Annotated in this window: 51 protein-coding genes, 4 pseudogenes and 2 riboswitches (2 of these 57 running past the window's edge); of the genes and pseudogenes, 32 read left to right on the plus strand and 23 right to left on the minus strand. The window is 69.1% G+C overall.

What is annotated here, in order from left to right; all coding sequences use genetic code 11:
* Positions 1-1,768: the 5' portion of an ABC transporter ATP-binding protein gene (locus tag MJQ72_RS12600; protein ID WP_240599368.1), read on the minus strand. 134 nt of this gene lie to the left of the window's left edge; the window shows 1,768 of its 1,902 coding nt (coding positions 1-1,768); it begins with the start codon at positions 1,766-1,768; its stop codon lies off the left edge, out of view.
* A 314-nt stretch (positions 1,769-2,082) separates the two neighbouring features.
* On the opposite strand from MJQ72_RS12600, the gene MJQ72_RS12605 reads away from it, so the two are divergent.
* Entirely contained in the window at positions 2,083-2,514 is a 432-nt protein-coding gene (locus tag MJQ72_RS12605; RefSeq protein WP_240599369.1) for a hypothetical protein, read from the plus strand.
* Here the strand turns inward: MJQ72_RS12605 and MJQ72_RS12610 are convergent.
* The gene (locus MJQ72_RS12610) at positions 2,477-2,953 is read right to left on the minus strand and encodes a cupin domain-containing protein (protein ID WP_240599370.1); all 477 of its coding nucleotides are present in this window, start codon (positions 2,951-2,953) and stop codon (positions 2,477-2,479) included. The genes MJQ72_RS12605 and MJQ72_RS12610 overlap by 38 nt on opposite strands.
* Before the next feature lie 60 nt (positions 2,954-3,013).
* Here MJQ72_RS12610 and MJQ72_RS12615 point away from each other — a divergent pair, with 60 nt between their 5' ends.
* From MJQ72_RS12615 to MJQ72_RS12630, 4 genes are read left to right on the plus strand one after another with little or no spacing between them, the layout of a single operon-like run.
* Positions 3,014-3,556 (plus strand): TetR/AcrR family transcriptional regulator, encoded by a 543-nt coding sequence (locus MJQ72_RS12615; RefSeq protein ID WP_240599371.1) that lies wholly within the window; start codon positions 3,014-3,016, stop codon positions 3,554-3,556.
* Positions 3,557-3,594: 38 nt separating this feature from the next.
* Positions 3,595-5,187, plus strand: a complete 1,593-nt coding sequence (boxC, locus tag MJQ72_RS12620) for a 2,3-epoxybenzoyl-CoA dihydrolase (RefSeq protein WP_240599372.1) — start codon at positions 3,595-3,597, stop codon at positions 5,185-5,187.
* A 7-nt stretch (positions 5,188-5,194) separates the two neighbouring features.
* Positions 5,195-6,616, plus strand: coding sequence for a benzoyl-CoA 2,3-epoxidase subunit BoxB (boxB, locus tag MJQ72_RS12625; protein WP_240599373.1), 1,422 nt, complete (start codon positions 5,195-5,197; stop codon positions 6,614-6,616).
* 17 nt (positions 6,617-6,633) lie between these two features.
* Positions 6,634-8,232 carry a benzoate-CoA ligase family protein gene (locus MJQ72_RS12630; RefSeq protein WP_240599374.1) on the plus strand — a complete coding sequence of 533 codons (1,599 nt, stop codon included), beginning with the start codon at positions 6,634-6,636 and terminating at the stop codon, positions 8,230-8,232.
* A 51-nt stretch (positions 8,233-8,283) separates the two neighbouring features.
* On the opposite strand, the gene MJQ72_RS12635 is transcribed toward MJQ72_RS12630, so the two are convergent.
* The gene (locus MJQ72_RS12635) at positions 8,284-8,745 is read right to left on the minus strand and encodes a MarR family winged helix-turn-helix transcriptional regulator (protein ID WP_240599375.1); all 462 of its coding nucleotides are present in this window, start codon (positions 8,743-8,745) and stop codon (positions 8,284-8,286) included.
* A 99-nt stretch (positions 8,746-8,844) separates the two neighbouring features.
* On the opposite strand from MJQ72_RS12635, the gene MJQ72_RS12640 reads away from it, so the two are divergent.
* Genes MJQ72_RS12640 through MJQ72_RS12655 form a run of 4 tightly spaced genes read left to right on the plus strand, consistent with a single transcriptional unit; the run spans position 8,845 to position 11,986 of the window.
* A complete protein-coding gene (locus tag MJQ72_RS12640) occupies positions 8,845-9,804 on the plus strand; it encodes a ring-cleaving dioxygenase (RefSeq protein ID WP_240599376.1) in 960 nt (319 codons plus the stop codon).
* Complete coding sequence (locus tag MJQ72_RS12645) at positions 9,801-10,433, plus strand: alpha/beta hydrolase (RefSeq protein ID WP_240599377.1); 633 nt, start codon at positions 9,801-9,803, stop codon at positions 10,431-10,433. Before MJQ72_RS12640 ends, MJQ72_RS12645 begins: the two co-directional genes overlap by 4 nt.
* Before the next feature lie 9 nt (positions 10,434-10,442).
* Positions 10,443-11,591 (plus strand): dipeptidase, encoded by a 1,149-nt coding sequence (locus tag MJQ72_RS12650; protein WP_240599378.1) that lies wholly within the window; start codon positions 10,443-10,445, stop codon positions 11,589-11,591.
* Between the two features lie 38 nt (positions 11,592-11,629).
* Positions 11,630-11,986: a lipopolysaccharide assembly LapA domain-containing protein gene (locus MJQ72_RS12655; RefSeq protein WP_240599379.1), complete on the plus strand. Its 357-nt coding sequence runs from the start codon at positions 11,630-11,632 to the stop codon at positions 11,984-11,986.
* On the opposite strand, the gene MJQ72_RS12660 is transcribed toward MJQ72_RS12655, so the two are convergent.
* Positions 11,974-12,903 carry an AraC family transcriptional regulator gene (locus MJQ72_RS12660; protein WP_240599380.1) on the minus strand — a complete coding sequence of 310 codons (930 nt, stop codon included), beginning with the start codon at positions 12,901-12,903 and terminating at the stop codon, positions 11,974-11,976. The genes MJQ72_RS12655 and MJQ72_RS12660 overlap by 13 nt on opposite strands.
* Before the next feature lie 173 nt (positions 12,904-13,076).
* Between MJQ72_RS12660 and MJQ72_RS12665 the strand changes: the two genes are divergently transcribed.
* The gene (locus MJQ72_RS12665; protein WP_240599381.1) at positions 13,077-13,475 is read left to right on the plus strand and encodes a pyridoxamine 5'-phosphate oxidase family protein; all 399 of its coding nucleotides are present in this window, start codon (positions 13,077-13,079) and stop codon (positions 13,473-13,475) included.
* On the opposite strand, the gene MJQ72_RS12670 is transcribed toward MJQ72_RS12665, so the two are convergent.
* The gene (locus MJQ72_RS12670) at positions 13,438-14,307 is read right to left on the minus strand and encodes a maleylpyruvate isomerase family mycothiol-dependent enzyme (protein WP_240599382.1); all 870 of its coding nucleotides are present in this window, start codon (positions 14,305-14,307) and stop codon (positions 13,438-13,440) included. The two genes, MJQ72_RS12665 and MJQ72_RS12670, sit on opposite strands and share 38 nt — an antisense overlap.
* Before the next feature lie 80 nt (positions 14,308-14,387).
* Between MJQ72_RS12670 and MJQ72_RS12675 the strand changes: the two genes are divergently transcribed.
* The 9 genes from MJQ72_RS12675 to MJQ72_RS12715 all read left to right on the plus strand — a co-directional run bounded on the left by MJQ72_RS12675 (position 14,388) and on the right by MJQ72_RS12715 (position 26,761).
* Entirely contained in the window at positions 14,388-15,170 is a 783-nt protein-coding gene (locus MJQ72_RS12675) for an Abi-alpha family protein (RefSeq protein ID WP_240599383.1), read from the plus strand.
* Between the two features lie 7 nt (positions 15,171-15,177).
* Positions 15,178-16,422: a DUF445 domain-containing protein gene (locus tag MJQ72_RS12680; RefSeq protein WP_240599384.1), complete on the plus strand. Its 1,245-nt coding sequence runs from the start codon at positions 15,178-15,180 to the stop codon at positions 16,420-16,422.
* Positions 16,423-16,636: 214 nt separating this feature from the next.
* A complete protein-coding gene (locus MJQ72_RS12685; RefSeq protein ID WP_240599385.1) occupies positions 16,637-16,759 on the plus strand; it encodes a zinc-binding dehydrogenase in 123 nt (40 codons plus the stop codon).
* Between the two features lie 263 nt (positions 16,760-17,022).
* Complete coding sequence (locus MJQ72_RS12690; protein WP_240599386.1) at positions 17,023-19,995, plus strand: patatin-like protein; 2,973 nt, start codon at positions 17,023-17,025, stop codon at positions 19,993-19,995.
* 211 nt (positions 19,996-20,206) lie between these two features.
* Positions 20,207-20,698: a diaminobutyrate acetyltransferase gene (gene ectA / locus MJQ72_RS12695; RefSeq protein ID WP_240599387.1), complete on the plus strand. Its 492-nt coding sequence runs from the start codon at positions 20,207-20,209 to the stop codon at positions 20,696-20,698.
* A gap of 38 nt (positions 20,699-20,736) precedes the next feature.
* Positions 20,737-21,987 (plus strand): diaminobutyrate--2-oxoglutarate transaminase, encoded by a 1,251-nt coding sequence (gene ectB / locus MJQ72_RS12700; RefSeq protein WP_240599388.1) that lies wholly within the window; start codon positions 20,737-20,739, stop codon positions 21,985-21,987.
* 44 nt (positions 21,988-22,031) lie between these two features.
* Positions 22,032-22,421 carry an ectoine synthase gene (locus MJQ72_RS12705; protein ID WP_007033454.1) on the plus strand — a complete coding sequence of 130 codons (390 nt, stop codon included), beginning with the start codon at positions 22,032-22,034 and terminating at the stop codon, positions 22,419-22,421.
* Between the two features lie 24 nt (positions 22,422-22,445).
* The gene (thpD, locus tag MJQ72_RS12710) at positions 22,446-23,345 is read left to right on the plus strand and encodes an ectoine hydroxylase (protein ID WP_063273067.1); all 900 of its coding nucleotides are present in this window, start codon (positions 22,446-22,448) and stop codon (positions 23,343-23,345) included.
* A 626-nt stretch (positions 23,346-23,971) separates the two neighbouring features.
* A complete protein-coding gene (locus MJQ72_RS12715; RefSeq protein ID WP_240599389.1) occupies positions 23,972-26,761 on the plus strand; it encodes a BTAD domain-containing putative transcriptional regulator in 2,790 nt (929 codons plus the stop codon).
* A 280-nt stretch (positions 26,762-27,041) separates the two neighbouring features.
* Here the strand turns inward: MJQ72_RS12715 and MJQ72_RS12720 are convergent, their stop codons facing one another.
* The 6 genes from MJQ72_RS12720 to MJQ72_RS12745 all read right to left on the minus strand — a co-directional run bounded on the left by MJQ72_RS12720 (position 27,042) and on the right by MJQ72_RS12745 (position 31,549).
* The gene (locus tag MJQ72_RS12720; RefSeq protein WP_240599390.1) at positions 27,042-27,692 is read right to left on the minus strand and encodes a DUF4190 domain-containing protein; all 651 of its coding nucleotides are present in this window, start codon (positions 27,690-27,692) and stop codon (positions 27,042-27,044) included.
* 161 nt (positions 27,693-27,853) lie between these two features.
* Complete coding sequence (locus MJQ72_RS12725) at positions 27,854-28,738, minus strand: hypothetical protein (RefSeq protein ID WP_037335497.1); 885 nt, start codon at positions 28,736-28,738, stop codon at positions 27,854-27,856.
* Entirely contained in the window at positions 28,735-29,211 is a 477-nt protein-coding gene (locus tag MJQ72_RS12730; protein ID WP_016337641.1) for a DUF6932 family protein, read from the minus strand. The genes MJQ72_RS12725 and MJQ72_RS12730 overlap by 4 nt, the downstream gene beginning before the upstream one ends.
* A 91-nt stretch (positions 29,212-29,302) precedes the next feature.
* Positions 29,303-29,737 carry a hypothetical protein gene (locus tag MJQ72_RS12735; protein WP_240599391.1) on the minus strand — a complete coding sequence of 145 codons (435 nt, stop codon included), beginning with the start codon at positions 29,735-29,737 and terminating at the stop codon, positions 29,303-29,305.
* Between the two features lie 7 nt (positions 29,738-29,744).
* Positions 29,745-30,464, minus strand: coding sequence for a cell envelope biogenesis protein OmpA (locus MJQ72_RS12740; RefSeq protein ID WP_240599392.1), 720 nt, complete (start codon positions 30,462-30,464; stop codon positions 29,745-29,747).
* Between the two features lie 245 nt (positions 30,465-30,709).
* Positions 30,710-31,549 carry an SGNH/GDSL hydrolase family protein gene (locus MJQ72_RS12745; RefSeq protein ID WP_240599393.1) on the minus strand — a complete coding sequence of 280 codons (840 nt, stop codon included), beginning with the start codon at positions 31,547-31,549 and terminating at the stop codon, positions 30,710-30,712.
* A 273-nt stretch (positions 31,550-31,822) separates the two neighbouring features.
* On the opposite strand from MJQ72_RS12745, the gene MJQ72_RS12750 reads away from it, so the two are divergent.
* Positions 31,823-32,506: a DUF3159 domain-containing protein gene (locus MJQ72_RS12750; RefSeq protein WP_240599394.1), complete on the plus strand. Its 684-nt coding sequence runs from the start codon at positions 31,823-31,825 to the stop codon at positions 32,504-32,506.
* 108 nt (positions 32,507-32,614) lie between these two features.
* Here the strand turns inward: MJQ72_RS12750 and MJQ72_RS12755 are convergent, their stop codons facing one another.
* Both MJQ72_RS12755 and MJQ72_RS12760 read right to left on the minus strand, forming a co-directional pair.
* Positions 32,615-33,562, minus strand: coding sequence for an N-acetylglucosamine kinase (locus MJQ72_RS12755; RefSeq protein ID WP_240599395.1), 948 nt, complete (start codon positions 33,560-33,562; stop codon positions 32,615-32,617).
* Positions 33,559-34,602, minus strand: a complete 1,044-nt coding sequence (locus MJQ72_RS12760; protein WP_240599396.1) for an SIS domain-containing protein — start codon at positions 34,600-34,602, stop codon at positions 33,559-33,561. Before MJQ72_RS12760 ends, MJQ72_RS12755 begins: the two co-directional genes overlap by 4 nt.
* Before the next feature lie 140 nt (positions 34,603-34,742).
* On the opposite strand from MJQ72_RS12760, the gene MJQ72_RS12765 reads away from it, so the two are divergent.
* Positions 34,743-35,498: a GntR family transcriptional regulator gene (locus MJQ72_RS12765; RefSeq protein ID WP_005160527.1), complete on the plus strand. Its 756-nt coding sequence runs from the start codon at positions 34,743-34,745 to the stop codon at positions 35,496-35,498.
* 217 nt (positions 35,499-35,715) lie between these two features.
* Positions 35,716-37,221, plus strand: a complete 1,506-nt coding sequence (locus MJQ72_RS12770) for an MFS transporter (RefSeq protein ID WP_396426940.1) — start codon at positions 35,716-35,718, stop codon at positions 37,219-37,221.
* Positions 37,222-37,309: 88 nt separating this feature from the next.
* Here the strand turns inward: MJQ72_RS12770 and MJQ72_RS12775 are convergent, their stop codons facing one another.
* Entirely contained in the window at positions 37,310-38,248 is a 939-nt protein-coding gene (locus tag MJQ72_RS12775) for a threonine/serine dehydratase (RefSeq protein WP_240599397.1), read from the minus strand.
* Positions 38,249-38,397: 149 nt separating this feature from the next.
* On the opposite strand from MJQ72_RS12775, the gene MJQ72_RS12780 reads away from it, so the two are divergent.
* The gene (locus tag MJQ72_RS12780) at positions 38,398-39,111 is read left to right on the plus strand and encodes a hypothetical protein (RefSeq protein ID WP_240599398.1); all 714 of its coding nucleotides are present in this window, start codon (positions 38,398-38,400) and stop codon (positions 39,109-39,111) included.
* Positions 39,112-39,168: 57 nt separating this feature from the next.
* On the opposite strand, the gene thiE is transcribed toward MJQ72_RS12780, so the two are convergent.
* Positions 39,169-39,834: a thiamine phosphate synthase gene (gene thiE, locus MJQ72_RS12785; protein ID WP_240599399.1), complete on the minus strand. Its 666-nt coding sequence runs from the start codon at positions 39,832-39,834 to the stop codon at positions 39,169-39,171.
* 30 nt (positions 39,835-39,864) lie between these two features.
* A riboswitch (TPP riboswitch) is annotated at positions 39,865-39,972 on the plus strand.
* On the opposite strand from thiE, the pseudogene thiO reads away from it, so the two are divergent.
* The 4 genes and pseudogenes from thiO (at position 39,967) to MJQ72_RS12805 (ending at position 42,540) form a co-directional block, all read left to right on the plus strand.
* Positions 39,967-41,036, plus strand: a pseudogene (thiO, locus tag MJQ72_RS12790) (glycine oxidase ThiO). Its footprint overlaps the riboswitch before it by 6 nt.
* Positions 41,036-41,236: a sulfur carrier protein ThiS gene (gene thiS / locus MJQ72_RS12795; protein ID WP_240599400.1), complete on the plus strand. Its 201-nt coding sequence runs from the start codon at positions 41,036-41,038 to the stop codon at positions 41,234-41,236. Before thiO ends, thiS begins: the two are co-directional and overlap by 1 nt.
* Before the next feature lies 1 nt (position 41,237).
* Positions 41,238-41,996 (plus strand): thiazole synthase, encoded by a 759-nt coding sequence (locus MJQ72_RS12800; RefSeq protein WP_240599401.1) that lies wholly within the window; start codon positions 41,238-41,240, stop codon positions 41,994-41,996.
* Between the two features lie 109 nt (positions 41,997-42,105).
* Positions 42,106-42,540, plus strand: coding sequence for a MarR family winged helix-turn-helix transcriptional regulator (locus MJQ72_RS12805; protein ID WP_240599402.1), 435 nt, complete (start codon positions 42,106-42,108; stop codon positions 42,538-42,540).
* Here MJQ72_RS12805 and MJQ72_RS12810 read toward each other — a convergent pair.
* The 3 genes from MJQ72_RS12810 to MJQ72_RS12820 form a co-directional block, all read right to left on the minus strand.
* Positions 42,518-43,315: an ion transporter gene (locus MJQ72_RS12810; RefSeq protein ID WP_240599403.1), complete on the minus strand. Its 798-nt coding sequence runs from the start codon at positions 43,313-43,315 to the stop codon at positions 42,518-42,520. The two genes, MJQ72_RS12805 and MJQ72_RS12810, sit on opposite strands and share 23 nt — an antisense overlap.
* 26 nt (positions 43,316-43,341) lie before the next feature.
* On the minus strand, positions 43,342-44,172 hold the full coding sequence (gene thiD, locus MJQ72_RS12815) for a bifunctional hydroxymethylpyrimidine kinase/phosphomethylpyrimidine kinase (RefSeq protein ID WP_125733297.1): 831 nt from the start codon (positions 44,170-44,172) through the stop codon (positions 43,342-43,344).
* Positions 44,173-44,355: 183 nt separating this feature from the next.
* On the minus strand, positions 44,356-45,279 hold the full coding sequence (locus MJQ72_RS12820; protein ID WP_240599404.1) for an NADP-dependent oxidoreductase: 924 nt from the start codon (positions 45,277-45,279) through the stop codon (positions 44,356-44,358).
* Positions 45,280-45,367: 88 nt separating this feature from the next.
* Between MJQ72_RS12820 and MJQ72_RS12825 the strand changes: the two genes are divergently transcribed.
* The gene (locus MJQ72_RS12825) at positions 45,368-45,766 is read left to right on the plus strand and encodes a helix-turn-helix domain-containing protein (RefSeq protein ID WP_240599405.1); all 399 of its coding nucleotides are present in this window, start codon (positions 45,368-45,370) and stop codon (positions 45,764-45,766) included.
* A gap of 95 nt (positions 45,767-45,861) precedes the next feature.
* Positions 45,862-47,379 (plus strand): alkaline phosphatase family protein, encoded by a 1,518-nt coding sequence (locus tag MJQ72_RS12830; RefSeq protein WP_240599406.1) that lies wholly within the window; start codon positions 45,862-45,864, stop codon positions 47,377-47,379.
* 58 nt (positions 47,380-47,437) lie between these two features.
* Here MJQ72_RS12830 and thiD (MJQ72_RS12835) read toward each other — a convergent pair.
* The 3 genes and pseudogenes from thiD (MJQ72_RS12835) to MJQ72_RS12845 all read right to left on the minus strand — a co-directional run bounded on the left by thiD (MJQ72_RS12835) (position 47,438) and on the right by MJQ72_RS12845 (position 50,644).
* Positions 47,438-48,252 (minus strand): annotated as a pseudogene (gene thiD / locus MJQ72_RS12835) (bifunctional hydroxymethylpyrimidine kinase/phosphomethylpyrimidine kinase).
* Positions 48,249-49,891: pseudogene (gene thiC, locus MJQ72_RS12840) on the minus strand (phosphomethylpyrimidine synthase ThiC). The pseudogenes thiD (MJQ72_RS12835) and thiC overlap by 4 nt, the downstream one beginning before the upstream one ends.
* Positions 49,885-50,014: riboswitch (TPP riboswitch) on the minus strand. Its footprint overlaps the pseudogene before it by 7 nt.
* Positions 50,015-50,050: 36 nt before the next feature.
* Complete coding sequence (locus MJQ72_RS12845) at positions 50,051-50,644, minus strand: LysE family translocator (protein ID WP_240599407.1); 594 nt, start codon at positions 50,642-50,644, stop codon at positions 50,051-50,053.
* 157 nt (positions 50,645-50,801) lie between these two features.
* Here MJQ72_RS12845 and MJQ72_RS45045 point away from each other — a divergent pair.
* Positions 50,802-52,969 (plus strand): annotated as a pseudogene (locus MJQ72_RS45045) (glycoside hydrolase family 15 protein).
* 56 nt (positions 52,970-53,025) lie between these two features.
* Here MJQ72_RS45045 and MJQ72_RS12860 read toward each other — a convergent pair.
* Complete coding sequence (locus tag MJQ72_RS12860; protein WP_240599410.1) at positions 53,026-53,592, minus strand: peptide deformylase; 567 nt, start codon at positions 53,590-53,592, stop codon at positions 53,026-53,028.
* A 158-nt stretch (positions 53,593-53,750) separates the two neighbouring features.
* Here MJQ72_RS12860 and MJQ72_RS12865 point away from each other — a divergent pair, with 158 nt between their 5' ends.
* Complete coding sequence (locus tag MJQ72_RS12865) at positions 53,751-54,062, plus strand: DUF3263 domain-containing protein (RefSeq protein ID WP_005160574.1); 312 nt, start codon at positions 53,751-53,753, stop codon at positions 54,060-54,062.
* The gene (locus tag MJQ72_RS12870) at positions 54,059-54,691 is read left to right on the plus strand and encodes a LytR C-terminal domain-containing protein (RefSeq protein ID WP_240599411.1); all 633 of its coding nucleotides are present in this window, start codon (positions 54,059-54,061) and stop codon (positions 54,689-54,691) included. Before MJQ72_RS12865 ends, MJQ72_RS12870 begins: the two co-directional genes overlap by 4 nt.
* A 53-nt stretch (positions 54,692-54,744) precedes the next feature.
* Here the strand turns inward: MJQ72_RS12870 and MJQ72_RS12875 are convergent, their stop codons facing one another.
* Positions 54,745-56,247, minus strand: partial view of an AAA family ATPase gene (locus MJQ72_RS12875; RefSeq protein ID WP_240599412.1) — the 3' portion only. Its footprint extends 777 nt past the window's final position; 1,503 of the gene's 2,280 nt are visible here — the last part of the coding sequence; the start codon falls outside the window, past its right edge; it ends in the stop codon at positions 54,745-54,747.

Here is a 56,247-nt window from a genome sequence, read left to right on the forward strand (position 1 = left end):
GGATGTTGGCCAGCCGATGGGTCACCAGGATCGTCGTGCGCCTGCCCGCTCCCGAAACGCTCGCGTGCCTCAGCCCGGCGAAGACCCGGGCCTCGGCCTTCGCGTCGAGCGCGGCCGTCGGCTCGTCGGCGACCAGGACGGCGGCGTCACGGTAGATCCCGCGGGCGATCCCCATCCGCTGCCATTGCCCGCCCGAGAGGTCCTGCCCGTCGTCGAACTTCTTGGACAGCACCGTCTTCCCCTTGGCGGGCAAGGACTCGATCACCTCGTCGGCGCCGGAGGAGGTGATCGCGTCCTGCCAGGCGATGCGATCCGGGTCTTCCCGGCCGAGCCTGCCGACGGTCACGTTGTGCTCCGCGGTCATCGGCCATTCGGCGGGATCCTGGGCGATCACCGCGATATTCGCGTGCACCGACTCGTGATCGGCGCCCGCGAGGTCGACTTCGTCCCAGTACACCTTTCCCTCCGAGGGCGGATAGAGCCCGGTGAGCAGTTTGCCCAGTGTGGTCTTGCCCGAACCGTTCTCCCCGACGAGGGCGATCACCTCGCCGCGCCGGATGGTCAGGGAAACCTCGCGCAGGGCCGGGGTTTCCTGGCCGGGATAGGTGAACCCGACGTTCTCCAGCCGGATCTCCGCCGGATCGGGCGGGGCGGCGACCCCGCCCTTCACCGGGCCGCGTTTCTCCGACTCCACGAGCAGGCGCTGGAAGAAGGCGATGTAGAACGACTCCTCGTACAGGGAGTTCACCGCGTGCATCGTGATGGACAGCGAATTCGACGCCGTCCGCATGGCGAGCGCGGCCGTTCCGGCGAGGGCGAGTTCCATCTGGCCGCTGTAGAGCAGAAAACCGAGCACCAGATACGCGATCGCGGTGCCGGCCCCGGCCGCCGCGCGCCCGGCCAGCCGGACCATGTTGCTGCGATGCGCGAGCCGGACCTCTTCGCGCATCAGGCTTTCGGTGATCCGGCGGTACTCCCGGAGCAACGGCTCCTGGAGGGTGAGGGCATGCCGTTCGAGGGCGAACTGGCGCCACGTGGCCACCTCTTCGACGATCCCTTTCCGGATGTTGCGGCCGACGGTGTCGAGATAATGCCGGTAGTTCAGCTTCGCGACCTTCGCCGCCGCCCAGCCGTCGGCCACCGCGGCGAGCAGCAGCACCGGCGCCAGCCACGGGTTGAGCAGGCCCGCCGTCACCAGCGCGGCGACCAGCGAGATCAGCGCCGACGTCAAATCCGCGAGCCAGCGCAGGCTCATCTCGATCGACCGGACCCCGTACCGCGCGCCCTGCCTGGCCAGCTCCCGGAAATCGGCGTCCTCGAAGGCCAGCAGCCGCACCCGGACCATCGCGGCGGTGACCTCGTCGCCCGCCGAAGTCACGACCCGCGGCCGGAGCGCGCCCTCGACCGCGGCCACCGCCGTGTCGAGCAGCGCGCGCAAGGCATACGTGCCGACGACGACCACCAGCGCGGGCAGCGACTGCAGCACCCTTTCCGGCGTCGGCCCGCTCTCCAGCAGCGCGATGAACACGTTCGCCGTCGCCAGCAGGCCGAACGCCGTGACACAACCGGAAAGCAGGTGGACGACGCCGGCGAGCAGGGTCAGCCGCGGCGACGTCCGCCAGGCCAGCCGCAGCACGATGGCCACGGCGGACGGAAGCGTGCGGATGGCCTTGACCATCCCCGCTTCGGCCACGGTCTCGTCGACCGCGGCCCATTCGGGCATCTTGAGGTTCTCGACCCCGATCAGGGGCACGGTCGGTTCGGGCACTCCTCCTTCTCTACGCGCACCCACCGACATTTTTGAGAGCCGAAGGGGCGAGTTTTCTCGGCTGAGCCGAGGGAAGGGGGGCCTTCACTCGCGGCGTCACGGTCGTCTGACGCACCGAAATCCCCACGGTCCGTCAGCATCGCTACACGGAGTACAGGGTGTGTGGAGATAGGGACACTCAACGTCCCTATCTCCACACACCCCGCCCGCAACCCACCGCTCACGCCGGCCCGGTAGCAAAGGTCCCTTCATCTCTCGCCCGCCATGGGCTACGCTCTCGCTAGAGCGATCTATCAAGTCGTAAGGGGGCGAACATGGAAGTTCTTCGAAACCGGGGCCTTACCGCGCTGCGGCTGATCCTGACCTTCACGCTGCTGACCACCACGTTGCACTACGCGCACAACGTGATCAGGGCGGCGGACTACCCGCAGGTCGAGGGGATTTCGGTGGGCATGGCCGCCACCTTGGTCGTCGTCGCGTACGTCCTCTTCACCACGTTCGGCGTGCTCGGCTACCGCGACTACCTGCGCGGACGCTACTGGCGGGCGCTCGCGTTCCTGATGGTCTTCTCGCTGTCCGGCCTCGCGAGCCTCGGCCACTTCCTGATCGCCGTGCCGCGGATCCCGGCCTTCTGGTTCGCCACGATCTACACCGACGTTGCCGCCGCGCTGCTGCTGTGGGCCTTCGTGACCTGGGCGGCGGCGAAGCTCAACCGCGTTCCCGCGGCGGCCGGTTCCCATACGTGATGTGGTGGGGCGCGGCGACCCGATTGATCTTCACCGGGTCGATCGCGCCATCGGTGAACACGGCCGGCCCCGCCTCGAACAGGTCTTCCAGGTAGTGCTCCCAACCGCCGGGGGACGAGATCTGCAGAACCCGGGGCGGCTCGGAGACCCGGCGCAAGGCATGCGGGACGCCGCGCGGCAGCAGGACGAAAGTGCCCTTCGTCGCGATGTGGGTCTCGTCGTCGAAATCGATCCCGAGCTCGCCTTCGAGGACGTAGATGCACTCGTCGGCCTCGTGGTGCACGTGCCGCGGGATGTCCATGGCGACAGTGACCTCGAGCAGCGAGAACCTCGTCTCGGTGTCCTCGGTCATCGCCTTCACGCTGAACGCGGGCGGCAGAGGCACGCGGCCGGGCCGGGTCTCGCCGGGTTCGAGCAGGAGAAAACGGTCCTTCGACATGGTATTCTGCCTCTCAATCGGAAACGGACTCCGTTTCCACTTAATCGCGAGGGAGGCGGGTTGTCAACCAAGCCGCGAGCGGACGCGGAGCGCAACCGGGCGCGGGTGATCGACGCGGCGCGCGCGTTGTTCGCCGAACGCGGGGACGACGTGCAGATGCCGGAGATCGCCCGCGCGGCCGGGGTCGGCGTGGGGACCGTGTACCGGCACTTCCCGGATCGGCAGGCGCTGGTCGAGGCGGCGGCGGAGCACCGGTTCGCGGAGATCGAGCAGTACGCCAGGGCGCACTGTTTCGGCGAGGATTCCGGCCTGGAGCGTTATTTCCGGTACGTCGGCGAGGTGCTGGCGAGCGATCGCGGGCTCACCGCCGCCATCGACTCGGCCCGCGGGCGGCCCGGCAGTGAGCCGCGCGGTTCGGCGCGTGAGCGCCTCGAAGCGGTGGTCGCCGAGATCATCGCCCACGATCAGGCCGCCGGTCGTCTCCGGTCGGACTGCACGGTCGCCGACGTCTATCTCCTGGTCGGCGCGCTGTCGTCGGTGATTCGCAAGGGTGCCGACTGGGTTCGTTTCCTCGATCTGCTCCGTGACCAACTTTCTACATAACATTGACGCTGATCAGTGCTATGTAGACAATCGGAAGGGTGACGCGGACCACATCGGTGACGTTCGAACGTCATCCCAGCGGCTACCGGCACTGGAAACTGACCACCGACGGCGACGTCGCGTGGCTCGAACTCGACGTCGACGCGGACGCCGGCCTCGTGCCGGGTTACGAGCTCAAGCTCAATTCGTACGACCTCGGCGTGGACATCGAGTTGTACGACGCCACGCAGCGGCTGCGGTTCGAACATCCCGAGGTCCGCGTGGTCATCGTGACCAGTGCGAAGGACAACGTCTTCTGCGCCGGCGCGAACATCCGCATGCTCGCGTCGTCGTCGCACGAGTGGAAGGTGAACTTCTGCAAATTCACCAATGAGACCCGCAACGCCATGGAGGACGCCACCGCGCACTCCGGGCAGATCTACGTCGCGGCGGTCAACGGCACCTGCGCCGGCGGCGGCTACGAGATCGCGCTCGCCTGCGAAAAGATCCTGCTGGTCGACGACAACTCCTCGACCGTCGCGCTGCCGGAGGTGCCGCTCCTCGGCGTCCTCCCCGGCACCGGCGGGCTCACCCGGGTGGTCGACAAACGCGGCGTGCGGCGGGACCTCGCCGACGTCTTCGCCACTCGCCCCGACGGGGTGAAGGGACGGACCGCCGTCGACTGGCGCCTCGTCGACGAACTCGTGCCAAGGCAAGGGTTCCGCGAGGCCGTGCTGGCCAGGGCGAAGGAATTTGCGCGGACGAGCGAACGGCTCGACGGCGAGGGTGTCGAGCTGAAGCCGCTCAAGCATCGTTATGTCGACATCGCCCGCAGCGGGAGCGAAGCGACGATCACCGTCAAAGGCCCCGAGGACGACGACGGCTGGCTGCTGGATGTCACGCGCGAACTGGACGACGCGATCCTCCGCCTGCGCACCAACGAACCCGAACTCGGCACGTGGGTGCTCCGCACGGAAGGCGATCCGGCGAAGGTCCTCGAACACGAACGCGCCGTGTTCGACGCGAAAGACTGTCTGAGCAACGAAATCGTCCACTACTTCAAGCGGACGTTGAAGCGGCTGGACGTCACCAGCCGCAGCCTGATCGCCCTCATCGAGCCGGGAAGCTGCTACGCCGGGCTTCTGCTGGAGCTCGCGCTCGCCGCCGACCGGCAGTACATCTTGGACGGTCCCCCGATCGACGACGAAGACAGTGAAGAACGAGCGGCGATCACGTTGTCCGAAGCCAACTTCGGCCGGTTCCCGATGGGCAACGGCCTGACCCGTCTCGAATCCCGCTTCTTCGGGGATCCGGACCACGTCCCGAGGCTCGCGGAGGTGTGCGGCAAAGCGCTGAGCCCGGCGGAGGTGAACGGACTCGGCCTGGTCACCGACGCCCCGGACGACCTCGACTGGGAGGACGAGATCCGGATCGCGCTGGAGGGGCGGGCTTCGCTCAGTCCGGACGCCTTGACCGGAATGGAGGCGAATCACCGGTTCGTCGGCCCCGAGACGCTGGAAAGCAAGATCTTCGGCAGGCTCGCCGCCTGGCAGAACTGGATCTTCACTCGTCCGAACGCATCCGGTCCCGAGGGTGCGCTGCGTCGCTACGGTACCGGTCAGAAGGCCGTCTTCGACAGGAAGCGGGTTTGAACAGCCCATGCCCACCAAGATCGATTACGACGCCCGGATCCCCAACAACGTCGACCTCTCCGGTGATCGCCGCCTGCAGCGGGCGCTGGAGGGCTGGCAGCCGAAGTTCCTGGACTGGTGGGGCGAAATGGGCCCAACCCTGCGGACGCACGGGGTCTACCTGCGCACCGCGGTGAGTGTCGGACGGGACGGCTGGGCGCATTTCGACCACGTCAACGTGCCCGACTACCGGTGGGGGATCTTCCTCGCGGAGCCCGACCCCGACCGCGTCATCGGTTTCGGCGAGCACAAGGGCGAGCCCGCCTGGCAGCAGGTTCCCGGCGAATACCGCGCCGACCTGCAGCGGCTCATCGTGATCCAGGGCGACACCGAACCCGCTTCGGTCGAACAACAGAAACTGCTGGGCCTCACCGCGCCGAGCCTCTACGACCTGCGGAACCTGTTCCAGGTCAACGTCGAAGAAGGGCGCCATCTGTGGGCGATGGTGTACCTGTTGCACGCCTACTTCGGGCGTGAAGGCCGCGACGAGGCGGAAGGATTGCTGCTCCGTAATTCCGGAAGTCCGGACGCCCCGCGGATCCTCGGCGCCTTCAACGAGGAGACCGCGGATTGGCTCGCGTTCTACATGTTCACCTATTTCACCGATCGTGATGGCAAATATCAGCTCGGCACCCTCAAGGAAAGCGGCTTCGACCCGCTTTCCCGCACTTGTGAATTCATGCTCAAGGAAGAGGCGCACCACATGTTCGTCGGCACCACGGGGGTCGACCGGGTGGTCACCCGCAGTGCCGAACTGATCCGCGAGCACGACACCTTCGACATCGGCGGGCACGGCGGCATCCCGCTGGACGTCATCCAGCGTTACCTCAACTTCCACTACACCGTCTCGCTCGACCTGTTCGGCGGGGAGACGTCCACCAACGCGGCGAACTACTACACCGCCGGGCTGAAAGGCCGCTGGCAGGAGCCTCGCCGCAAGGACGACCACAAGCTCACCGACGCCGCCGGATCGCTGTCCCGGCCGAAAGCCGACGGCACTTGGGAGACCGAGGAACACGCGGCCATCCTGCTGCTGAACCTCGACCTGCGGGAGGAGTACCGCGCCGACTGCCAGACCGGGGTCAACCGCTGGAACAAGATCCTGGACGAGGCGGGCGTCGACTTCCGATTCGTCCTCCCGCACCCTGGATTCAATCGCGAAGTCGGCATAAACTCCGGCCACCATGTGACGCCCGACGGCACCGTTGTCGACGAGCGGACCTGGCTGGCCGGCAAACGCAAGTGGCTGCCCACTCCCGAAGACCTGACCTTCGTCCGATCGCTGATGCACCCGGTGTACGAGCGAGGAAAGATCGCGAGCTGGGTGGCGCCGCCACGCCAGGGCATCAATGGGAAACCGTTCGACTACGAATACGTTTACCTGAGCTGAGCGATAGAGGTGCGCCCGTGACCGCTGCTGCTACCGGGTTCAACGCGGCGAGCTACCTGCTCGACCGGCATCTGGCGGAAGGGCGGGGCGCGAAGGACGCGGTCGTTTCCCCGCGGCGAAGTCTCACGTACGCGGGGCTGGCGGCCGAAACCCGCCGGGTCGCGGCGGGGCTGAAGGCGATCGGCGTCCGCCCGGAGGAGCGGGTCCTGTTCTGCATGGCCGACGACGTCGAGCTGCTCACCGGGATCCTCGGCGCGATGCTGGCCGGAGCGGTCGCGGTGCCGGTGTCCACCATGGTCACCGGGCTGGATCTCGGCAAGATGCTCGCCGATTCGCGCGCGCGGGTCCTGTGCGTCTCCGGCGAGTTCGCGTCTCAGGCCACGGTCGCGCTGGGGCTGGCACCGGAGGTCACCGACGTCGTGCTGGACAGGGCGAAGGCCGCCGAGCTGCCGCCCGGGATCCGCGCGCATCAGTGGGGTGACCTGTCCACAGTGGACGACACCGGTTTCGAACCGGCGCCGACCTGGGAGGACTCGCCCGCGCTCTGGCTGTACACCTCGGGGACGACGGGTAAGCCGAAAGGCGCGATGCACCGGCACGCGGGCATCCGCGCGGTGTGCGAGACGTATGCGCGCGGTGTGCTGGACATCGGGCCGAACGACCGGTTCCTCTCCGTGCCGAAGCTGTTCTTCGCCTACGGCTTGGGGAATTCGGCGTTCTTCCCGCTCGCGGCCGGCGGGACGACGCTGCTCGAACCGGCGAGGCCGACCCCGGGACTGATCGCCGCCAGGGCCCGCGCGGAGCGGCCGACGTTGTTCTTCGCCGTCCCGACGTTCTACGCCGCGCTGCTCGCCAGTGACATCCCCGACGACACGTTCGCCTCGGTGCGCCAAGCGGTTTCTGCGGGGGAACCGCTGCCGGCCGTGCTGTACGAACGGTTCCGCGAGCGGTTCGGCGTCGAGATCCTCGACGGGATCGGCTCGACCGAGGCGTTGCACATCTTCCTGTCCAACCGGCCGCGTCAGGTCCGCCCCGGCAGTACCGGGACGCCGGTGCCGGGCTACGAGATCGCGCTGCGCGACGAAAACGGCGATCCGGTGCCGGACGGGCAGCCCGGTGAACTGTTCGTCGGCGGGCCGTCGATCGCGACCGGGTACTGGGCGCGGTACGAGACGACGAAGCAGGTCTTCCAGGGCGAATGGCTGCGGACGGGCGACAGCTTCGTGCGCAACGCCGACGGGAGCTATACCTGCCTCGGACGCTTCAACGACATGCTGAAACCGGGCGGGATCTGGGTTTCCCCCACCGAGGTCGAAGACAGGCTGCGGCAACATCCGGCGGTCGCCGAGGTCGCGGTGGTGGCCACCTTCGACGCCGACGGCATCGAGAAACCGGTCGCGTGCGTGGTCGGCGTGCCGGGGCACCGGCTCGACCCGGACGAGCTGATCGAGTTCTGCCGGGCGGGGCTGGCGTCGTTCAAACGGCCGCGGGGCGTCGTCGAGCTGGGCGAACTGCCGAAGACGGCGACCGGGAAGATCCGGCGCAACGTCATCCGGGAACTGGTGCGGGACATGTACGAGGTCCGGGACCCCGCCCCGCCGCATCTAGTCCTCTGAACGCGGTCCTTGCACACGCAAGTACCGCATCCAGAGGACGAAACGCGGGGGTCACCCGCCGTTGACGGTGCGGAGGGTGCGCATCGCTTCGGCGAGCGCGTGCGCGTCGTCACCGAGCGGGGTCAGAACGATGCGCCGCAGGATCTCCGCGCACGCCTCCCGTGCTTTCTCCGCGACGTCGAGGCCGTGGTCGGTGAGCGCCGCGAAGGTGACCCGGCGGTCGTCCGGGCTGGGCACCCGGCAGATCAGGTCCGCGGCGACCAGCCGGTCGGCGACCTTGGTGAACCCGCCGCTGGACAACGCCGCCTCGACGGCCAGCCGCGTCATCGGCATCCGGTGCTCGGGTGAGCGCACGAGCCGCAACAGGATGTCGAACGACGCCGGCGCGAGGCCGAACCGGTCGGCGATCTCGCCCATCAGCTTGTTCTGCGTGGCCAGATAGCCCTCGATCACCAGGCCCCACCACGTGACCACTTCGTCGTCTTTCGGTTCCTCCGGTTTCGCCACAGTCACGCGGGCGAGCGTACACCAAGAACTCTTCCAGGAATATATCTTGCGCGCGAGAGGTTATCGGGCTAGCTTGAGTTCACCGGCTCCCAGAGGAGGGGCACCATGTCGATCAAGACTTCGGGCCTGCACCACGTCACCGCCATCGGTGGCGACCCCCAGCGCAACGCGGACTTCTACACCCGGTCGCTCGGCCTGCGGCTGGTGAAGACCACCGTGAACTTCGACGACCCCGGCACGTACCACCTCTACTACGGCGACGGGTCCGGCAAACCCGGCTCGCTGATGACGTTCTTCCCGTGGCGGGACGCGCCGAAGGGCCGTCACGGCACCGGACAGGCGACCACGACGTCGTTCTCCGTGCCGGAGGCCTCGCTCGGCTGGTGGAAGCAGCACCTCGCCGCGAGCGGTGTCGAGACGAGCCGGATCCGGAACTCCGACGGCGAGGAGACGCTCACCTTCGCCGACCCGGACGGCCTGCAGCTCGCCCTCGTCGCGCATCCGCAGGGCGACCCGCGTGACCCGTGGGACACGAAGCTCGTCCCCGCCGAACACGCCATCCGCGGCCTGCACTCCGTCACCCTCTCGGTGTCCAAAGAGGACGCGACGGCCGGGATGCTGACCGACGGCCTCGGCCTGTCCTTCGAGCACCAGGACGGCAACCGCCTTCGGTTCTCTGCCGGTGAGGGCGGCCCCGGCGCGCTCGTCGACGTCCTCGTGACACCCGACGCCCCGCGCGGGCTGGTGGCGGCGGGCACCGTGCACCACGTCGCCTGGCGCGCGCCGGACGAGCGGACTCAGGCCGCCTGGCGTGACGAGCTCATCGACGACGGCGTGAACGTGACGTCCATTTTGGACCGTCAGTACTTCCGCTCGATCTACTTCCGCGAGCCCGGCGGCACCCTGCTCGAGGTCGCGACCGACGAACCCGGTTTCGCGATCGACGAGCCGCTGCTCGAACTCGGCCGCGCGCTGAAACTCCCGCCGTGGCTGGAGCCCAAACGCGAGGACATCGAGGCCATGCTGCCGAAGCTGGACCTCCCGAGCGAGAACAACCCGCGATGAGCACCTTGGAGCACAAGTACGTCGAAGGAGCGGCCGACGAGCCGGTGCTGTTGCTCCTGCACGGCACCGGCGGCGGGCTCGACGACCTCGTGCCGCTCGCCCGGCAGCTGAGCCCGGCGTCGGCGCTGCTCGCGCCGGCCGGGCCGGTGTCGGAACACGGTGCGGCCCGGTGGTTCCGCCGGCTGGCCGAGGGCGTCTTCGACCACGAGGACGTCGTCTTTCGCGCGAACCAGCTGGCCGATTTCGTGGTCGCCGCGCGCGAGGAGTACGGCCTCGGCGACCGGCGGCTCGTCGCCATCGGGTTCTCCAACGGCGCCAACATCGCCGCCGCGGTGACCCTGCTCCGCCCGGACGCCGTCCGGGAGTCCGCGCTGTTCGCGGCGATGTCACCACTCCCGGAGCCGCCACGGAACGACCTGTCCGGTACCCGGGTCTTCCTGTCGAACGGCGAGCACGATCCGATGGCGCCGCTGGGCTCGGCCGAGACGCTGGCCCGTGACCTGCGCGAACGCGGCGCGGACGTCGTCGCCCACCGGCATCCCGGCGGGCACCAGGTCACCGGCAACGGTTTGGTAGCGGCCGCGGGGTGGCTCAACGGGGCGCGCGGAGAGCAAAGCACGCGAACGTAAAATCGTCCGATGACTAACGGGGACCTCGTCCGCGCCCAGGCCCTGCTCGACAGGGTCCTCCTCGCGGACGGGCACAACGATCTGCCATGGGAGCTGCGGGTCACGACCGGGCCGGATCCGGTCGAGGCCGTGGCGGGCACGGATCTCACGGTCCGCCAGCCGCATCTCCACACCGACTTCCCGAAGCTCGCCGAGGGCAGACTCGGCATGCAGTTCTGGTCCGTCTACGTGCCTTGCCAGTTCGAGGGGCACAGCGCGGTGACGGCGGTCCTCGAACAGATCGAGATCGTGCACCAGATGGCCGAGCGATACCCCGATCGCCTGGCCCTCGTGGACACCGCCGCCCAGGCCGAAGCCGCGTTCCGTGACGGCAAGATCGCGTCGCTGCTGGGCGCCGAGGGCGGCCACAGCATCGCCGAATCCCTTGGCGTGCTGAGGATCCTGCGCCGTCTCGGCGTCCGCTACATGACGCTGACGCACAACTACAACACCACCTGGGCCGACTCCGGCACCGACGAGCCCGAGCACGGCGGCCTCACCGACTTCGGCCGCGACGTGGTCCGCGAGATGAACGAGATCGGCATGCTCGTCGACCTCTCGCACGTCGCGCCGAGCACCATGCGGGCCGCGCTGGAGGTCAGCTCCGCGCCGGTGATCTTCAGCCACTCCTCCTGCATCGCGGTCAACGACCACCCTCGCAACATCCCCGACGACGTCTTGGAAACCCTGGCCGCCAAGGACGGCGTCGCGATGGTGACGTTCGTGCCGGGCTTCATCTCGCCGAAGGTCGCCGAATGGGACGCCCAGCTGCGCCAGGACATGGAAGCCGCGGGCAAGGACTACCGGAACATCGACCAGCGCACGAAGTTCACCGCGGAGCGCGGCGGGCCTGAGAAGCCGAAGGCGGGCATCGACGACGTCGTCGCGCACATCGAGCACGCGCGTGAGGTGGCCGGTGTCGACCACATCGGACTCGGCGGCGACTACGACGGAGTCGCGACGCTGCCCGAAGGCCTCGAAGACGTTTCGAAGTACCCGGTGCTCTTCGCCGCCCTGCTGGACCGCGGCTGGAGCGAAGAGGACTGCGCGAAACTGGCCGGGAAGAACACCTTGCGCGTGCTGCGCGCGGCGGACGAGGTCACCCGTTCGGACGCTTGAGAGCGCGATCAAGCCCGGTTCGGCGGACACTGTCCTGCATGACGCAGCCGGAGGAGGGCGCCGCCGAGGTTCCCGTCAAGCCGCCCGAGACCGCGGGCGGCGCACGCCACAGCGGTAAATTCGAGGCCGGCCCGAAACTCAAACGGACGCGGGTGAGCGGCACCTGGATCGCCGTCATCGTGGCGTTGATCGTGCTGGTGTTCCTGCTCGTGTTCATCCTGCAGAACCAGGACACGGCCACCGTGCACTTCCTGGGCATGTCCGGCAGCATGCCGCTGGCGGTCGCGATGCTGTTCTCCGTGATCGCCGGTGGCGCGCTGGTCGCGCTCGTCGGCGGCGCGCGGATCCTGCAGTTGCGCAAGCAGGCCAAGAAGTCGCGGCATCAGCTGCGCTGAGGGACGCCGCGCCGGAACTCGCTGGGGTTGACGCCCCGCACGCGTTTGAACGCCGCGCTGAACCCGAAGGCGTCGGAGTAGCCGACGGTGCGGGCGATATCCGAGATGGTCGCGGATTCCTTGCCGGTCAGCAGATCCGCCGCGAGCGTCATTCGCCAGCGGGTGAGGTAGGTCAACGGCGGTTCGCCGATCAGGTCGGTGAACCGTTTCGCCAGTGTGGACCGCGAAACGCCGGCCCGCGCGGCCAGCGAGCCGACCGTCCACGGCGCCGCCGGCTCCGCGTGCAGCAGGCGCAGCGCGTCGCCCACCACCGGATCGCGCTGCGCGGCCCACCACGCCGGAGGCTCACCACCCGGCCGGTCGAACCACTCGCGCAGGGAACACACCAGCATCCAGTCGAGCAGCCGGTCGAGGACGACCTGCTGACCCGGGGCGTCGACGGCGGCTTCGGCGGCGAGATGCTCCAGGATCGGGTCGCCCGCGCCCCCGGCGTCCACCCGCAGGACGACGGGCAGCGCGTCCAGCAGCGGGCGGGCGATCTCGCCGCGCACCGGATACGCCCCGACGATCAAACTCGTTTCGCCGCCGGGGTCGTCGACCCAGCCGAGCCGGTGCCGGGTCCCGCCCTGTTCGGGCGTCGCGCAGTGCTCGCCGCACGCGATCGGTTCGGCCGGCGTGCCGACCTCGTCGACGAAGGTGAACGTCGCGGGCCCGCGCACGATGACCGACTCGCCCGCGCGCAGCGGTTCGGGCGGAGCGTCTTCCGGCACGATCCAGCCCGCGCCCGTGAGGACGGCGCACAAGGTCAGCGGCGCGCCGTCCACGAAGTGCAGTGCCCAGGGCGGGGACAGCGTCGTACTGCCGAACAACGAACCGTGGGACCGCACCCCGCGGATCAGGTCACTGAACACGTCCACGTGGGCGAGGTTAGAGGAGCTGAAGGGCCCTTTCCCCGCATGCGATGCAGGGAAAGGGCCCCTCCCCGCGTGAGACGCGGGGAAAGTCCCCTTCAGCCGCTCTGGACGAATACACAGGTGATCCGGCCTTTCACCTATGGGCACGTCCAAGTCCGCCGGGTTGAATCGAGCTCATGCTGACTCCCGACGACCTCGAATTCCTCCGCCGCCCCCTGCACGGATTCCTGACCGTGGCCGGCGGCCCGGTCCGTCCGGTGTGGTTCGAGGCCACCGACGACGGCACCGTCCAGCTGTTCACGCCGCGCGAGTCGCCCAAGGTGCGGCGGCTGGGCGACGATCCCCGCGCGTCGATCATCGTGGCCGCGCCGGTGGGCGAGCGTGAGCGCTGGGTCTCGGTCTCGGGCGGGGTCACGGTGGAGCCCGACGGGGCGCACGAGCTGGCCGCCCGGCTCGGCGAGCGCTACTGGGACCTCGAAGACCCCGCCCACGCCGGCGAGCTCGCCGGAATTCAGACCCTCGACCTCGTGCGGCTCGTCATCCGGCCGGAGAAGGTGAGCCGTTACTCGATGTGATGATCGACGTCATCCCGAGCAGGGCGGCGCAAACGTTTTCGTCGCCCTCGGCGGTGACCCGGGCACGGTCCGCCGGGTTCCGGGTGCACAGCCGCCAGAAGGTGTCCGCGTCCGTCGTCACCGAGGCCAGCGGCGCTCGTGACGTCGGTGCGGCACGGTCGAGTTCCCAGCCGTCCGCGGTCCGCCGCGCCGTCCACTTCCCGCCGCCCTGGCCGGTGACGGTGTAGACGACCTGCCTGCCGGCGCGGGCGTCGATGTCACGCAGGGTGTGCGGCAGGGCCCGCATGAAGGTGTCGACCACCGGCCCGCGGAAGTCCGGATCGTCCAGCGGCGGCGCGCCGACGGCCGCACGGATCTGCTGCTGATGCACCCAGAACTCGGTGTACTCGCGGGCGACGTCGAGCCAGACCGGCGCGGGCTCGTCCCCGGCCCAGCTCACCGGATCGCCGACGGCGTCGAGGTCGGCGCGGCCGAACATCTCGGCGATCTGCGACGTGCTGTCCACCAGCATCGCGAACAGCACTTCGGGGGACAGCCGCCGACACGCGACCACCCATTCGTCGTTGATCCGGTCGATGAAGTCCTCGAACCGCTCGCCATCGCGGGGCGCCGTCGCCCGGTAGCCGTCGCGATCGCGGGACAGCCTGCCGAGTTTGTCGCCGAGGATGTGGGCCGCGAGATCGTGCACCGTCCAGCCCGTGCACACCGTCGGCGCGGCCCACCGGTCCGCGTCCAATCCGGTCAGCACGTCGAGCAGGGCTTGCTCCTCCCGCGCGAACAGCGGGAGGACGTCGATCGGCGGACCCCAGCGCGTGAAGCTCATGGTGACCATCCAAACACTCAGGTCCATCACATTTTCGGCCATTCGGCCTACTCGCAGGTAGCATCAGCGCGAACGTGAGGGGAGTGCCCGTGAGCAACGATCGACCCGCCGGTGAAGACCTGGCCGCTTTCGCCAAACGCGCGGGGCAGCTGGCGGGCTGGGCCGCGCGCACGGGTTTCGAGTTCACCCGCAAACTCCCCGGCGTCGAGATCGCCGAACAGATCGTCAAACAGGGCGAGCGGCAGCTGCTTTCGGAGCTGCGCCGCCGTCTCGACGAGGTCGACGACCCGTACCACGCCGCGCTCACCGCCGCGTCCGCGATGAACCGGCCCGACACCAACGGCGCCAAGCCGGTCGAGGCCACCATCACGCTCGTGCACACCCGTGCCCAGCTCGAACCGCTCCGCGCGGCCATGGCCGAACTGCTCAACCACTCCATCGGCTTCGGCCGCGAGCGGGCCCGCGAATACCTCTACGCGATCATCCTGCGGCAGCTCACGCCGGACGAGGCCCGCATCCTTTCCGCGCTCTCCGACGGCTCGCCGTTCCCCGCCGTCGACGTCGCCGAGCGGACGAGCCTCGGCGCCGCCGGACGGTTCGTGCTGCGCAACGCCTCCACCGTCGGCAAGGCCGCCGGGGTCTCATTGCCCGACCAGGTGCCCGGCTACCTCACCAGGCTGATCGGGCTCGGCCTGGTCGAGCTGGACGAAGAGGTGCCCGCGCTGGAGACGCAGTACGAGATCCTGCTGACCGACGAGACCGTCCGCGAGGCGGAGAAGTCGGTCAAGCGGGCCAAGTTCGTCAAACGCACGGTCCATATTTCCCGCCTCGGCGCCCAGTTCTGGCAGGCCTGCGACCCGAGCGCCGGCTGACTTCGGCATGGGTGCGTTCCTCGACGGGATCCTCGCCGATTTCGGCGAGCACTGGCCGCTCTACGTCTCCATCCCGATCGTCGCCGCACTGATCGGCTACACCACCAAACTCGTCGCGATCCGGATGATGTTCCAGCCGGTCGAGTTCGTCGGCATCAAACCGTTCCTCGGCTGGCAGGGCATCGTGCCCAAACGCGCCGCCCGGATGGCGAGCATCGCCTGCGACACGATGACCGAGCAGCTGATCAAACCGGCGGAGGTCGTCGCCCGGCTGGATCCGCAGAGAATCGCCAAGGAGATCGAAAAACCGCTCCAGGCCGCGGTCGAGGACATCGTGCGCGACGTCGCCGCCCACTACCAGCCGGGCCTGTGGGAATCGCTGCCGGTGGGGATGCAGCGGCTGGTGATCCAGCGTGTCCAGGCCGAGACGCCGCGGATGGTCGCGGCCGTGCTGGAACTCATCAAGTCCGATGTGGACAGTGTGTTCGACCTCAAGGGCATGGTGGTCACCGCACTGGTCAAGGACAAACGGCTGCTGAACCGGATCTTCCAGGAAGCGGGTGACAAGGAGTTCAAGTTCATCGCCCGCTCCGGCATCTTCTTCGGCGGGCTGATCGGCGTCATCCAGATGGTCGCGTGGGTGCTGTTCAAGTTCCCGCTGATCATGCCGCTGTTCGGGCTCTTCACCGGCTGGTTCACCGACTGGCTGGCGCTGCGGATGATCTTCTACCCGATCGAGGAACGCCGGTATTTCGGTGTGCGGTGGCAGGGTCTGTTCCTGAAACGCCGCGGCGAGGTCGCGGAGGCGTACGGCGCGCTGATCGCGAAGGAGATCATCACCCCGCACAACGTGATCGAGGCGGTGCTGCGCGGCCCGCTGTCGGACCGGGTGCTCGGGCTGATCCAGCGGCAGCTCGACGAACAGCTCGGGCGCCGCGTCGGCGTCGGGAAACCGCTGGTGGTGTTCGCCGTCGGCAGCAGGCGGTATCAGGACATGAAGCTGAACATCGCCGAGAAGATCATGGACAAGCTGCCGGAGACCATGCGGTACATCGAGGACTACGCGACCGACGCGATGGACATCCGGAACGTGCTGGTGACGAAGATGAAGGAGCTGTCGCCGCGCGAATTCGAAGGCCTGCTGCGGCCCGCCTTCCAGCAGGACGAATGGATCCTGATCGCGACCGGCGCGGTCCTGGGCTTCGCCGTCGGCGAGGCCCAGGTACTCCTCTTGGAGCACTTCGCCGCCTGACGCCCCGCATTTCGTTCTCTGGATGCGGTAGTTGCACGCGCAAGGACCGCGTCCAGAGGACTGAACGCGAGGGTTTACGAGGCCTTCGTGGCGTCATAGGCGCGACGCGCCTGGCCCACGATCGACCGGTGTTTGGCCGCCCACGCCGAAAGCGCGGGCAGCGGCGCGTCGAGTTCGGCGGCGTGCGCCGTGATCGCGTACTCGACGCGCCGGTGTGCGTGCCGGGTCGTTCCAGCCCAGGGTCGACCGCGCCTTCCGCCTCGACGACGTCGTCGAGGCGCACCGGCATCTGGAATCGAACCGGCAGTTCGGGAAGATCGTGCTCACCGTGGACTGAGACGCCGCTCGCGGCGGGCCGAACCGGGGGTTTCGCGTGGCCGCGTGGACGACACGTGTGATCAGACGGACGACACACGTGACTGGCCGGCCGACACGGGCACGCGGCCGAGTCGTCCGCCTGGACACGCGTGTCGTCCATCCGATCACGCGTGTCGTCCCTTCGGAACGCGCGGTTGCCCCTACGGGCGCACCATCGGCGGTACACCGGCTGCCCCGTCCGGTCTAGAGTGCCCCCTGCACAAAGCCTTGGGGAGGGCGCACATGGCCGACGCGGGGAGCCCGTGGCCGCAGGAGATCCGGCTGGCGATGACCATGGTGGGCGGGGCGAGTCTCGCGGTCTGGATGGGCGGGGTCGCCACCGAGACCTCGCATCTGTTGCAGGCGTCGAGAGCGCCGGAATCGAAGAGCCCGTACCGGGCCCTGCTCGACCTGCTCAACGCCACCGTCTCGCTCGACGTGCTCACCGGCACGAGCGCGGGCGGCATCAACGCGGCGTGCCTCGGGCTGGCCGAGGCGTTCCGGTCGAGCCCGCAGGTGCTGCGCGACACGTGGATCAGCACGGGATCGCTCGACAACCTGATCCGCGACCCCGGCGAGAAGGAGCCGCGTTCGCTGCTCGACGGCGACAAGGTGCTGCTCGGCGATCTCAAGGACGCGTTGCACCGGATCACCGACAAGGCGACGGTGAAACCCGACTGTCCCGACATCACCGTGCTGCTCACCGGCACGATGATCGACGGCGAGACGACCCGTTTCGACGACGCGCTCGGAAACCTGGTGCGCGACACCGAACACCGCCTGCTGTTCCGCTTCGACGCTCCTTTGTGGACGGACGACGTGGTGGGCCCGCTCGCGCTCGCGGCGCGGTCCACCGCGTCGTTCCCCGGCGCGTTCGAGCTCTCCCGGATGCCGATCGGTGAGAAGACCGGCCCGCTGCATCCGGACATGACGAAGTACACCGATGTCACGCGGTCGCATTGGCTCACCGACGGCGGTGTCCTGCTCAACAAACCGCTGCGGCCGGCGCTGCGGGAGATCTTCGAACGGCAGTCGCATTCGGACGTCCGGCGGCTGCTGCTCTACGTCGTGCCGACGGCGGAACGCGAGGCCGAGCGGGTCGCGGTCGATCCGGAACGCCCGCCGCTGCTGGGCAGCGCGATGAGCAAGGTCGTCGGCACCGTGCTGAGCCAGACGATCAGCGCCGAACTGGAGGACCTGACCAGGCACAACGACGCCGTCGTCCGCACCAGGGGGACCCGCGTCTCCCTCGCCGCGATGGGGGTTCGCGGCGGCCCGGACACGCTGATCGACCAGCGGCTGATGAACGACTACCGCGACCGCCGGGTGCAGGAGGACGCCACCGCGCTGGTCCGCGAGGCGACCCGAAGGCTGTCACTGTCCGATGTGGAGGATCAAGGCCGTCAGTGGGCGTCCGGCACGGCGGCGCAGCTGCGCGCGGCCGCGGCGGCCGGGCTGCGTGACGGTCTGCCCGCCGAGCCGCCGAAGGACACCTGTGAACTCACCGACCTCGTCGCCTTCCGCACCACCGCGCTCGACGACTCCGTCGCCACCGGCCTCCAGCTGGTGAACGCGGGCTTCCGGCTCGATCCGACGCCGGAGCAGGCGGTGCAGCTCAACCGGTGCCGGGTGCTGCTGCACGAAGCGCGCCACAAGGCCGCGCGCGGGAACCGGCTCGCCGGCTGGGTCGCCGAACAGGGACCGCCGCCCGCCGACGTCACGCTCGCCGCCTGGATCGAAGGCCTCGCCAAGGAATGGGCCGCGCTCGGCCGCTCGGACACGCTGAAGGAGGCGTGGCCGCTCGTCGTCGCCGCGCTCCGGCAGGCGACGCCGATCCTTTTGCCGCTGGCACGGGCGAAACCCGACACTGAAGCCGCCGACACGGTCAGCACGCTGCTGGCTTGGACAGGTCTCACGTCGGACGACGACAGCGCGGGAGATCCCATCGTCACCTCGCGGCTCGTGCGCCTCCACATCGCGACCCGGGGACTGCTCGCGCAGCCGCCGTCGGTCGACCAGCGGGTCGATCTCGTCCAGGTGAGCGCGGATTCGCGGACGCTGATGGACATGAAGCGCCGCCGGTCCTGGGACAAGCTCACCGGGATGCAGGCCGACTACTTCGGCGCGTTCTACAAGGCGTCGTGGCGCGCGAACGACTGGATGTGGGGCAGGGTCGACGGCGCGGGCTGGCTGGTGCAGTGCCTGCTCGACCCGAAACGCCTGCGGCTGCTGCGTGACGTCGTCGGCCGGGAGGCGTTCCGGACGCGGGTGCGGGACACCTTCAAGGCGATCGGCTGGCGACAGCCGGGCACGGAAGACGGGCTGTCGCAAGAGGAAGCGGACGCCCTGCGCGCGCAATTGGCCGGGGAGCTGGCTTTCCTCGGTCTCGACGGCGAACTCGCCGACGTGGAAACCGAAGCGGCGCTGCCGATCAGCATGCCGGTGACGGCGATGGTGCTCGCCAGGGTGCGGCAGCTGGAGATCGCGCGCGAGGAGCTGCCGTGCGTCGGCCTCCATTGCGGACACGACGCGAAAACAGCCAAGGGCAACGGGAAACCGTCGGAACGGTTCCGGCGGATCATCGAGAACGAGCCCGAAACCGACGAGCAGACCCAGCGCGCGTTCCAGGCCTGCCAGGTCTCCGGCGAACGGTTCGAACACGAACGCGGCACCATGCTTCTGACGAAGACACTGGTCAAGGCGGGCGCGGCCGGGATCAACGCGGCCGCGGGGGCGACGCGGGTGCCGAAATCGGTCCAGCCCGCCGCGACCTTCGCCAAGGCCGCCGGGCGCAGCGCGTGGTGGATCACGCGGGGCGCGGCCACCCTGCCGTCACCGTGGAACGTGCTCGCCGCGCTCGTCACCGTGCTCGCGGGCTTCGTCCTCGGTGGACAGGGCGGCCCGGTCCTGCAGTGGGTCGGCGTGCCGGTCGCCGCGGGCGCCGTCGTGTTCCTGGTGGTCAGCCTGATGACGTTGCGCAAGACGTGGCGGATGGTGCTCACGGTGCTCGGCGTGCTGGTGGTGGCGGCCCTGCTCTTCGCCGCCTTCCTGCCGCCGGTGCGCGACCCGCTGTTCGGCTGGCTCGGCGGCGTCGTCGCGGGGTGGCGGCGCGGCGAGGCGCCGGTGTGGTGGCTGGTCGTCTGCCTGCTGCTGGTGCTGCCCGCCATCTGGACGCCGATCGGCGTATTCGCGGGTCGCAAACGGCGCCGTGAATAGCGGAATCGCGTCCTGACCGTGCGACGAAGTGGTAACGGTTGGTATCGTCACGTGCAGTGAGACCGCACCGAGGCGGCCTTACCCACACGCGCTGCGCTTCAAACGTTACAGTTACCTTTATCACGTGTGTTTCGAGGTTGTTGCAGGTAGCCGCGTTGCCGCCGCCGCGCTGATCTGACCGCGCCCGAATCCTCCGGTACGTTTCTTGGACATGTCCGGAAAGCGCTTGATCGAAACTCCGACCAAGGCAGACGGTGCCGCGCTCTGGAGAATCGCCCGCGATTCGAAGAAGCTCGATCTCAACACGCCTTACGCCTATTTGCTGTGGTGCCACGATTTCGCCGACACCTCGGTCGTCGCGAAAGTCGACGGCGTCCCGGTCGGCTTCGTGATCGGATACCGCAAGCAGGACACCGGCTTCGTCTGGCAGGTCGCGGTCGACGCGTCCCAGCGAGGAAAAGGCCTGGCCGGAGCCCTGCTCGACGAGCTGTTCAGCCGTCTGACCGCCCAGGGCGTGCGGTACCTCGAAACCACGATCACGCCGGACAACGAGGCTTCGATCCGGTTGTTCGCCTCGTTCGCCAAGCGGTGGGACACCACCGTGGAACGCCAGGATCTGTTCTCCGCGGCGGATTTCCCGGCAGAGGAAGGAACGCATGAGCAGGAGGACCTGTACCGAATCGGTCCGCTCAGCAGTCAATAGAACGTAAAACCGGGGATCTCAGGGAGAAAGAAAACGTGATGAGCATTTTCGAGGAACTCGAATCCGAGGTACGCAGTTACAGCCGTGGCTGGCCCGTGGTGTTCGACCGGGCGCAGGGGAGCTACCTGTACGACGAAGACGGCAAGGCCTATCTCGACTTCTTCGCGGGCGCCGGCGCGCTGAACTACGGGCACAACAACCCGGCGCTGAAGCGTGCCCTGATCGACTACATCGCCCGTGACGGCGTGACGCACGCGCTCGACATGTTCACCGTGGCGAAGCGGGACTTCCTCCAGACGTTCCAGGAGAAGATCCTCCAGCCGCGCGAGCTCGACTACAAGGTCGTCTTCCCCGGTCCCGGTGGCGCGAACGCCGTCGAGGCCGCGCTGAAGCTCGCCCGCAAGGTGACCGGCAAGGAGTCGGTCATCAACTTCACCAACGCCTTCCACGGGATGACGCTGGGCGCCCTGTCGGTGACCGGTAACTCGATGAAGCGCGGCGGCGCGGGTGTCCCGCTGGTGCACGCCACCCCGATGCCGTACGACAACTACTTCGACGGCTCCATCCCGGACTTCCTCTACTTCGAGAAGCTGCTCGAAGACTCCGGCAGTGGCCTGAACGAGCCCGCCGCCGTGATCGTCGAAGGCGTGCAGGGCGAGGGCGGCATCAACGCCGCGCGCGTCGAGTGGCTCAAGGCGCTGGACGACCTGTGCAAGAAGCACGGCATCCTGCTGATCCTCGACGACGTCCAGATGGGCTGCGGCCGCACCGGCCCGTTCTTCAGCTTCGAGGACGCGGGCATCAAACCCGACATCGTCTGCCTCTCGAAGTCCATCGGCGGCTACGGCATCCCGATGGCGCTGACGCTGATCCGCCCGGACCTCGACGTCTGGGAGCCGGGTGAGCACAACGGCACCTTCCGCGGCATCAGCCCGGCGTTCGTCACCGCGACCGAGGCGATCCGCGTCTACTGGAGCGACGACGAGCTGGAGAAGTCGACCAAGGCCAAGGGCGAGCGCATCGCCGCCGCCTTCCAGGGCATCGTCGAGGCGTACCCGGACGCGAACCTGTTCGCGAAGGGCCGCGGCCTCGCCCGGGGCATCGAGTTCGCCAACGGCGACCTCGCGGGCAAGGTCTGCGCCGCCGCGTTCGAGCGCGGGCTGCTGATGGAGACCTCCGGCCCCGACGGCGAGGTCATGAAGGTCCTCCCGCCGCTCACCCTGACGGACGACGAGCTGACGAAGGGCCTCGCGATCATCGACGAGGCCGTCGCCGCCGTCCTCGACTGACCCGACCTGACCGCCCTCAACCAGGAACGAGAAGGAGTTTCCCGTTGCTTGTCAGAACACTCGACGAGGTCACCGACACCGACGCCGACATCAAGACCCCGAACTGGCGCAGCAAGCGCATCGTGCTGGCCAAGGAGGGCGTCGGCTTCTCGGTGCACGAGACCACGTTGTACGCCGGGACGGTCAACGACTTCTGGTACGCGAACCACATCGAAGCGGTGTTCATCACCTCCGGTGAAGGGGAGCTCGAAAACACCGCGACCGGCGAGGTCTTCCAGCTGAAGCCGGGCACGTTGTACCTGCTCAACGACCACGACAAGCACCAGGTCCGGCCCAAGACCGAGATCAAGTGCGTCTGCGTGTTCAACCCGCCCATCACCGGCCGCGAGGTCCACGACGAAAACGGCGTGTACCCGCTCGTCACCGAACCCTAGAAATCGCTCGAGGAGGCGACTGCATTGACGCTGACCGACACCCGAGTCGACGACAGTTACCCGACCCGCATCACGGGTAAGCCCGAACACCTGCCCAGGACGCACCCCACCGTCTGGGGCACCGAGGCCGACGGCCCCTTGGACGCGGCCACGCTCGCCAACCACGAAACGCGTGGTTACACCGTCGTCGACCAGTTGTTGTCGCCTGGCGAAGTCCAGACGTACTGGCAGGAACTCGTCCGGATGTCCTCCGGGGACCACAGTGGCGACGAGCGCGTCATCACCGAGGCCAAGACCGGTGAGGTCCGCTCCATCTTCGACGTCCACGAGACCAGCGAGCTGATCGCGGAACTCGTCCGCGACCCGCGCGTGCTCGACCGCGCCCGGCAGATCCTCGGCTCCGAGGTGTACATCCACCAGAGCCGCGTGAACTACATGCCCGGCTTCAAGGGCACCGGCTTCTACTGGCACTCGGACTTCGAGACCTGGCACGCCGAGGACGGCATGCCCGTGCCGCGCGCGGTCAGCTGCTCCATCGCGCTCACCGACAACTACCCGTTCAACGGCGGGCTGATGGTGATGCCGGGCTCGCAGCGGACCTTCGTGCAGTGCGCCGGGGAGACCCCGGAAGACAACTACAAGAGTTCGCTGAAAGAGCAGCGGGTCGGCGTCCCGAGCGAGGAGGACATCACCGCGCTCGCCGCCGAATACGGAATCGACCAGTTCACCGGACAGGCCGGTTCCGCGCTCTGGTTCGACTCGAACGTGATGCACGGTTCCTCGAACAACATCACGCCGTACCCGAGGTCGAACATCTTCGTCGTGTTCAACAGCGTCGAGAACGCGCTCCAGGAGCCGTACGCCGCGATCGAACCGCGCCCGGCCTTCATCGCCGGCCGCGACTCGACCCCGCTGACGCGCTGACGAAACCGCAGGTCGCGAAGGCCATGACGGGGCGCTTGTAGCCGTCGGTGTGCGCCCTGTTACGTTGTCGCCACGTGAGCGGGCCAGTGGGCTCGCTCACGTAGGTGTTGTCGACGACCGAACGGGTTCTTCGCTCGGGGTGAGCCCACCCGGACGGACGTGGACGCCGATGTCCGATGTGGGTCGCGCCCCCAGGCGGCCCAAGTCGGACATCCCCCGGCTCCGTGCCATCAGATCGGGACTGATGGCACGGAGCCTTTTTTCGTCTCGTGGGGTGGTCCGTGAAGGCCTCCTTGAGGGACCCAGAGTCCCTCAAGGAGGCCTTGACGGACTCTCGTGATCCGCCCACGCGTGCGTCACTGGCGCCGGCGGCCACAGTGGCTGCGCGTGAAGGCCCCCTTCACACCTTGCCAAGTACATGAAGGCCCCTTCCTTGCGCCAGACGCAAGGAAGGGGGCCTTCATGTACTTCAGGCGAGCCCCTGGCGCTGTCCTGAAGGCCACCTTTGAGACGTTCAACGTCCCAAAGGTGGCCTTCACGACCTCGACTGTCCTGGTTGGCGGGCTCTCCGCGCGGTAGGTTGGCTACTCCGGTAAGGGGAGAGATCGGAGGGAGGGGGGTTCGTCATGGGCGAAAGCGGTTCCCCTGCCCGCTTCCAACTCCTCGGTCCCGTGCGTCTCCTCGACGGCGATCGGCCGGTCCCCGTCGGCGGTCCCGGCGTCCGCGGCCTGCTCGCGCTGCTGGCGCTGAAGGTCAACAAGGTCGTCGCGCTCGACGAGATCATCGACGCGCTCTGGGGTCACGATCCGCCTGCCACCGCTCGCACGATCGTCCACGGCAACGTTTCGCATCTGCGGCGCGTGCTCCGGGAAATCCAGGGCGACCATCCGCGCGGCGCCCGGATCCTCACCGCGCCTCCCGGCTACCAGCTCACCGTCGAGCCCGACCGGATCGACGTCCACCGCGCCCGCTCGCTCCTGGAACGGGCTTCGACGGAGGAGCCGGACAAGGCGTCCGAGCTGCTGGCGGAGGCCCTCGCGTTGTGGCAGGGGCCCGCGCTGGCCGGCGTGCCGGGTTCTGTCCGCGCCCCCGAGCTGGAGGATCTTCGGCTCGCCGTCCACGGCGCCAGGGTCGACGCGGATCTCGAACTCGGCAGGCACGCGGAACTGATCGTCGAGCTCAGCCCGCTGGTCCGGGCCACCCCGCTCGCCGAGCGCACGGCCGGTCAGCTGATGCGCGCGCTGTATCACGCCGGGCGCCGCGGCGACGCGCTCGAGCTCTATCGCACGGTGTCCCGGGCGACCCTGCGCACCCTCGGCGTCGAACCCGGCGCGGATCTGCGCTGGCTGCACGAACGCGTCCTCAACGACGATCTGCCGGTTAAGGTCGTCGCGGAACCGAAGCCCGAGGCGGCGCCCGTCCAGCAGCTGCCGCCCGCCGTGCCGAACCTCGCCGGACGCGAGGCGGATCTGGCCTGGCTCGACGAGCTCGCCGAGCGGGCCGAAGCCGGCGAGACCGCGGTCGGCGTGGTCACCGGCACCGCCGGGATCGGCAAGAGCAGCCTGGTGGTGTGGTGGGCGCATCGGGCGGCCCGCCGCTTCCCCGACGGCATCCTTTTCGCCGCGCTGCGCGGTTTCGACCCGCATCATCCGCCCCTGGAGCCCGCGGAGCTGCTCACCCAGTTCCTGCTCGGGCTCGGCGTCCCGGCCGAGGGCGTCCCGGAACAGGTCCACGAACGTGTCGCCCTCTACCGGTCGATGATCGCCGGCCGCCGGATGCTGGTGATCCTCGACAACGCCCGCTCCGCCGAGCAGGTCCGGCCGTTGCTGCCGCCCGGTTCGCGGTCGATGGCGCTGGTGACCAGCCGCTCCCGGCTCGACGGGATCGCCGTGTCCAACGCCGCTAAACTGCGGGTGCTCGGCACGCTCGCGCCCGGCGACGCCGTCCGGCTGATCGAGGAGCTCGCCGGGCCCGCCGGCTACGACCTCAACCACGCGCTCGCCCGGCTGTGCGGTTATCTCCCGCTGGCGCTGCGGATCGCGGGAGCCCGGCTCGCCGCGAGCGCGCAGTGGTCCGCGCAGGATCTGGTCGACGAGCTCGGCAACGAGCGGACCAGGCTGGCCGCGCTCGACGTCGAAGGGCCGGACGACGGGGTCCGCGCGGCGTTCGACGTCTCGTTCCGCGGCCTGCCCGCCGAGGTCGCGAACACTTTCCTGCGGCTCGGCGTCGTCCAATGCGTTTCGGCCGGTTCGCATCTGACCGCCGCGATCGGCGGGATCACCGTCGCCGAGGCACGGCGGCATCTGCGGGTGCTCGCCGCGCACAACCTGCTCGCCGAAACCGGCCGCGATTCCTTCGTCCCGCACGATCTGGTCCGGCTGTTCCTTCGCGAACTGGCGGAGAACGAGCTCGACGAGGCCGACCGGGAAGACGTCCTGACGCGGTCGGTGCGGTTCTATCAGGCCGTCGCCGACCGGGCCCGGCGCAAGATGCTCCGCATCGTCGACCCGCTCGATTTCACCGACGTGCTCAGCGATGCGCAGACGCCGCCGATCGGTTCCTTCGACGAGGCACAGGCCTGGTTCACCGCGGAATGGGAGAACCTGATCGAAGTCCTCGAAGCCGCCCGCGCGGCCGGACGGCACGACGACGTCTGGCGGCTGGCCAGGGTCGCGCACACCTATCGCGCGGTGTACCCGCTGCTGGACGAGTGGACGCGATTGGTCGGCATCGGGCTGGAGGCCGCCGAACGATCCGGCGACGTCCTCGGCCGGTGCTGGATGCTGATCTCCCGCTGCGCCATCGCGCTCACCTTCGAGCTGCCGCAGGGCTGCCTCGCCGACGCCGAACGCGCGCTGGAACTCGCGAGCGCGATCGGCGACAACCGGCTGATGGTCTCGGCGAACATCCACCTCGGCTCCGCGCTGACCCTCCTGGGGCGGTACGACGAGGCCATCGGGACGTTGCGGCAGGCGGTCGAGGAGACCGACCGGACCGGCGACCTCGAATTGCGCGGACAGGCGCTCAACAACTGCGCCGAGGCCGAAAAGCGGGCCGGTCGGTTCATCGAGGCGATCGGGCACCAGATCGCGTCGCTGGAGATCGACCGGACCCTCGGCGACGACAGCTACGTCGTCGTTTCGCTGAACAATCTGGCCGAATTGAGCATGCGGATCGGCGAACTCGCCGCGGCCGAACGGTACGTCTGGGAGGCGGTGGACCTGACGATCAGCAGGCGGTTCGTCCTCCAGGAAGGCGTCCTGCGGCTGACCTTGGGCAGGGTGCTGCGGGCAGGCTCGGATGTGGACGGTGCCCGTGAGCAATTCGCGCTCGCGCTGAAGATCCTCGCGGACGCCAATCCGAAGCTCGCGGGATTGGTCCGTGCGGAACTCACGGACCTCGGCGAAAGTCCGTGAGTGATCCTTAGCGGATTCTTAGTGGCCTCGCCGCTCACCCGCGTAGGGTCCGATTCAGCGCCGATCGAGCCCTAGGGGAGGGGCATGCGGTAGGAATCGGCGCTCGGGCGGGCCTTTTCCGGGCCTGTCCGAAGAGCCGCCAGGAGCGGCTCGTGGCGGTCCGGCCGGTGGAGGTGGGGGCGATACCGGCCGGCCGCCAGGCGGCCACCGCCGCGTTTCGTCCTCTGAATGCGGTACTTGCGTGTGCAACTACCGCATTCAGAGGACGAAACGCGCGGGGTCAGCCGGTGCCGGCGGTGCACAGGGCGATCGTCTGCCCCTTGTTCTCCGCCACCTTCTGGCCGTTGACCAGGATCGTGCAGGCGATCTGGTTGCTGACCGACGAGTTCCGGGTGTCCGCGGTGACGGTGAGCAGGTAGTCGCCCGAGTTGAAGGACGCCGTACCGCGCCATTCGTCGGTGCTGGCCGGGGTCGTCTCGGTCCGCTGGTCGTTGAGCGAGCCGAACCGGATGGTCGCGCCGCCCGAGGCGCTGACGACGAACTCCACGGTGTTCTTGTCCCCGGCGACGGCCGGGATGTGCAACCCCGACTCGCCGGTAGCGAAGAAACTGGTGTAGACCAGTAACCCGCCCGCGGCCAGCAGGCCGGCGATCGAAAGCGCGAGCCCCGCGATCCCCATTCCCTTCTTGTCCGCTTCGCCCTTCTTGATTTTGGTCAAACCGATCACGGAAAGAATCATTCCGATCACGGCGAGCGGCCAGGCGGCGATCCCGGCGACCGGGACGAAGGCGACCCCGAGCGCCGCCAGTCCAACCAGGAAACCTGCGATGACCAGGCCGTTCTTGGGTTTGCGGTGCCGTGTTCCGTGCGCGGCGAACCCTGGGCCGTAGCGGGTGGCAGGCGGGTGCGGGAGAGGTGGATCGGTCGGCATACATGCCCTTTCGGAGGCTTCCGTCCGAAGACGTTAACCCATCGTTCGGGGCAATGGCCGAAATTGTTACCTGCCGGAAAAAGTCATCATTCCACGATGATCAAGCGGTTATCGACATTTTCTGACGAGAATTGTGGCACCGCCGAATGTCGGAAACCCGATCACTGATCGAACAGGCTGACTTCCGGGGTGATCTCCAGCAGTTCGTGCACCGGGCGGCCGCGCCGGCCGTCGATGGTCGTGGTGCGCACGACGCGCAACCGCGCGGTCACCGGCCGGTCCAGGTTCTCCTTGATCTCGTCGAGCAGATCCGGCGCCACCGCGCCCTGGATCGTGCCGCCCGATTCGCGTTCGAGATAGAAGATCCGGCGCCGGGTGCGGACACCGTCCAGCCTGCCGCTGACCGTCTCGTAGCCGACGGCCTCGCGCGACTCGCGCAGGCTCCCGGACAGGATCCTCGCCTGCTCGGTGGTCATGCTGCGGGTCAGCTCGTCGCCGGACGTCGGCGTCAGCGCCATCCCGATCCCGGCGTGTTTGCTGACCGCGTTGACGATGTCGCTGACCGCGTTGCGGACGGTGTCGCGCTGCAGCAGCACCGCGTCCAGTGCGCCGTCGTCCGAGCCGTTGGCCGGCAGGAAATCGCACAGTTCCTTGACCGCGCGTTCGGACAGCGACTCGATCCCGTCGTGGATGAGCGCGTCGTCGAGCGCCGGTTCGGGGAAACCGAAGAAGATCGCGTTGCCCGCCTGGCCGCGCTGGATCAGCGGGGCCTTCTCCCGGTCCGCGGGCTGGACGAAGGTCACCTCGCCCGACGGATTGCGGATGATGTGCCCGATCTTCGCCGTCGCGTCCTGCAACGCTCGGCTGATATCGGAGAAGGTGTACGCGTCCAGATGCGACTCGCCGATCACGGACACGCGAAGCAGCGGCGAGCGCGACGTCCGCTCGAACTTCGCGTACGCGGCCATCGCCGACGCGCGGGCGAGGTCGTCGAGCCAGGTGCCGCCGGGGATCTCGTCGGCGATACGCCGGAATTCGTTCCTCACCAGATCACTTCCGGAATTCCCCTGCCACCCGATGCCCACACTTCTTCCCAGATCTCCTCGTCGCCGGGGCGGCAGAGGAAACCGTCGAGCATGCCGCCGACGGGCTGGACCTGGTCGAGATACATCGCGGGCTGGCCGACGATGACCCCGCGCAACGTCAGCAGCCCGTACAGCGCCGAGCGGCCCGCGTCGTCGAGCCGTTTGAGCGCGCCCCATTCGTCCGGGATCAGCACCACGTCGAGCCCGCGCGGCGGATGCGGGGTCCTGGCGGTCAGATCGCCGCCGATCCACGCGCGGCCGGTCGGCATGATCCGCCGGGCGACCCCCAGGTAACTGTTCAGCGCGCTGAACAGGATTTCACGGTCGTTCTGGTGCGGCGCGTCGAAGACCAGCCGTTCGTAGACGTCGGCCAGATCGGCGGGATGGCGGCCAGGAGGCAGCAGGTTGTGCGGCGTCCAATAGGGGAGCGCCAATCGGAGCCTCCTTCGTGTGCCGGAGCTCCCGATCGAAGAAACGTACCCGGCGTCCCGCTCACAGTGCGTAGCCGAATTTACCAGGCGAGTGTCAGCCGCCCTGCCCCGGCCGGTGCCCGGCGGGCGGCCAGTCCTCGTCGCTCGGCCAGACCGGTTCGGGTTCGTGCGTGCCTTCGCCGTTGCGGGCGGCGGGTTCCGGCTGCTCCGGGTGGTAGGCCCGCACCGGTTCCGGGATCAGCTGACCCTCGCGATGGCCTTCCGCCTCCTGGTCGTACGGCTCGTCGTCGTCCTGGATCCGCGCGGGCGGGAGGAACTGCGTCCGTTCGGTGGAGAGCAGCTCGGGCACGGGTTCGGGATCCGGTTCGCGCTCGACCGGGACCCCGGTGGCGCGCACCGGCTCGGGTGCCGCCGGTTCCGTGGCAGGCCGCTCGCGTCGTTCGCCGCGCATCAGCAGCCAGGTGACACCGCAGCCGAGGGCGAACGAGATGAGCAGCCAGAGCCAGATCTGCCCGAAAAGCCAGAGCATCAGGCCATCACCTCTGTTCCGCCGTGATGTCGACGCGGCGGCCCTCGCCGCTCGCGCCGTCGGAGTTCCTGCGCTGGGTGGAGTACGCCTGGTCGCGTTTGACCCCGCTGCGCTCCAGCAGCCGTTCCACCGTGAGCGCCCGGTTCAGCGCGAGCTTCCGGTCCGAACCGGTCGCGACCGACCCGGTGATCCGGAACCGCAGTTCGCGGGGCGCGTCGGTGAGCAGCTTCGCGATCTCCAGCGCGCCGCGTTCGCCGTCCGCGGTGAGTTCGGTGGTGTCCGGTTCGAAGGTGATCGGCGTGGCCGCCAGCAGGCGGTCGATCTCCGCCTGGAACCCGGCCTTGTCCACCGGTTTGGCCGAGGTCGGCGCCGGGCTGGGCGAGGGGCTCGGCGGAGCGGGCGGGCCCGACGGCTCACCGCTGGTCGTCACCGGGCCCGCGGGCGGCGCGGTGTCACCGGAGATCTCGACCGTCCGGACGCCGTCGATCCGCTGGATGGCGTCGATCGCCTGCGCGGCCTTGTCCGGCGGGAAACCGGTGAGGTTGGCGTCGCGGCCGGAGAAGCTCACCTGGCCGCCGGAGACGCCGACGTCGGCGAGCGCGTCCTTGGCGCGTGCCGCCAGCTCGGCCTCGATGTCGTCCGAGGCCGACCAGACGGTGATCGCCGTCAAGGCGAGCGTGACCAGCAGCGCTGTAGGCAGCAAGCGGCTCCAGCGTGTACCGGGCATAAAGGGACTGTAAGCCGCGTCAGTCCGGTTGGCGAACCGGCTTTCACCACCTCCGGCGCTCCCCGCGAAGTGCCGCGTACCCGGTCTGGCCTGCGACGTCGGTGTGGCCCGTGGTCGGCCGCCTGCCTCGCCGTGGTCGGCACATGACCCTTCTGGGTGACATCGATCGGCGCCCCTGAAGTCCGTGAAGGCCTCCTTGAGGGACTCTGGGTCCCTCAAGGAGGCCTTCACGGACTTGTGGGGGTTCAGCTCGCGTGGTGGTGGATCTCCCGCAGATCCTTGGCCGGCAGGGTGACGCCCGCCGGCTCGATCTGTTCCAGCGGGAGCAGCGGCGCGAGTTCGGGGCGCTTCGGGGACAGGCCGTCGCCCATGGACTCGCCCTTGAGCTGACGCCGGATCCACGGCAGCAGATGCGCCTTCGTCCATTCGAGGTCCGAGCGGCGCGACGTGATCCAGGTACTCGGCTGCTCGGACGCCGGCCACGGCTCACGCCAGTCGTCGGCGACCGGGACGCCGAGGACCTCGGCCGCGCGCAGCGCGATCCGCCGGTGGGCCTCGGGGGTGAAGTGCAGCCGGTCGTCGCTCCAGGCGCGGCGGTCGTGCAGCGGGGCCATCGCCCACATGTCGACCATCTTGGCGCCGTGCCGGTCGGCGATCGCCCACAGATGCGCGTTGTAGATGCCGACCTTCCCCCGGAGGACGTGCATCACGGACAGGTACTTGGTGTCCGGCCCGTTGAAGATGAGCACCGGGATCCCGGCCTCGCGCAGCTTGGCGACCCCCGCCTCCAGCCGCGCGGCGACGGCGTCCACGTCCGCGCCGGGCACGATGATGTCGTTGCCGCCCGCGCACAGGGTGACCAGGTCGGGCTTCACTTCGAGGGCGATGGGCAGCTGCTCTTCGAGGATCTCGTCGAGCATCTTCCCGCGGAGGGCGAGGTTCGCGTATTGGAAGTCCGGCCTGCCTTCGGCGAGGATCTCCGCCAGCCTGTCCGCCCAGCCCCTGAAGGTGCCGTCGGGCAGGTCGTCGTTCAGTCCTTCGGTGAAGCTGTCACCGATCGCCACATAGCTGTCGAATCCATACACGTTGGGTCCCCTTCCGTCCGTGTGCCCCCGGTTGGTACTTGTACACCACAACTAACAGCTGAGAGCGCCCCTGCAATCCCACCTGGCCGAAACCCGTGGTTCAGCCCGTTGACACAGTCTCTTATTTTGTCGGACGTCCATGCATCTCCATTACCGGGATGTACACTCCTGTGCTGCGGAGATTCCCCTCAAGTGGGCGTAAACCGGACACGGTATGTGGCGAACATCTCCCCGCCCGGGTGTTCGGGCTCAGAGATCCGGCAGGCTGTAAGGGTGACCTCACGACCCCCGCGCGAGTCGCTCGCCCAGATCCTCGGCGGGCGGCGTGGCGCCATCGACGCGAGCATTCCGCCCGCGGCCTTCGTCCTGGGCTGGCTGCTCGCCGGTCAGTCGATCGCCTGGGGCTCCGGGGCGGCCATCGGGGTGGCGGTGCTGCTCGGCGGCTACCGGGTCGCGCGGGGCGACAAGGCCCGCGCGGTCGTGGTGAGCCTCGCCGCGGTGATCGCCGCCGCGCTGATCGCGTTGCACACCGGCCGCGCCGAAGACTTCTTCCTCATCCAGCTGCTGTCCAATGTGGCCAGCGCGCTGCTGTGGGCGGCCAGCATCGTGGTCCGGTGGCCGCTGCTCGGCGTCGTGGTCGGGCTCGTCATCGGGCAGAAGACCCGCTGGCGCCGTGATCCCGCGCTGCTTCGCGCGTATTCGCGGGCGAGCTGGGTGTGGGTCTTCCTGCAGTACACCTTGCGGGTCGCGGTGTACGGCTCGCTGTGGTGGAGCGGGCAGGTGGTCGCGCTCGGCATCGCGCGGACGGTGCTTTCCTGGCCGCTGGTCGCGGTGACGGTCGCGGTGAGCGGCTGGGTGCTCTACCGCACGCTGCCGCCGGAACATCCCGGTCTGCGGGTGGTGGAGGAAAACGAAGATCCCTCGGATTCCGAGCCCGGTGGGCTGCCCAGGACATAAGGCGGCCCCCGGCGAGGGGGGAGGGTCCGGGGGCCGGGTCCTACGGTACCCGGAGTTCGGCCCCGGAGTCGATGGTTTGGTCTTTTCGGGCTCGTCCCGGGTGTTTTTTCACCGGAGCACCGGCCGCGGTGCCCCTTCCCCATAGGCGTCGACGGCGGCCAGCCAAGCGGCTCCGAGGACGCCGTCGGTGCTGGTCAGGACCTCGATGCCGTCGAGTTCGGCGCGGACCTTCGCCCCCACCGGGCCCTCCGGCGACAGCACGCCGCCCACCAGGACGATCGGCGTCGTCTCCCCGGGATCCCGCGTGGTCATGACGTTCGTCACCAACAGGGTCGCCGCGCGACTGGTGATCTCGTCCGCCGCCGGGTCGCCTTCGCGGTAGGCCTCGCTGACGAACGGGGCGAATCTGGCGAGCCGGATCGGCGCTTCGGAATTGGCGCTCGTGATGAGCGCGCGCCACAGCGAGGCCCCGGCCGCTGGGTCCACTGCGGACGGTCCGAGCGCTTCGGTGAGCACGGCGCGCGCGAGCGGACCGGGTTCGCCGCCGCGGCCCAGAACATCCAAAGTGGATCGAACGGCTTCCCGGCCGAGCCAGTACGCCGAACCTTCGTCACCGAGCAACCAGCCGTAGCCGCCGGCCGTGGAGACCATCCGCCTGCCGCGGATCCGGCCGGCGATCGAGCCGGTGCCCGCCACGAGGACCGAACCGTCCGGCGAGGAGGTCGCCGACGCGTAGGCGACCTCCGGGTCGGGGACCGTCCGCACCGGACCGATCCCCGCGTCCTTCCAAGCGGCTTCGAAGATCTCCGCGATCGACGGATCACTCAGCTTGCTGACGCCCGCCATGCCGACGACGCACGCCGCCGTCTCGGCCGGGTCGAGCCCGCCGAGCGCGCCGTTGATCGCGCTCGCGATGCGCGCGGCGGCTTCCGCCGGTGGATGGGAATTGGGATTCGCGCCGCCCGCGCGCCCGGTGCCGAGGACGGCGCCGGAGGCGTCGACGGCGATCGCTCGCGTCGACGTGCCTCCGGCGTCCACACCGATGACGTGATTCACCGGGTCTTGGTCACCTTGAGCAGCCCACGCGGGCTGTCCGGGTCACCGCCGCGCGCCAGCGAAAGACCGAGCGCGATCCGCTGGATCGGCAGGATCTCCAGGATCGGGGCGACCTCTTCGGCGGACGGCGCGACGCCGATCCGCAACGCCGCGGGGACGTCGGCCGAAGCCGAGCCGACCGCGAGCACGTCCGCGCCGCGTTTGCCGACGGCTTCGAGGACCTCCTGCATCGCGCCCACTCCGTGGCCCTGGCTCGTCACGGCCAGCACGGCGGTCTCACCGTCGACCGCGGCGACCGGGCCGTGCAACAGGTCCGCGCCGCTGTACGCGCGGGCGGCGAGGTAGCTGGTTTCCGCCAGCTTCAAGGAACCTTCCAGCGCCGAGGCGTAGGAGTAGCCGCGGCCGGTGGTGAGCACCCGGTCGACGAAGCGGTAGCGGTCCACCGCGCGCTGCACGCTCTCGACGGAGCCGTCGAGGGTCTGCTGTGCGAGCTCGCCCAGCTTCTCCGCGTCCTCGCCCTTGCCGCCGCGGACCGCGTCGATCAGAAGGTAAAGCGAAAGCAAGGTGGCCGAGTAGGTCTTGGTGGCGGCCACGGCCTTTTCCAGCCCCGCGCCGATGTCGACGCCGAGTTCGGCGGCGGCGCGCAGCGGGGATTCCGGGGTGTTGGTGACCGAGACGGTCAGCGCTCCCTGGCGACGCGCGGTTTCGGTGACCTCGATGAGATCCGGAGAACCACCGCTTTGGCTTACTGTGATGAAGAGAACGTCCCGCAGATCGGGACGGGCGCCGTACAGAGTCGCGGTGGAGGGTGAGACGAGACCGCAGGGGAGACCGAGGAGTACTTCGATCAGGTACTTCGCATACAGGGCGGCGTGGTCGCTGGAGCCCCGGGCGGCGAGGAGTGCGAACCTGGGCGGGCGCTTGGAGATGGCTTCGGCCACCTCGGCGATTTCGGCCTGTCGCTCCACGATTCCTGCCAGAATGGCGGGTTGCTGGGAGATCTCCGCGGCCATGTGCTCGCCGGGGCGCTGTTCGGTCATCTCGTTCCCTTCCACCGGGACGTACTTCGTCCCCCGAGTAGGTCTAGACCAATGCTAGCCCGAATGGACGTTTGTGGAGAAGGGTACGTTTCCTAGCGGGGACGGTGCGCGTTCGAGTGGGAAGGCTTAGGGAGTCGGTCATGTTGGAGACAACCACCGCGAGTGAGGCGGGCGCTACGGCAGGGATGCGCGGACAGCGCGAACCCAAGTACTGGGCGCTGAAACAGCATCTGCTCGATCTGCTCGACGCGTTGCCCCCGGGCTCGCCGATTCCGACGGAACGGGCACTAGCGGGGGAATTCACCGTTTCGCGCACCACGGTCCGGCAGGCCCTCGCCGACCTCACCGCCGAGGGCAGGCTCCACCGCGTGCAGGGCAAGGGCACCTTCGCCGCCGAGCCGAAACTCGCGCAGCGTCTCCAGCTGTCGTCCTACACCGAGGACATGCGCAAGCAGGGACTCAAGCCTTCTTCCAAGCTCCTGGAGATCGACGAACTGCCCGTCGAAGCCGATCTGGCGAAACTGCTCGGAATCCGGGTGGGTGCGAAGATTCTTCGCCTTCGCCGCCTCCGGCTCGCCGATTCGCAGCCGATGGCCCTCGAGACCACGCATCTCCCGCTCGGCCGGTTCCGCGGTTTGCGCAAACACGTTTCCGCAGGTGGCTCCCTGTACGCCGTGTTGAGGGAGCACTACGGCGTCGAGCTCGAAAGGGCCGAGGAAACCATCGAGACCGCCCTCGCCGGACCGCACGAGGCGGAGATGCTCGGCGCCGACGTCGGAATGCCGATGTTGCTCCTTTCGAGGCATTCCTTCGCCACCGACGGAAAACCGGTCGAGTTCGCGCGCGCGATCTACCGGGGCGACCGTTACAAGTTCGTCACCACGCTGCTTCCTTGAGCGCGCGCTGACGGAAACGTTTCGCAGGGCGCGGGCGCCCTACAAAACGTTTCCGTGGCCTTCGGCCAAAAGAGGGCGCGCGCTGTGCGGACTCTCCTTCGCGCTGGCGCGCGTCGGAGAGTCAGGTCCCCCGGTTCCGTTGATTCGGTCGCCTTTTGTCTGACACGTCAGGCAATTTGCTGTGGCTTGGTGCAGTTCGGCGTGATTCAGTCGTGGGGTGACTGATCTAGGGGCGGGGATTCGGTGGGGGACGCCGGTGGCGCGCGGCGTGCTCGCCACGACCATCGTCGGCTCGGGGATGGCGATGCTCGACGGGACGATCATCAACGTCGCGCTCCCGAGGATCGGCGAAGAACTCGAAGCGTCCGTCGCGGGCCTTCAATGGATCCTCGACGGCTACCTGCTCGCGCTCGCCGCGCTGATCCTCGTCGCCGGATCGCTCGGGGACCGCTACGGCCGCCGTCGCATGTTCCTCGTCGGCGTCGTCTGGTTCGGCGTCGCCTCCGGGCTGTGCGCCGCCGCGACGACCACCGAGATGCTCGTCGCGACCCGGATCCTCCAAGGGATCGGGGGAGCTTTGCTCACGCCGGGCTCCCTCGCGATCCTGCAAGCGTCCTTCGCCCACGACGACCGGGCCCGCGCGATCGGCGCCTGGTCCGGCCTCGGGGGTATCGCGGCGGCGATCGGCCCGCTGCTCGGCGGGATCCTCGTGCAGGTGTGGTCGTGGCGGCTGGCGTTCCTGATCAACCTGCCGCTGGCCGCCGTCTGCGTCCTGCTCGCCCGGCGCTACGTGCCCGAGTCCCGCGACGAGGAGGCGACCGGGCGTCCCGACTTCCTCGCCGCCGCCGTCGGCGCGATCGGGCTCGCCGGTCTCACCGGCGCGCTGGTGGAAGCGCCGGGACGCGGCATCGGCGACGCCGTCGTCCTGGTGGCGATCGTGCTCGGCGTCGCGGGGCTGGCGGCGTTCCTGGTGATCCAGCATCGCTCCGCCGATCCGCTGGTGCCGCCGAAACTGTTCCGCGACCGGACGTTCAGCCTCGCCAACGCGCTGACCTTCGTCGTCTACGCGGCCCTCGGCGGCGTGATGATGCTGATGGTCATGCAGCTTCAGGTGTCGCTGGGCTATTCGCCGACCGCGGCCGGGCTGGCCGGGCTGCCGATCACCGTCATCATGCTGCTGTTCTCCGGCCGGTCGGGTGCGCTCGCGCAGAAGATCGGGCCGCGTACGCAACTGGTCGCCGGCCCGATCCTGGTCGGCGCCGGCATGCTCCTGCTGATGCGGGTCGGGCCGGGATCTTCGTACCTGGGTTCGGTGCTGCCCGCCGTCGTCGTGTTCGGCGCCGGGCTGGCGACGGTCGTCGCGCCGGTGACCGCGACGGTGCTGGCCGCCGCGCCCGACCGGTACGCCGGCGTCGCCTCCGGGGTCAACAACGCCATCGCCCGGTCCGGTGGCCTGCTCGCGATCGCCGTCCTGCCCGCCGTCGCCGGACTGTCCGGTGCCGCGTACACCGATCCGGTCGCGTTGACCGCGGGCTGGCGGACGGCGTTGCTGGTGTGCGCGGCACTGGCGATCGGCGGCGGGCTGATCGCGCTCGGCATCCACAACGGCGTCCTCGACACGCCTTCCGGCGGCGACGCCGACGAGTCACCGCATCCGGGCGAATGTCTCCATTGCGGGGTCGACTCGCCCCCGACGCACGTCCGCCCCGGGCATCACACGTGATCAGACGGACGACACGCGTGACTGGGTGGACGTCACGCGTGTCGTCCTTCCAATCACGTGTGTCGTCCGTCTGGACACATGTGTCGTCCTAAGCGAGGAGGTCGGCGAGGGTCGCCGGGTCCAGATTGCCGCCCGAAACGACCGAAACGACCTTGCCCGGCGGCAGCACGTCATGGTGCGAGAGGAACGCGGCGGTCGCGGTGGCGCCGCTCGGCTCGGCGACCAGCCGCGCGCGGTGCGCCAGCGTCCGGACGGCCTCCCGGATCTCCTCCTCCGAAACGGTGATGACGTCGTCGAGGACCGACTGGAGGTGGGCGAAGGTCAGGTCCGAAGGCTGGGCGCGCAGGCCGTCGGCGCTGGTCCGCGCCCGCAGGTCCATCGGCCACTCGATCCGCCTGCCCGCGCGCAGGCCCTCGGCGGTGTCGGCCGCCAGCTCCGGCTCGACGCCGATGACCCTCGCGTCCGGCAGCAGCGCCTTGATCGCCGAGCCGACACCCGAGGCCAGCCCGCCACCACTGAGCGGGACGAGGACGACGCCGGCGTCCGGCAGGTCTTCGGCGATCTCCAGGCCGACGGTGCCCTGCCCGGCGATGACGTCACGGTGGTCGAACGGCGGGATCATGGTGAGCCCCCGTTCCCCGGCGACGGCGAGCGCCGAGGATTCCTGGGCGTCGATCGGGACCTCGATGACTTCGGCGCCGAGTGCCTTGGTGGCTTCGACCTTGGCGCGCGGGGCGACGTCCGGGACGAGGATCACCGCGGGAATCCCGAATCGCTTCGCCGAGTAGGCGACCGCTTGCGCGTGGTTGCCGCTGGAGAACGCGACGACGCCGCGGGCGCGCTGATCTTCGGTCAGCGCGGCGATCGCGTTGTAGGCCCCGCGTACCTTGAAAGCGCCGATCGGCTGAAGGCTTTCCGGTTTGAGCCACAACGGCGCCCACCCTTGTGCCAGTAGCGGTGTGCGCACCGCGACGCCTTTGACACGGCTCGCCGCGTCGCGGATTTCCTCGATCGATACCAGATCCATACGTCCGATTATGTCAAGGAGTTGTGAACCGTGGACAGTCCTTTTTGGACAGATGGCGTGGCGCTCCTCACGTGCGGACAACGAAGGGAGCATCCCGTGCGCCTTACTCGTTAGGACGGGTGAGGACCGACTAGCAGCAGAACGGGATCATGACCAAGGAGACCTCGGAAAAGACCGAAAAGACGGAAAAGCAGGGCCGGATCATCCAGGTGACGGCGGCGGCGATGGCCGCGATCACCGCGGCATTGCTGGGTTCCACGCTCGGCGTAGCCGGAACGGTGGCGGGTGCCGGGCTGGCGAGTGTGATCACGACGCTCGGCGGCGAGCTGTACCTGCGTTCGCTTCAGCGGACGAAGGACGCGGCGCTGAAGGCGCGAGTGGTGCTGACCGTGCCGGGACGGCGCCGGGTGCTCGACCCGGCGGAGCAGGAGACCGTCCGGTTGAAACCGTCCGAGGACGAAGAGGAATCCTCCGGCCGGAAGTTCAAACCACGCTGGGCGGTGATCGCCGGAGTCAGCGTGGTGGCGTTCGCGGTGGCGCTCGTCGCGATCACCGGCTTCGAGGGCGCGACAGGGAAGACCTTCGGCGGCGGGACCGGGACGACCATAGGGAAGATCATCGGCGGCGGCCAGGCCGAGGAGCGGCAGGAGAAGCACGACGCCCCGCCCGCGACGTCCCCATCGGAACCGAAGCACGACAAGCCGGAGACGACGCCGACGAACACTCCGACCCCCTCGACGACGCCGACAGCCCCCACGACCACACAGGCCCCTCCGACGACGCCGTCCACCACGCCTTCGACCTCCCAGGCACCCCCGACGACGCCGTCGGCTCCTCCCGCCTCGAAGACCCCCGTGCCCTGACCGCGTTTCGTCCTCTGGATGCGGTAGTTACCGCGTTCAAAGGACGAAACGCAGGGGTCAGGAGAGGGCGGAGCGAAGCGTGCGAGCGGCCGCTTCGGGGTCTTCGGCCTCGGTGATCGCCCGGACGACGACGATCCGCGACGCCCCCGCGGCCAGCACCTCGGGCAGCCGCTCGGTGTCGATCCCGCCGATCGCGAACCACGGCCGCGTCGTCCCGGACGCGGCCGTCGAGCGCACCAGGCCGAGCCCCGGCGCGGACCGGCCCGGTTTCGTCGGGGTCGGCCAGCACGGGCCGGTGCAGAAGTAGTCGACACCGGGCTCCCCGGCGGCCGCCGCGGCCTGTTCGGCCGAATGGGTGGACCGGCCGATTACCACGTCGTCCCCGAGCACCCGGCGGGCCAGCGACACCGGGATGTCGTCCTGGCCCAGGTGCAGCACGTGCGCGCCGACGCCGAGCGCGACGTCCGCCCGGTCGTTCACCGCCAGCAGCTTGTCGTGCTTCTCGCACGCCTCGGCCAGCACTTCCAGGGCGGCGATCTCGTGTTTCGCCTCGATCGGGGCGCCGCCGGTCTTGTCCCTCAGCTGGATGATGTCGACGCCGCCGGCCAGCGCCGCGTCGGCGAACTCGGCGAGATCGCCGCGGCCGCGGCGGGCGTCGGTGCAGAGGTACAGGCGGGCGTCCGCGAGCCGGGCGCGGATCAGCGAACCAGACAGGGTGGGCATGGCGGCGACGGTACTCGCGCGCTACGGTGGGGTGGTCCGCACGGGAGCCCGAGGACGGGCTGAGAGGGAGCCGAGACCGCTCCGACCGTGGAACCTGATCCGGGTCATGCCGGCGCAGGGAGCGTGATTCGTATGGCAGAACTTTCGGTTGTCGGCGGCGGGGTCATCGGCCTCTCGGTCGCTTGGCGCGCGTCCGCGCGCGGCCATCGCGTCACCGTGTACGACCCGGATCCGGGGCGTGGCGCGTCGTGGCTCGCGGGCGGCATGCTCGCGCCGGTCACCGAGGCCTGGCCCGGCGAGGAGGACGTCCTCGCGCTCGGTGAAGCGTCGCTGCGGCGCTGGCCGGATTTCGCCCGTGACCTGGCCGAAGAGGGCGTCGATCCGGGCCTTTCCCCGCACGGCACGCTCGTCGTCGCGCTGGACAGCGCCGACGCGGGCAACCTCGAAATGCTCGCCGCGTATCTCACCGAACTCGGCCGCGAGGTCGGGCAGCTGACCGGCCGCGAAGCCCGCCGCGCCGAACCCGGCCTCGCCGGATCTGTCCGAAGTGGACTTCTGGTGCCCGGGGATCTGGCCGTGGACAACAGAAAGCTGCTGCACGCGCTCAGGCACGCTTGCGACGTGCACGGCGTCCGGTTCCGCCACGAGACCGTCACGCACCTCGACGGACTTGGCGACGTCGTCCTCGCCGCGGGCGCCTGGACCGGACGCCTGCATCCGGCGCTCGACGGCGCCGTCCGCCCGCTCAAGGGCGAGATCCTGCGCCTTCGGCCGCGACGGGGTTGCCTGCCGCCGCCGAAGCGGACCGTCCGCGCGATGGTCGAGGGCCGCCCGATCTACCTCGTCCCCGCGAAGACGGTCAGCTCGTGCTCGGCGCGACCCAGTACGAGGCCGGGTTCGACGAGACCGTCACCGTCCGAGGTGTACGTGAGCTGCTCGAAGGCGCGGAGCGCGTCTTCCCGGGCCTGACCGAATACGAACTCGTCGAGACCGCCGCCGGGCTTCGCGCGGCGAGTGTCGACACGATGCCCTTCATAGGTGAGCTGGGCGAAGGCGTCTTCGCCGCGACAGGCCACCATCGCAACGGTCTCCTGATGGCCCCGGTCACCGCGGACGCCGCGGTCGCCTGGCTGGACGGACGGCCGTTGCCGGACGAGGTCGCGGCGGCCACGCCGTCGCGGCGAAGCGAGGAGCGGGTGTGATGGAGATCCAGGTCAACGGCCAGTGGCGCGAATTCCCCGACGGCACCACCGTCGAGGGTGTGCTGGAGGCGCTGGGAACGGCGACGCAGGGCGTCGCGGTCGCGGTGGACGGCGTGGTCGTCCGGCGCGGCGAATGGCCGGAATCGGTGGTGCGCAAGGGCGCCAGCGTCGACATCCTCACCGCTGTGCAAGGAGGCTGACATGAACGGTGACGACCTCGTCATCGGCGAGCACAAGCTCTCGTCGCGGCTGATCATCGGCACCGGCGGCGCGGGCAACCTCGCCGTGCTGGAACGCGCGCTGGTGGCGTCCGGAACGGAACTGACCACCGTCGCCATGCGCAAGGCCGACGCCGAAGGCGGCTCCGGCGTCCTCGAACTCCTTCGGCGGCTCGGCATCCGCCTGCTGCCCAACACCGCGGGCTGCCGGACGGCCGCCGAAGCCGTCCTCACCGCGCAGCTCGCCCGCGAAGCGCTCGAAACCGACCTCGTCAAGCTGGAGGTCCACGCCGACGACCGCACGCTGCTGCCCGACCCGTTCGAGACCCTCGAAGCGGCCGAACAGCTCGCCGCGGACGGCTTCACCGTGCTCGCGTACACCAACGACGACCCGGTGCTGGCGCTGCGGCTGGAGGAGGCGGGCTGTGCGGCGGTGATGCCGCTCGGCGCGCCCATCGGCACCGGTCTCGGCATCCGGAACCCGCACAACATCGAGCTGATCGTGTCGCGCGCGGGGGTTCCGGTGATCCTCGACGCCGGGATCGGCACGGCTTCCGACGCGACGCTGGCGATGGAGCTCGGCTGCGACGCCGTCCTGCTCTCCACCGCCGTGACCAGGGCCGCGGACCCGGAACGGATGGCGTCGGCGATGCGGGCCGCCGTCACCGCCGGGCGGCTGGCCGCCGGCGCGGGGCGGATCCCGCAGCGGTTCTGGGCGCACGCCTCGAGCCCGCCTCGATAACCCTTTTGTACGGTTCACGGCCTTAACAGCGAGTACGCCCCCGGAGCCCGTATGGTTGACGGCACTTTCCGGAGGCGCACCCGCCGCCGTGTACCCAGAGGAGCCAGTGGTGACCACGTCAACGGTCCAGGACGTTTCGGGCAGGTTGTTCCTGGCGGTGGGCAGGCTGTCCCGGTCACTGCGCCAGGCGGGGGTGCCGGGGCCCGGCCACGGCGCGATCTCGGCGCTCGCCACCCTCGTGCACTACGGCCAGCTCCGCCTGGGTGATCTCGCGGCGAAGGAAGGCGTCGCCGCGGCCACCATGTCGAGGATCGTCGCTTCGCTGGTCGAAGCGGGCTACGTCAGCCGTGAATCGGACCCGATCGACAGGCGCGCCTGGCTCGCGGAGGCGACCGAAGAGGGCGAGAGGCTGGTTTCGGGCGTCCGGTCGACGCGGGTGAACGAACTCGGCAAACGCCTCGAACGGCTGACCCCGGAGCACCAGGCGGCCCTGGCGGCGGCTCTGCCCGCGCTCGAAGCGCTCATCGCGGACGAAGAGCGCTGATCTCGGCGCGAAGGGCGCGGATCTCGTCGAGGATCTCCTTGTTCGCCTGAGCCTGGGTCGCGGCCTGCTTCGCCTCTTCCTCGCGGATGTCCTGGCGAAGCTCGTCCTCCATCCCGCTGACCACCACGGCGATGAAGAGGTTCAGCACCGCGAAGCTGGACACGAGGATGTAGACCACGAAGAACACCCAGGCCATGGGTGCTTCCTTCATGATCTCCTTCGCGATGTCCGGCCAGGCCTCGCCCGTCATCACCTGGAACAGCGTGAACAGCGAAGTGCCGAGGTCGCCGAAGTTCTCCGGCGAGATCGCGCCGAACAGTTTCGTCGCCATCACGCCCGCGACGAAGATGATCAGGGCGAGGAGCGCGGCGATCGAAGCCATGCCGGGAATGGACGCGAGCAGGCCGGTGACGACCTTCCGCATCGACGGCACGACCGAGATCAGCCGCAGCACGCGCAGGACCCGCAACGCCCGCAGCACCGCGAACGGACCGGTCGTGGGGATCACCGCGATGCCGACGACGATCAGGTCGAAGATGTTCCACGGATCGCGGAAGAACTTCGCGCGGTAGGCGTAGAGCTTCGAGGCCATTTCCAGGACGAAGATCCCGAGCGCGACGTAGTCGACCGTGTGCAGCAGCGGCCCGTACTCGGCGACCATTCTGGTCGAGGTCTCCAGGCCGAGGGTGACGGCGTTGACGACGATCACCGCGATGATGAAGTGCTGGAAGCGGCGGTCTTCGACGACCCTGGCCACCGTTTCGCGTCCGGTCACGGCGCAGATCGTAACCGGGCGAGTGCTCAGTGCTCCGGCGCAAGCCGCCAAAACGCCGAAACCGGACCGACCTTCGCGCCCATCGGATAGGCGTTTTCGACCGCGTGTGAGACGAACCACTTGCCGTAGCGGGCGGCCTCCACGACGGACATCCCCTTCGCGAGACCGGCCGTCAGTGCCGACGCCATCGTGTCCCCGGCGCCGTGCGTGTGCTGCGTCGCGTACCGCTCGCCCGGCAGTTCGACGAAGGTGGAGCCGTCGAAGAGCACGTCGACGCATTCCGGGTCGGAGACGAGGTGGCCGCTCTTCACGAGCACGTACTTCGGCCCGAGCCGGTGCAGCACGACGGCCGCCTGGTGCATCTGCTCGCGGGTGGTCACCGTCATCCCGGTGAGCAGGCGGACCTCGTCGAGGTTCGGGGTGAGGACGGTCGCGCGCGGCAAGAGCTCGTCGCGCAGCGCCACCAGCCCGGCCTCGTCGAACAGCGGATGCCCGTGCATCGACGCCGCGACCGGGTCGACCACGAACGGCACCTTGCTGTCGCGGCCGATCTCGGCCTTGTCGCAGGCCGCGGCGACGGCGTGGATGATCTCGGCCGAGGCGAGCATGCCGGTCTTGGCCGCGTTGACGCCCATGTCGGCGGCGACCGCCTCGATCTGCCCGGCGACGATCCGCGCCGGGATGTCGGTGCGGTCGTGCACGCCGAGGGTGTTCTGGACGGTCACGGCGGTGACCGCGACCAGACCGTGCACCCCGCAGGTGAGGAACGTGCGCAGGTCCGCCTGAAGGCCGGCGGCGCCGCCGGAGTCGGACCCCGCGATGGTCAGCGCCGACGGCGGGCTCGGGTTCTCGCTCATGGGTTCATTTTCCCGGCTGGTCCTTTTGGCGCGACAGGGGTTCGGCCGCAGGCCACCACGGTGGCCCAGCGCGTGAGCCATCGCACTCCGCGCGGTATCCCTCCAGCCACGCGAAACCCCGGCAGGGGCGAAGGGGCCCATCGCCGCATCGGACGCGGCGAAGGACGCTTTCAGCCCAGCCGGTTAGACCGTCAGGACGAGCTTCCCGGTGACACGGCCGCCTTCACCGGTTTCGTGCGCCTTCGCGACGTCTTCCAACGGGAAGGTCTGGTCGACATGGACGCGCAATTCGCCTTTCTCGACCAGCTCGGTCAGCGCCAGGAGACCGATCTCGTCGGGTTCGGCGAGCATCCCCGACGTCCGCACGCCGAGCTTCTCCGCCTTCGCCACGACTGCCTCGCTCGGCCCTCCGGGGACCGCGATCAGCAGGCCGCCCGGTTTCACGGCGTCCAGCCAGCGCAGGTCGCTCTCCGCTCCGACCAGCCCGAACACGACGTCCACATCGGACGCCGTCGCGGTGTCGTCGCGGTAGTCGATCGGCTCGTCGACGCCGAGCTCGCGGAGGAATCCGTGCTTCCCGGCGCTCGCCGTGCCCAGGACGTACGCCCCGCGCGCCTTCGCCACCTGCGCGGCCAGATGCCCCACACCGCCCGCGGCCGCGTCGATCAGCACACGCTGGCCTGGGCGGACGTCGGCGATGTCCACGAGGCCCTGCCAGGCGGTGAGCCCGGCGAGCGGCAACCCGGCGGCCTGCTCGTGGGTGAGGCTCGCGGGTTTGCGCACGAACTGGCGGGCCGGTGCCGTCACGTATTCGCCGTAGCCGCCGGCCTGCCGCGGGAACCACGGGAAGCCGAGGACCTCGTCGCCGACGGCGAAGCGCGTGGTGCCCACGCCGAGCTCCTCCACCACCCCGGAAACGTCCCAGCCGAGGACGAACGGCGGCTCGCCCATGAAGACGCCGTAGGCCCGGGTCTTCCAGTCGACCGGGTTGATCCCGGCCGCGCGCACGCGCACGAGCACCTCCGTCGGGCCGGGGGCAGGCCGATCGGTTTCGGTCACCTCCAGCACTTCCGGGCCACCAAGCCGCTGCTGGGTCACGACGCGCATCGAAAGCTCCTTCGTTGTCGGTGCTTTCCATGCTCGGGCGCTTGGTCTCTTTTCGCTAGAAGGCACTTAAAGGTAAACTAGGTACCTGATGGAAACCACCTGTGAAGTGCCGGAATCCCCGTGGGACATCTACCTGCGGAACTGTCCGTGCCGAGACGTCCTCGATCTGCTCGCCAACAAGTGGACCGCGCTCGTGCTCGGCGCGCTGTCGCGGCGGCCGCACCGGTTCGGTGAGCTGCGCCGCGCCGTCGGCGGGATCAGCCAGAAGATGCTGACGCAGAACCTGCGCGCCTTCGAACGCGACGGCCTCGTCACGCGCACGGTCTTCCCGACCACGCCGCCGACCGTCGAGTACGCGCTGACCGAACGCGGGGCGAGCGCGGGCACGCTGCTCATGGCGGTCAGCGAATGGTCGGTCGCCAACTTCGACGGGATCCTCGAATCGCGGAAGGAATACGACGCGCGGGTGATGGAGCCCGTCGGCTGAAGTCCTTCGCGGCGGCACGCGGACTTCATCGGGAAGACAGTTCGGCGCACTAACTTGACGAACAATTGGTTCGAACAAGTTATCTGGAGGCTTTCGTGCGCAGAACGCTTTCCCTCCTGTCGGTCTTGGTGGCCGTCGCCGGGCTGACGTCCGGTGTCGCCGCCGCCGCGGCCAAGACGCCGAAGGTGCTGGTCATCGGCCTGGACGGCGCCCGCTTCGACAAGCTGATGGCCGCCGACGCCCCGAACGTCCACGCGCTCGTGGAGCGCGGCTACGCGTCGCGCAGTTCGCTGTACGGCAGCGGGATGGCGCCGACGGTCAGCGGCCCCGGCTGGTCCACGATCCTCACCGGCGTCTGGCCGGACAAGCACAAGGTGAAGGACAACTCCTTCACCGGCAACGACCTCGCCTCGCATCCGAGCTGGCTCGCCCGCGCCGAAACCGCGAACCCGGCGCTGGACACCTACGCGGCCGTCGACTGGACGCCGATCAGCGACCGGATCCTGCGCACCGGCCAGGACCGCAAGTTCGTCCGGAACGGCGACAGCGACGGCTACGAGAAGACCGACGAGCAGATCGCCGTCGACGCGGAGAAGCACCTCAAGCAGGGCAAGGCCGACGCGTCATTCGTCTACTTCGGACAGACGGATATCGCGGGGCACGACCACGGCGCGGATTCCCCGGAGTACGAAGCCAGCTTGCGCACCGACGACGCGCTGATCGGCCGCCTGCTCGCCGCCGTCGACGCCCGCGCGGACCGCGCGAACGAAGACTGGCTGATCATGATCTCCTCCGACCACGGCCACACGCCCTCGGGCGGTCACGGCGGCGACACGCCCGAGGAGCGGATGACGTTCGTGATCGCCGCCGGTGGCGCGGTCCCGGCCGGAACCCCCGCGGTGGCACCGAAGATCGTCGATATCGCGCCGACGGTGCTGCGGCATCTGGGCATCGCCGCCCCGGCGGTCTACGACGGCTACGCGCTCGGCGCCGCTCCCTCGGACGTCTTCGACACGGCCGCCTTGAAGCCCCGGCAGGACGAAACCAGTGTCCCGGCGGGAGTCCTCGGCTGGACGCACGACGCGCCCGGCGGCTGGAGCGTGCGCAACGCCTCCGGTATGCCCGCCGGCGTGACGGAGTGGCAAGGCTGGTCCTTCACCACCGACGACTTCTGGACCCGCACCGCCCCCGGCCAGCAGCGCGAGGCGAACGCCCGCGCACGTGGCGTGTTCGCGGTCGCGGATCCGGACGAGTGGGACGACAAGGGCTCGCCCTCCTCGCGCGGCACCTTCGACTCTTCCCTGGTGTCGCCTTCGCTCGACGTCACCGGGAAGTCCACTGTGGACGTCTCGTTCGTCTCGCACTACCGGCAGGACGGGACGCAGCGGGGCGCGCTGACGGCGTCGTTCGACGGTGGCCCCGAGCAGAACGTGCTGGCCTACGGACCGGAGTCCGGGACGGTGAACAAGGGCGGCGACGTCCTTTCGGTGCCGACGTCGGCCTCGGTGAAGGTGCCGGCGGGGGCTCGTTCGGTGAAGCTGACCTGGCGGCTCTACGCGGCGGGGAACAACTGGTATTGGGCGGTGGACGCTCCTCGCCTCAGCGCCCGCTAGGGCCTCGTGAGTGGCAAGGACGGTTCTAACCGTCCTTGCCACTCACGAGCCCGATCGCTTACCGCAACTTCCAGAACGGCGACACCGGCCCCACGCCCGCCCCAGCGGATACGACTCCGCCACGCACCGCTCGATGAACCGTTTCCCCTCGGCGACGGCGGTGGGGACGTCGGCCCCCTTCGCCAGCGAGGACGTGATCGCCGAAGCCATCGTGTCCCCGCCGCCGTGGGTGTTCCGGGTGTCGAACCGCGGGCCGCTCAGCTCGACCCAGGATTCACCGTCGGACAACAGATCCACGCAATCCTGAGCAGCGTCGAGGTGTCCGCCCTTCACCAGCACCCACTCGGAACCGAACTCCAGCAACGCTTCCGCCGCCTCCCGCTGGGTCGCGGGCCCGGTGACTTCGACGCCGGTCAGCAGCCGTACCTCATCCAGGTTCGGCGTGATCAGCGTGGCGCGCGGGAAAAGCTCCGTGCGGATCGCCTCCAGCGCCTCTTCGCGCAGCAGCGCGTGCCCGGTCATCGAAGCGGCGACCGGGTCCACGACGAACGGCGTGCCCGTCGAGCGTCCGATGTGGACCTCGTCGAGGGTTTTCGCGACGGCGTTGATGATCTCGGCCGTCGCCAGCATCCCGGTCTTCGCCGCGTCGACGCCCATGTCCGTGGCGACGGCCTTGATCTGGCCGGTGACGACGTCGACCGGGATCTCGCTGAACCCCTGCACGCCCAGCGAGTTCTGCACGGTGACCGCGGTGAGCGCGACCATCCCGTGCACCCCGTTGGCGAAGAAGGTGCGCAGGTCGGCCTGGATGCCCGCACCGCCACCGGAATCCGATCCGGCGATGGTGAGGGCGGTCCGGGGAGTCTCCGTCACTGATTGACCACCGGCAGGTAGACCTTGTTGCCCTGCTCGGCGAACTCGTTCGACTTCTCCTCCATGCCGGCCTCGATGGCCTCCACAGTGGACAGTCCGTGTTCCTCGGCGTACTTGCGGACGTCCTGCGTGATGCGCATCGAGCAGAACTTCGGCCCGCACATCGAGCAGAAGTGCGCCGTCTTCGCCGGCTCCGCGGGCAGCGTCTCGTCGTGGTACGAGCGCGCGGTGTCCGGGTCCAGCGACAGGTTGAACTGGTCGTTCCAGCGGAATTCGAAGCGGGCCTTGGAAAGCTCGTCGTCCCACTCCTGCGCGTACTGGTGCCCCTTGGCGAGGTCGGCGGCGTGCGCGGCGATCTTGTAGGTGATGACGCCGGTCTTCACGTCGTCGCGGTTCGGCAGGCCGAGGTGCTCCTTCGGCGTGACGTAACAGAGCATCGCCGTGCCGTACCAGCCGATCTGCGCCGCGCCGATGGCCGAGGTGATGTGGTCGTACGCCGGCGCGATGTCGGTCGCGAGCGGGCCGAGGGTGTAGAACGGCGCCTCGCCGGTCAGCTTCTCCTCGAGTTCGACGTTCTCCTTGATCTTGTGCATCGGCACGTGGCCGGGCCCTCGATCATCACCTGGACGTCGTGTTCGCGGGCGATGTGCGTGAGCTCGCCCAGCGTCTCCAGCTCGGCGAACTGCGCGCGGTCGTTCGCGTCGGCGATCGAGCCCGGCCGCAGGCCGTCACCGAGGGAGAAGGTGACATCGTACTCGCGCAGGATCTCGCAGAGTTCGGCGAAATTGGTGTACAGGAACGATTCCTTGTGGTGCGCGAGGCACCACGCGGCCATGATCGAGCCGCCGCGCGAGACGATGCCGGTGACCCGGCGCGCGGTCAGCGGGATGTAGCGCAGCAGCACGCCCGCGTGCACGGTGACGTAGTCGACGCCCTGCTCGCACTGTTCGATGATCGTGTCGCGGTAGACCTCCCACGACAGCTTTTCCGGCTCCCCGTTGACCTTTTCCAGTGCCTGGTAGATCGGCACGGTGCCGACCGGGACCGGCGAGTTGCGGATGATCCACTCGCGCGTCTCGTGGATCCGCTTGCCGGTGGAGAGATCCATGATCGTGTCGGCGCCCCAGCGGGTGGCCCACACCATCTTGTCGACCTCTTCCTCCACAGAGGACCAGACGGCCGAGTTGCCCATGTTGGCGTTGATCTTCACCAGGAAGTTCTTGCCGATGATCATCGGCTCGGTCTCCGGGTGCTTGCGGTTGGCGGGGATCACCGCGCGGCCGCGCGCGACCTCGTCCCGCACGAATTCCGGCGAGCAGCGCTCGCGTGCCGCGATGTACTCCATCTCGCGGGTGATGACGCCCTGTTTCGCCCAGCCGAGCTGGGTGTTGTGCTCACGACCGTCGGCCCAGCCTGCGCGCAGCCGATGGAGTCCACTGTGGACATCGATCTGCGCGTCGTCGTCGGTGTACGGGCCGGAGGTGTCGTAAACGTCGAAATGCTCGCCGTTCGAAAGATCGATCCGCCGCGCGGGGACCCGGAGACCGGATTCCGTCTGGTGATAGACCTTGCGGGAACCGGTGATCGGACCGGTGGTGACGGTCGGCTGGATGGCAGCCTTGTTCTCAAGCGTCGTCAACGACGTTCACTCCCTACGCCGGCATTACCCGGTCAGGTTCATGCGGTCGGCGGCGCCGGGTCCCTGGAAAGACACCAGCCGCCCTCTCAGCCCGCCATGGCGCGAGCTCCCGCGGTTGTTTGGTTGTGCCCCGACCATGCCACGCCGGGCCTCGGACAATCAACCCTCCAAGGCGACGGTCACTCCGAAGCCGACCAAGACGCCGCCGGACGTGCGCTCCAGCCACAGCTTGACGCGATCGCGGCGCAGCCACTCACCCAGGCGTGTGACCAGCAAGGCGAGCGACGAATACCAGACGATGTCGACGGCGATCCACACCGCGACGCACAGCAGCAGCGGCCACGGCCCGCCGTCGGCGGGCACGAACTGGGGGAGGAACGAGATCGCGAACACGCCCGCCTTCGGGTTGCTCACGTTGATCAGGAAACCGGCTCGGAAGCCGCGCCCGGCGGGTTCGGCGACCTCGCCGTCGCGCTTGCGGAAGAAGAGCGCTTTGACGCCGAGGTAGATCAGGAAGACCGCGCCCGCGATGCGCAGGATGTCGTAGGCGACCTGCGAGGCGATGAGGAGCGCGGTGAGACCGAACACCGCGGCGAGTCCCCAGAACGCGACGCCCGCCTCGATACCCGCGACGGTGGCGAACGCGTTCCGGCGCGAGCCCTTCGCCGACTGCTTGATCAGCATCACCGTCGCCGGGCCGGGGACCATCGCCATGAGGAACGCGGCGGGGATGAACGCCAGCAGGTTCGGCATTCCCCGATCGTCGGGGACGAGGGCCGCCACGGGCAACGCGATTTCCGGGCCGACATGTCGACAGCGTTAGCGGTTCACCGGTTTGGAGCATGTGCGCGCCGGGGATTCACGACAGAATCCCGGAGGTTCTGCACCGTTACAGAAGTCTGGGGTGGATATGCGGAAACTCGTGTTCCCGGCACTGGCAGGCGTGCTGATCGCGGGGCTGGTCCCCGCGATCGCCGAGGCCCAGGGCGGTGAGGCGCCAGGAGCGCCCGGCGCCCATCCGAGCTGGCTCCCGGCGGACAAGACCGGCTTCGGCACCGCCCGCGAACGGGCGAGCAACGTCTGGTTCACCCTTCAAGGTGGCCGGATGTCCGAGGTCTACTACCCGGATCTCTCCACGCCGAGCGTGCGAGCGCTGGATCTCGTGGTCACCGACGGGACGAGCTTCGCCACCGTCGATTCCTCGGCCAAGGCGCACCAGGTGCGCCGCACCGGCGGCCTCACCTACGAACAGACCATCACCGACGACCGGCGGCGATGGAAGCTCCGCAAGACCTATGTCACCGACCCGGCGCGCACGAGCGTGCTGATCGACGTCGACTTCGTTTCGCTGACCGGCCGCCCGTATCAGGTGTACGCGGTCGCGGATCCCGATCTCACCAACGAGGGCTCCGACGATTCGGCGCGCTCGGACGGAGCGAGCGCGGTCTCTTCGGACGCCAAGACGGCGGCCGCGCTGGCGGCGGAACCGGCGTTCTCGCGGACTTCGGTGGGTTACGCGGGTTCGTCCGACGGCATCACGCAGCTGACGAAGTCGTTCAGCCTCAAGGATTACGCGACCGCGGCCAAGGGCAACGTGCTGATCACCGGGCAGACCTCCGCCGATGGTGTCCGCTCGCGGGACTTCACGCTTTCGCTGGGCATGGGCGCGAAGGACTCCGACGCGCTCGCCAACGCGAAAGCCTCTCTGCGGCGCGGATTCAACGATGCCGCGCGCGCGTACGACCGCGGCTGGACGCAGTACCTCCGTCAGGTGAAAGACGCGCCGTCGTCCCTGAAGACCATGCGGGAACGGGATCTGTATCAGGCGTCCGTGCTCATGCTCGCGGCGAGCGAGGACAAGATCCACCAGGGCGCGCTCATCGCGTCGCCGAGCATGCCGTGGCGGTTCGGGAACAACGACCCGGAATGGTCGCCGTCGGGCACCTATCACCTGGTCTGGCCGCGCGACCTCTACCAGATCGCGACCGGGCTGCTCGCCGCCGGCGACCGCGACGCCGCGAACCGGTCGGTCGACTACATGTTCGGCACGCAGCAGCTGCCGGACGGGCATCTGCCGCAGAACAGTCACGTCGACGGCACGCCGTACTGGACGTCCGTCCAGCTCGACGAGACCGCGCTGCCGATCGTGCTCGCGCAGCAGCTCGGCCGCACCGACGCGAAGACCTGGCGGGGGTGCGCAAGGCGGCGGAATTCCTGTTGTCCTACAAGGCGGACAACGGGCACGCGTCGCCGTACAGCCAGCAGGAACGCTGGGAGGAGCAGGACGGCTACTCGCCTTCGACGATCGCCGCGGTGATCGCCGGGCTGGTCTGCGCGGCCGACCTCGCCAAGGCGAACGGCGCCGCCGCCGACGCGAAGCGCTACCTCGACACCGCCGACGCTTTCAAGGCGAAACTCGCCCAGTGGACGGTGACGACGAACGGGCCGCTGTCGAAGGATCCGTACTTCGTCCGGCTGTCCAAGGACGGCAACGCGGACAACGGCACGAAGTACAACCTGGGCAATTCCAGCGTGACGATGGACCAGCGTGCCGTGACCGACGCGGGATTCCTCGAATTGGTGAGGCTGGGCATCTACCGCGCCGACGATCCGGTGATCAGGAACAGCGTCAAGGTCACCGACGCCGACATCGCGTTCACCACCCCGACGGGTCAGTTCTGGCACCGCTACACGAAAGACGGGTACGGCGAGAAGGCCGACGGCTCACCGTGGGACTACACGTTCCCGGCCGAAAGCCGGACCACTTTCGGGCGACTGTGGCCGCTGCTCGCGGGTGAACGCGGCGAGTACGACCTTGCCAACGGTGACCGGGGTACGGCCGCGAAGCGCCTTCGCGACCTGGGGCGCGTCAGCAGCTCCGGGGACACGATGCCGGAGCAGGTCTGGGACGAGAACGCGCCTTCGGGGCAGCCGGGCTTCCCGGCGGGCACGCCGACCGCGTCCGCGACGCCGCTGGCCTGGACGCACGCGCAGTACCTCCGGCTCGCGTGGTCGGTGGAGGCCGGGAAGGTGATCGAGCAGCCGCGGGTCGTGCGGTGCCACTTCCTGGGCTGCTGACCCTCACGTCTCGTGAGTGGTAAGGACGGTTCTAACCGTCCTTACCACTCACGAGGTCAGTCGTCGGAGGGCTGAGCCTCGGGCAGCCACGAATTGCCCGGAACGCCCCATTTGTTCGCCTTGAGCATCTTCTTCGCCGCGCGGGCGTGGCGCCCGACCAGCCGGTCGAGGTAGATGAAGCCGTCCAGGTGATCGGTCTCGTGCTGCAGGCAGCGCGCGAGGTAGCCGGTGCCTTCGACCTCGATCGGATTGCCCTCGACGTCGAAGCCGGTGACCTTCGCCCACGAAGCGCGCCCCGTCGGGTACGACTCGCCGGGCGCCGACAGGCAGCCTTCCCAGTCGTCGTCCGGATCCGGCATCGTCTCCGGGATCTCCGACGTCTCGAGCTTCGGGTTCACCACGACGCCCTTGTGGCGCGTGCCCTCGTCGTCGGGGCAGTCGTAGACGAACACGCGCAGGTCGAGGCCGATCTGGTTGGCCGCGAGGCCCACCCCTTCGGCGGCGTACATGGTCTCGAACATGTCGTCGATGAGGGTGCGCAGCTTGTCGTCGAACTCGGTGATCTCCCGAGTCGGGTTGTGCAGCACGGGCTCGCCGGCGATCACGATGGGATGGACGGTCACGCGCGCAGTTTAGTCGGACCCTTCTGGTACACCCTTACCCATGACGCGCCGACGTCGTTACCGAGGCCGGGCGCCGCATCCGTGGTCTAATGGCGCCGCGGAATGACAAGCCTGTGGTTTCACGCCCGCCGAGCACTGACCTGATTGCGAGGAGTCGGATGGACGCCGCGGAGTCGATGGCTGAGCCCGACCAGCCGTCCCCGTCGGAGACCGTGAACGGCCTCAGCGAGCGCGAGCTCGACATGCTCGCGTTCGAACGTCAGTGGTGGAAGTACGCCGGCGCGAAGGAACAGGCCATCCGCGAACGCTTCTCTATGTCGTCGACTCGCTACTACCAGTTGCTGAACCGGCTGCTCGAGAAGACCGAAGCCATGCAGGCCGACCCGATGCTGGTGAAGCGCCTGCGAAAGACGCGAGCGGCCCGGCAGCGCAACCGCGCGGCCCGGCGACTGGGGATCGATCTCTCATGAGTCTGTTTTCGGGCCTGTCCCGGCCGATGAAGGCCGCCGGACTGGCCTTGGTCGGTGTCGCCGTGATCGCCGCCGTGATCGGCGGGATCACCCTGACCAGTGGCGGCGGTGACTCCGACACCGCGACCCCGCCCGGCACCACGCCCACGTCTTCGGACGGCGCGACGCAGCCTTCGTCGCCGGCACCGGGCTCGCCTCCGGCCAGCACTCCGCCCGCGTCGTCGTCGGCGCCTCCGTCGAGCGCGCCCCCGAGCTCCGCGCCGCCGTCGAGCCAGCCGGGGCAGACCGGTCAGCCGGGCCAGCCCGGTGGCGACCAGCAGGCGTCGCACAAGTGGGTGACCGTGCGCGTCTACAACAACAGCACGATCCAGGGCCTCGCCGAGCAGGCCGCGAAGGATTTCCGCGCCTCCGGCTGGAACGTCTCGGAGGTCAAGGGCTACCCGGGCAGGCTCCCGGAGACGGTGGCCTACTACCGCCCGGGCACCGACGAGGAAGCGGCCGCGAAGGCGCTGGCGCTGGAGTTCGGTTTCCGCGCCGAGCCCCGGTTCAAGGAGATCGAGAACATCGGCCCCGGCGTGATCGTCATCCTCACCAAGGACTACAAGGCCAACGACAAAGACGGCTCCTAGCCCGTACGGAAAGGGCCCGCTCCCTCGCGAGGAAGCGGGCCCTTTCCGCGTTCTCAGACCTGGGTCCGCGCGTACGCCTCCAGCGCCGCGAGCTGGGCCGGGTCGAGCGACGGCCGCACGGCCTTGGCCGCCTTCGTAAGATGCTCCGCGGTGACCTCCTTGGCCTCCAGCGACTCCCGCATCGCGGTCAGCGCGGCCTCCCGGATCAGTGCCGCGCAGTCCGCCGCCGAGTAACCGTCCAAAGTGGCCGCATACGCCGCGAGGTCCACATCGGACGCGAGCGGGGTGTTCTTGGCGCTGGCGGCGAGGATCGCCTCGCGGGCGTGCGCGTCCGGCGGCGGGACGTAGACGCGGCGTTCGAGCCGTCCCGGCCGCAGCAGGGCCGGGTCGACCAGCTCCGGCCGGTTCGTCGCGCCGAGGACGACGACCTCGCGCATCGGCTCCACACCGTCCAATTCGGTCAGCAGTGCCGCGACGACGCGGTCCGACACGCCGGAATCCGACGACTGGCCGCGGCGCGGGGCGAGCGCGTCGATCTCGTCGAGGAAGATCAGCGACGGCGCGGCCTCGGCGGCACGGCGGAACAGTTCCCGCACCGCGCGTTCGGACTCGCCGACCCATTTGTCCATCAGTTCGGCGCCCTTGACCGCGAAGACGTTCAGCGCGCCGGTGCCGGCGAGCGCGCGGACCAGGAACGTCTTGCCGCCACCGGGCGGCCCGTACAGGAGCACGCCACGCGGCGGATCGACGCCGAGGCGCGCGAACGAGTCCGGGTAGCGCAGCGGCCAGAGCACCGCCTCGGTGAGCGACTGCTTGACGTCGGTCATGTTGCCGACGTCGTCCAGGGTCAGCCCACCGGTGGCCAGATTGTCCGAAGTGGACATCGAGATGGGGCGGACGGTGGTGAGCGCGTCGAGCAGGTCCTGCTGGGAGATCCGCGGCTCTTCGACGTCACGCTGCCGCAGCGCGGCGCGGAGGGCGGCGTCGCGGCGGAGCGCGATGAGGTCCGCGGCCACGAAGCCGGGGGTGCGCTCGGCGATCGGGCCGACGTCGACGCCGGACTCCAGCGGGGCTTCGCGCAGGAGCACACGCAGCAGCTCCGTGCGGGTCTTCGAGTCCGGGAGCGGCAGGCCGAGTTCGCGGTCGAGCAGGTCGGCGGCGCGCAGCCTCGGATCGGTGGACTCGGCCCGGCCGGTGGTGGCGACCACGGCGAACCCCTTGTTGCGCAAGGCTTTGCGCAGGTCGTCGAGGACGACCGTCGCGAGCGGCGGCGGCTGGGACGCGGGCAGCAACGCGTCGATGTCGGTGATCAGCAGGACGGCGGGGTCTTCGTCGCGGGTGGCCTGCTCGATCGCTTCCCGCAGCCGCGCGGCGGCGACGTTCGGTTCGAGGACGGCGATGTTCGGCGCCGCGAGCGACACCACCCGCACCTTCTCGGCCTGTGCCACGGCGCGGACGAGCGTCGCCTTCCCGACGCCTTCCGGCCCGGACAGCAGGACCCCGAGGTGCGCCGACGTGCCGAGCTTCGCCAGCAGCTCCGGGCGATGGAAGGCCAG

Source organism: Amycolatopsis sp. EV170708-02-1, from assembly GCF_022479115.1.
GTDB lineage: Bacteria > Actinomycetota > Actinomycetes > Mycobacteriales > Pseudonocardiaceae > Amycolatopsis.

Excerpts from the sequence above, each read along its gene's own strand:
- MJQ72_RS12605 (WP_240599369.1), top strand. The coding sequence starts at position 2,083 with ATGGAAGTTCTTCGAAACCGGGGCCTTACCGCGCTGCGGCTGATCCTG.
- MJQ72_RS12610 (WP_240599370.1), bottom strand. The coding sequence starts at position 2,953 with ATGTCGAAGGACCGTTTTCTCCTGCTCGAACCCGGCGAGACCCGGCCC.
- boxB (WP_240599373.1), top strand. The coding sequence starts at position 5,195 with ATGCCCACCAAGATCGATTACGACGCCCGGATCCCCAACAACGTCGAC.
- MJQ72_RS12640 (WP_240599376.1), top strand. The coding sequence starts at position 8,845 with ATGTCGATCAAGACTTCGGGCCTGCACCACGTCACCGCCATCGGTGGC.
- MJQ72_RS12645 (WP_240599377.1), top strand. The coding sequence starts at position 9,801 with ATGAGCACCTTGGAGCACAAGTACGTCGAAGGAGCGGCCGACGAGCCG.
- MJQ72_RS12650 (WP_240599378.1), top strand. The coding sequence starts at position 10,443 with ATGACTAACGGGGACCTCGTCCGCGCCCAGGCCCTGCTCGACAGGGTC.
- MJQ72_RS12655 (WP_240599379.1), top strand. The coding sequence starts at position 11,630 with ATGACGCAGCCGGAGGAGGGCGCCGCCGAGGTTCCCGTCAAGCCGCCC.
- MJQ72_RS12665 (WP_240599381.1), top strand. The coding sequence starts at position 13,077 with ATGCTGACTCCCGACGACCTCGAATTCCTCCGCCGCCCCCTGCACGGA.
- MJQ72_RS12670 (WP_240599382.1), bottom strand. The coding sequence starts at position 14,307 with ATGGTCACCATGAGCTTCACGCGCTGGGGTCCGCCGATCGACGTCCTC.
- MJQ72_RS12680 (WP_240599384.1), top strand. The coding sequence starts at position 15,178 with ATGGGTGCGTTCCTCGACGGGATCCTCGCCGATTTCGGCGAGCACTGG.
- MJQ72_RS12690 (WP_240599386.1), top strand. The coding sequence starts at position 17,023 with ATGGCCGACGCGGGGAGCCCGTGGCCGCAGGAGATCCGGCTGGCGATG.
- ectA (WP_240599387.1), top strand. The coding sequence starts at position 20,207 with ATGTCCGGAAAGCGCTTGATCGAAACTCCGACCAAGGCAGACGGTGCC.
- ectB (WP_240599388.1), top strand. The coding sequence starts at position 20,737 with ATGAGCATTTTCGAGGAACTCGAATCCGAGGTACGCAGTTACAGCCGT.
- MJQ72_RS12715 (WP_240599389.1), top strand. The coding sequence starts at position 23,972 with ATGGGCGAAAGCGGTTCCCCTGCCCGCTTCCAACTCCTCGGTCCCGTG.
- MJQ72_RS12720 (WP_240599390.1), bottom strand. The coding sequence starts at position 27,692 with ATGCCGACCGATCCACCTCTCCCGCACCCGCCTGCCACCCGCTACGGC.
- MJQ72_RS12735 (WP_240599391.1), bottom strand. The coding sequence starts at position 29,737 with ATGCTCTGGCTTTTCGGGCAGATCTGGCTCTGGCTGCTCATCTCGTTC.
- MJQ72_RS12740 (WP_240599392.1), bottom strand. The coding sequence starts at position 30,464 with ATGCCCGGTACACGCTGGAGCCGCTTGCTGCCTACAGCGCTGCTGGTC.
- MJQ72_RS12760 (WP_240599396.1), bottom strand. The coding sequence starts at position 34,602 with ATGACCGAACAGCGCCCCGGCGAGCACATGGCCGCGGAGATCTCCCAG.
- MJQ72_RS12765 (WP_005160527.1), top strand. The coding sequence starts at position 34,743 with ATGTTGGAGACAACCACCGCGAGTGAGGCGGGCGCTACGGCAGGGATG.
- MJQ72_RS12775 (WP_240599397.1), bottom strand. The coding sequence starts at position 38,248 with ATGGATCTGGTATCGATCGAGGAAATCCGCGACGCGGCGAGCCGTGTC.
- MJQ72_RS12780 (WP_240599398.1), top strand. The coding sequence starts at position 38,398 with ATGACCAAGGAGACCTCGGAAAAGACCGAAAAGACGGAAAAGCAGGGC.
- thiE (WP_240599399.1), bottom strand. The coding sequence starts at position 39,834 with ATGCCCACCCTGTCTGGTTCGCTGATCCGCGCCCGGCTCGCGGACGCC.
- thiS (WP_240599400.1), top strand. The coding sequence starts at position 41,036 with ATGGAGATCCAGGTCAACGGCCAGTGGCGCGAATTCCCCGACGGCACC.
- MJQ72_RS12800 (WP_240599401.1), top strand. The coding sequence starts at position 41,238 with ATGAACGGTGACGACCTCGTCATCGGCGAGCACAAGCTCTCGTCGCGG.
- thiD (WP_125733297.1), bottom strand. The coding sequence starts at position 44,172 with ATGAGCGAGAACCCGAGCCCGCCGTCGGCGCTGACCATCGCGGGGTCC.
- MJQ72_RS12820 (WP_240599404.1), bottom strand. The coding sequence starts at position 45,279 with ATGCGCGTCGTGACCCAGCAGCGGCTTGGTGGCCCGGAAGTGCTGGAG.
- MJQ72_RS12825 (WP_240599405.1), top strand. The coding sequence starts at position 45,368 with ATGGAAACCACCTGTGAAGTGCCGGAATCCCCGTGGGACATCTACCTG.
- MJQ72_RS12845 (WP_240599407.1), bottom strand. The coding sequence starts at position 50,644 with ATGCCGAACCTGCTGGCGTTCATCCCCGCCGCGTTCCTCATGGCGATG.
- MJQ72_RS12865 (WP_005160574.1), top strand. The coding sequence starts at position 53,751 with ATGGACGCCGCGGAGTCGATGGCTGAGCCCGACCAGCCGTCCCCGTCG.
- MJQ72_RS12870 (WP_240599411.1), top strand. The coding sequence starts at position 54,059 with ATGAGTCTGTTTTCGGGCCTGTCCCGGCCGATGAAGGCCGCCGGACTG.